Source organism: Delftia sp. SD018, from assembly GCF_017355445.1.
In the GTDB taxonomy this organism is placed as follows: domain Bacteria; phylum Pseudomonadota; class Gammaproteobacteria; order Burkholderiales; family Burkholderiaceae_C; genus Comamonas; species Comamonas acidovorans.
This window is the reverse complement of the sequence record NZ_JADDRN010000033.1, coordinates 1-55,724: the sequence shown is the minus strand read 5'-3', so window position 1 is coordinate 55,724 and position 55,724 is coordinate 1. Positions and strand designations below refer to the sequence as shown.

General features: G+C 65.6%; 50 protein-coding genes, 2 pseudogenes and 1 riboswitch (1 of these 53 running past the window's edge). Of the genes and pseudogenes, 26 read left to right on the top strand and 26 right to left on the bottom strand.

The window, feature by feature from the left end; genetic code table 11:
- The 10 genes from INR38_RS24960 to INR38_RS24915 form a co-directional block, all read left to right on the top strand.
- Positions 1-435: the 3' portion of a CocE/NonD family hydrolase gene (locus INR38_RS24960; RefSeq protein ID WP_207443926.1), read on the top strand. 1,395 nt of this gene lie to the left of the window's left edge; 435 of the gene's 1,830 nt are visible here — the last part of the coding sequence; its start codon lies off the left edge, out of view; the stop codon is at positions 433-435.
- A gap of 51 nt (positions 436-486) precedes the next feature.
- Entirely contained in the window at positions 487-1,113 is a 627-nt protein-coding gene (locus INR38_RS24955; protein ID WP_242699184.1) for a TetR/AcrR family transcriptional regulator, read from the top strand.
- Positions 1,110-2,159: a DUF418 domain-containing protein gene (locus INR38_RS24950; RefSeq protein ID WP_207443922.1), complete on the top strand. Its 1,050-nt coding sequence runs from the start codon at positions 1,110-1,112 to the stop codon at positions 2,157-2,159. Before INR38_RS24955 ends, INR38_RS24950 begins: the two co-directional genes overlap by 4 nt.
- 100 nt (positions 2,160-2,259) lie before the next feature.
- Entirely contained in the window at positions 2,260-4,008 is a 1,749-nt protein-coding gene (locus INR38_RS24945) for a hypothetical protein (protein WP_207443920.1), read from the top strand.
- Positions 4,009-4,036: 28 nt separating this feature from the next.
- Positions 4,037-4,128: riboswitch (TPP riboswitch) on the top strand.
- 67 nt (positions 4,129-4,195) lie between these two features.
- Positions 4,196-5,314, top strand: coding sequence for a long-chain fatty acid--CoA ligase (locus INR38_RS24940; RefSeq protein ID WP_207443918.1), 1,119 nt, complete (start codon positions 4,196-4,198; stop codon positions 5,312-5,314).
- Positions 5,311-6,798, top strand: coding sequence for an acyl-CoA reductase (locus tag INR38_RS24935; RefSeq protein WP_207443916.1), 1,488 nt, complete (start codon positions 5,311-5,313; stop codon positions 6,796-6,798). Before INR38_RS24940 ends, INR38_RS24935 begins: the two co-directional genes overlap by 4 nt.
- A 44-nt stretch (positions 6,799-6,842) precedes the next feature.
- The gene (locus tag INR38_RS24930; protein WP_207443936.1) at positions 6,843-7,619 is read left to right on the top strand and encodes an ABC transporter ATP-binding protein; all 777 of its coding nucleotides are present in this window, start codon (positions 6,843-6,845) and stop codon (positions 7,617-7,619) included.
- Entirely contained in the window at positions 7,616-8,377 is a 762-nt protein-coding gene (locus tag INR38_RS24925; RefSeq protein WP_016450562.1) for an ABC transporter permease, read from the top strand. The genes INR38_RS24930 and INR38_RS24925 overlap by 4 nt, the downstream gene beginning before the upstream one ends.
- A 38-nt stretch (positions 8,378-8,415) precedes the next feature.
- Positions 8,416-9,426 carry an ABC transporter substrate-binding protein gene (locus tag INR38_RS24920; RefSeq protein WP_207443914.1) on the top strand — a complete coding sequence of 337 codons (1,011 nt, stop codon included), beginning with the start codon at positions 8,416-8,418 and terminating at the stop codon, positions 9,424-9,426.
- A gap of 1 nt (position 9,427) precedes the next feature.
- The gene (locus INR38_RS24915) at positions 9,428-10,225 is read left to right on the top strand and encodes an SDR family oxidoreductase (RefSeq protein WP_207443913.1); all 798 of its coding nucleotides are present in this window, start codon (positions 9,428-9,430) and stop codon (positions 10,223-10,225) included.
- 7 nt (positions 10,226-10,232) lie between these two features.
- On the opposite strand, the gene INR38_RS24910 is transcribed toward INR38_RS24915, so the two are convergent.
- From INR38_RS24910 to INR38_RS24885, 6 genes are all read right to left on the bottom strand, one after another.
- On the bottom strand, positions 10,233-12,026 hold the full coding sequence (locus tag INR38_RS24910; RefSeq protein ID WP_207443911.1) for a methyl-accepting chemotaxis protein: 1,794 nt from the start codon (positions 12,024-12,026) through the stop codon (positions 10,233-10,235).
- A gap of 69 nt (positions 12,027-12,095) precedes the next feature.
- Positions 12,096-13,502 carry an AraC family transcriptional regulator gene (locus INR38_RS24905; RefSeq protein WP_232533434.1) on the bottom strand — a complete coding sequence of 469 codons (1,407 nt, stop codon included), beginning with the start codon at positions 13,500-13,502 and terminating at the stop codon, positions 12,096-12,098.
- Positions 13,503-13,889: 387 nt separating this feature from the next.
- Positions 13,890-14,969 (bottom strand): porin, encoded by a 1,080-nt coding sequence (locus INR38_RS24900; protein WP_207443909.1) that lies wholly within the window; start codon positions 14,967-14,969, stop codon positions 13,890-13,892.
- 113 nt (positions 14,970-15,082) lie between these two features.
- Positions 15,083-16,099: a tripartite tricarboxylate transporter substrate binding protein gene (locus INR38_RS24895; RefSeq protein WP_207443907.1), complete on the bottom strand. Its 1,017-nt coding sequence runs from the start codon at positions 16,097-16,099 to the stop codon at positions 15,083-15,085.
- A gap of 37 nt (positions 16,100-16,136) precedes the next feature.
- Positions 16,137-16,922: a hypothetical protein gene (locus tag INR38_RS24890; protein WP_207443905.1), complete on the bottom strand. Its 786-nt coding sequence runs from the start codon at positions 16,920-16,922 to the stop codon at positions 16,137-16,139.
- Positions 16,919-17,974: an alcohol dehydrogenase catalytic domain-containing protein gene (locus INR38_RS24885; RefSeq protein WP_012206318.1), complete on the bottom strand. Its 1,056-nt coding sequence runs from the start codon at positions 17,972-17,974 to the stop codon at positions 16,919-16,921. Before INR38_RS24885 ends, INR38_RS24890 begins: the two co-directional genes overlap by 4 nt.
- Positions 17,975-18,103: 129 nt before the next feature.
- Here INR38_RS24885 and INR38_RS24880 point away from each other — a divergent pair, with 129 nt between their 5' ends.
- On the top strand, positions 18,104-19,024 hold the full coding sequence (locus INR38_RS24880; RefSeq protein ID WP_192366534.1) for a LysR substrate-binding domain-containing protein: 921 nt from the start codon (positions 18,104-18,106) through the stop codon (positions 19,022-19,024).
- 32 nt (positions 19,025-19,056) lie between these two features.
- Here INR38_RS24880 and INR38_RS24875 read toward each other — a convergent pair whose 3' ends face one another.
- Positions 19,057-19,524, bottom strand: a complete 468-nt coding sequence (locus INR38_RS24875; RefSeq protein ID WP_207443903.1) for a hypothetical protein — start codon at positions 19,522-19,524, stop codon at positions 19,057-19,059.
- 409 nt (positions 19,525-19,933) lie between these two features.
- Between INR38_RS24875 and INR38_RS24870 the strand changes: the two genes are divergently transcribed.
- Positions 19,934-22,792 (top strand): midcut-by-XrtH protein, encoded by a 2,859-nt coding sequence (locus INR38_RS24870; protein ID WP_207443901.1) that lies wholly within the window; start codon positions 19,934-19,936, stop codon positions 22,790-22,792.
- 236 nt (positions 22,793-23,028) lie between these two features.
- Here the strand turns inward: INR38_RS24870 and INR38_RS24865 are convergent, their stop codons facing one another.
- The 5 genes from INR38_RS24865 to INR38_RS24845 all read right to left on the bottom strand — a co-directional run bounded on the left by INR38_RS24865 (position 23,029) and on the right by INR38_RS24845 (position 29,096).
- On the bottom strand, positions 23,029-24,297 hold the full coding sequence (locus INR38_RS24865; protein ID WP_207443899.1) for a ferritin-like domain-containing protein: 1,269 nt from the start codon (positions 24,295-24,297) through the stop codon (positions 23,029-23,031).
- A gap of 8 nt (positions 24,298-24,305) precedes the next feature.
- Positions 24,306-25,172: a phosphate/phosphite/phosphonate ABC transporter substrate-binding protein gene (locus INR38_RS24860; protein ID WP_207443897.1), complete on the bottom strand. Its 867-nt coding sequence runs from the start codon at positions 25,170-25,172 to the stop codon at positions 24,306-24,308.
- Positions 25,173-25,235: 63 nt separating this feature from the next.
- Positions 25,236-26,345 carry an acyl-CoA dehydrogenase family protein gene (locus INR38_RS24855; protein WP_207443895.1) on the bottom strand — a complete coding sequence of 370 codons (1,110 nt, stop codon included), beginning with the start codon at positions 26,343-26,345 and terminating at the stop codon, positions 25,236-25,238.
- A 297-nt stretch (positions 26,346-26,642) separates the two neighbouring features.
- The gene (locus INR38_RS24850; RefSeq protein ID WP_013801771.1) at positions 26,643-27,872 is read right to left on the bottom strand and encodes an EAL domain-containing protein; all 1,230 of its coding nucleotides are present in this window, start codon (positions 27,870-27,872) and stop codon (positions 26,643-26,645) included.
- A 429-nt stretch (positions 27,873-28,301) separates the two neighbouring features.
- Positions 28,302-29,096: an AraC family transcriptional regulator gene (locus INR38_RS24845; RefSeq protein ID WP_207443893.1), complete on the bottom strand. Its 795-nt coding sequence runs from the start codon at positions 29,094-29,096 to the stop codon at positions 28,302-28,304.
- A gap of 90 nt (positions 29,097-29,186) precedes the next feature.
- On the opposite strand from INR38_RS24845, the gene INR38_RS24840 reads away from it, so the two are divergent.
- On the top strand, positions 29,187-29,903 hold the full coding sequence (locus INR38_RS24840; protein WP_013801773.1) for an aspartate/glutamate racemase family protein: 717 nt from the start codon (positions 29,187-29,189) through the stop codon (positions 29,901-29,903).
- Between the two features lie 131 nt (positions 29,904-30,034).
- On the opposite strand, the gene INR38_RS24835 is transcribed toward INR38_RS24840, so the two are convergent.
- A complete protein-coding gene (locus INR38_RS24835) occupies positions 30,035-31,417 on the bottom strand; it encodes a PLP-dependent aminotransferase family protein (RefSeq protein ID WP_207443891.1) in 1,383 nt (460 codons plus the stop codon).
- A gap of 175 nt (positions 31,418-31,592) precedes the next feature.
- On the opposite strand from INR38_RS24835, the gene INR38_RS24830 reads away from it, so the two are divergent.
- Positions 31,593-31,826: a hypothetical protein gene (locus INR38_RS24830; protein ID WP_071956288.1), complete on the top strand. Its 234-nt coding sequence runs from the start codon at positions 31,593-31,595 to the stop codon at positions 31,824-31,826.
- A gap of 73 nt (positions 31,827-31,899) precedes the next feature.
- Here the strand turns inward: INR38_RS24830 and INR38_RS24825 are convergent, their stop codons facing one another.
- A complete protein-coding gene (locus tag INR38_RS24825) occupies positions 31,900-33,087 on the bottom strand; it encodes a PQQ-dependent sugar dehydrogenase (RefSeq protein ID WP_242699182.1) in 1,188 nt (395 codons plus the stop codon).
- A gap of 175 nt (positions 33,088-33,262) precedes the next feature.
- Positions 33,263-33,676, bottom strand: coding sequence for a VOC family protein (locus INR38_RS24820; protein ID WP_207443889.1), 414 nt, complete (start codon positions 33,674-33,676; stop codon positions 33,263-33,265).
- 306 nt (positions 33,677-33,982) lie between these two features.
- On the opposite strand from INR38_RS24820, the gene INR38_RS24815 reads away from it, so the two are divergent.
- Entirely contained in the window at positions 33,983-34,417 is a 435-nt protein-coding gene (locus INR38_RS24815; protein ID WP_065347522.1) for a hypothetical protein, read from the top strand.
- Between the two features lie 85 nt (positions 34,418-34,502).
- On the opposite strand, the gene INR38_RS24810 is transcribed toward INR38_RS24815, so the two are convergent.
- The 4 genes from INR38_RS24810 to INR38_RS24795 all read right to left on the bottom strand — a co-directional run bounded on the left by INR38_RS24810 (position 34,503) and on the right by INR38_RS24795 (position 36,051).
- Complete coding sequence (locus INR38_RS24810) at positions 34,503-34,715, bottom strand: hypothetical protein (protein ID WP_051940928.1); 213 nt, start codon at positions 34,713-34,715, stop codon at positions 34,503-34,505.
- A 154-nt stretch (positions 34,716-34,869) separates the two neighbouring features.
- Positions 34,870-35,424 carry a hypothetical protein gene (locus tag INR38_RS24805; RefSeq protein WP_207443887.1) on the bottom strand — a complete coding sequence of 185 codons (555 nt, stop codon included), beginning with the start codon at positions 35,422-35,424 and terminating at the stop codon, positions 34,870-34,872.
- Between the two features lie 72 nt (positions 35,425-35,496).
- Positions 35,497-35,643: a hypothetical protein gene (locus INR38_RS24800; protein WP_175403300.1), complete on the bottom strand. Its 147-nt coding sequence runs from the start codon at positions 35,641-35,643 to the stop codon at positions 35,497-35,499.
- Positions 35,644-35,661: 18 nt separating this feature from the next.
- Positions 35,662-36,051, bottom strand: a complete 390-nt coding sequence (locus INR38_RS24795) for a MerR family transcriptional regulator (RefSeq protein WP_207443885.1) — start codon at positions 36,049-36,051, stop codon at positions 35,662-35,664.
- 75 nt (positions 36,052-36,126) lie between these two features.
- On the opposite strand from INR38_RS24795, the gene INR38_RS24790 reads away from it, so the two are divergent.
- Together INR38_RS24790 and INR38_RS24785 are read left to right on the top strand one after the other, a co-directional pair.
- Positions 36,127-37,236 carry an SDR family oxidoreductase gene (locus INR38_RS24790; RefSeq protein ID WP_207443883.1) on the top strand — a complete coding sequence of 370 codons (1,110 nt, stop codon included), beginning with the start codon at positions 36,127-36,129 and terminating at the stop codon, positions 37,234-37,236.
- Positions 37,237-37,248: 12 nt separating this feature from the next.
- Positions 37,249-38,193, top strand: coding sequence for an oxidoreductase (locus INR38_RS24785; protein WP_242699181.1), 945 nt, complete (start codon positions 37,249-37,251; stop codon positions 38,191-38,193).
- Positions 38,194-38,239: 46 nt separating this feature from the next.
- Here INR38_RS24785 and INR38_RS24780 read toward each other — a convergent pair whose 3' ends face one another.
- The 3 genes from INR38_RS24780 to INR38_RS24765 form a co-directional block, all read right to left on the bottom strand.
- A complete protein-coding gene (locus INR38_RS24780; RefSeq protein WP_063325694.1) occupies positions 38,240-39,688 on the bottom strand; it encodes a DUF1501 domain-containing protein in 1,449 nt (482 codons plus the stop codon).
- Positions 39,689-39,743: 55 nt separating this feature from the next.
- Positions 39,744-41,648, bottom strand: a complete 1,905-nt coding sequence (locus INR38_RS24775; RefSeq protein WP_207443881.1) for a DUF1800 domain-containing protein — start codon at positions 41,646-41,648, stop codon at positions 39,744-39,746.
- 449 nt (positions 41,649-42,097) lie between these two features.
- Entirely contained in the window at positions 42,098-42,391 is a 294-nt protein-coding gene (locus INR38_RS24765; RefSeq protein ID WP_155737650.1) for a hypothetical protein, read from the bottom strand.
- Positions 42,392-43,111: 720 nt separating this feature from the next.
- Here INR38_RS24765 and INR38_RS24760 point away from each other — a divergent pair.
- A pseudogene (locus tag INR38_RS24760) lies at positions 43,112-43,261 on the top strand (IS5/IS1182 family transposase); the annotation flags it as partial.
- Between the two features lie 1,167 nt (positions 43,262-44,428).
- Here the strand turns inward: INR38_RS24760 and INR38_RS24755 are convergent.
- Positions 44,429-44,923: a hypothetical protein gene (locus INR38_RS24755; RefSeq protein ID WP_207443879.1), complete on the bottom strand. Its 495-nt coding sequence runs from the start codon at positions 44,921-44,923 to the stop codon at positions 44,429-44,431.
- A 229-nt stretch (positions 44,924-45,152) separates the two neighbouring features.
- Here INR38_RS24755 and INR38_RS28820 point away from each other — a divergent pair.
- Positions 45,153-45,495 (top strand): annotated as a pseudogene (locus INR38_RS28820) (IS30 family transposase); the annotation flags it as partial.
- The gene (dbpA, locus tag INR38_RS24750) at positions 45,492-46,892 is read left to right on the top strand and encodes an ATP-dependent RNA helicase DbpA (protein ID WP_207443877.1); all 1,401 of its coding nucleotides are present in this window, start codon (positions 45,492-45,494) and stop codon (positions 46,890-46,892) included. The pseudogene INR38_RS28820 and the gene dbpA, both read left to right, overlap by 4 nt.
- 77 nt (positions 46,893-46,969) lie before the next feature.
- On the opposite strand, the gene INR38_RS24745 is transcribed toward dbpA, so the two are convergent.
- Positions 46,970-47,185 (bottom strand): hypothetical protein, encoded by a 216-nt coding sequence (locus INR38_RS24745; RefSeq protein WP_034395578.1) that lies wholly within the window; start codon positions 47,183-47,185, stop codon positions 46,970-46,972.
- A 476-nt stretch (positions 47,186-47,661) separates the two neighbouring features.
- On the opposite strand from INR38_RS24745, the gene INR38_RS24740 reads away from it, so the two are divergent.
- Positions 47,662-49,287: a sensor domain-containing diguanylate cyclase gene (locus tag INR38_RS24740; RefSeq protein WP_207443875.1), complete on the top strand. Its 1,626-nt coding sequence runs from the start codon at positions 47,662-47,664 to the stop codon at positions 49,285-49,287.
- 22 nt (positions 49,288-49,309) lie between these two features.
- Here the strand turns inward: INR38_RS24740 and INR38_RS24735 are convergent, their stop codons facing one another.
- Positions 49,310-49,798 (bottom strand): MarR family transcriptional regulator, encoded by a 489-nt coding sequence (locus INR38_RS24735; RefSeq protein ID WP_012206289.1) that lies wholly within the window; start codon positions 49,796-49,798, stop codon positions 49,310-49,312.
- On the bottom strand, positions 49,795-50,700 hold the full coding sequence (locus INR38_RS24730; RefSeq protein ID WP_207443873.1) for an alpha/beta hydrolase: 906 nt from the start codon (positions 50,698-50,700) through the stop codon (positions 49,795-49,797). The genes INR38_RS24735 and INR38_RS24730 overlap by 4 nt, the downstream gene beginning before the upstream one ends.
- 197 nt (positions 50,701-50,897) lie before the next feature.
- Between INR38_RS24730 and INR38_RS24725 the strand changes: the two genes are divergently transcribed.
- The 5 genes from INR38_RS24725 to INR38_RS24705 all read left to right on the top strand — a co-directional run bounded on the left by INR38_RS24725 (position 50,898) and on the right by INR38_RS24705 (position 55,573).
- Complete coding sequence (locus INR38_RS24725) at positions 50,898-52,073, top strand: ABC transporter substrate-binding protein (RefSeq protein ID WP_180319217.1); 1,176 nt, start codon at positions 50,898-50,900, stop codon at positions 52,071-52,073.
- A 110-nt stretch (positions 52,074-52,183) separates the two neighbouring features.
- The gene (locus tag INR38_RS24720; protein WP_013801787.1) at positions 52,184-53,104 is read left to right on the top strand and encodes a branched-chain amino acid ABC transporter permease; all 921 of its coding nucleotides are present in this window, start codon (positions 52,184-52,186) and stop codon (positions 53,102-53,104) included.
- 2 nt (positions 53,105-53,106) lie between these two features.
- Positions 53,107-54,069, top strand: a complete 963-nt coding sequence (locus INR38_RS24715; RefSeq protein ID WP_071956278.1) for a branched-chain amino acid ABC transporter permease — start codon at positions 53,107-53,109, stop codon at positions 54,067-54,069.
- Positions 54,066-54,860, top strand: a complete 795-nt coding sequence (locus tag INR38_RS24710) for an ABC transporter ATP-binding protein (protein ID WP_207443871.1) — start codon at positions 54,066-54,068, stop codon at positions 54,858-54,860. Before INR38_RS24715 ends, INR38_RS24710 begins: the two co-directional genes overlap by 4 nt.
- Positions 54,860-55,573: an ABC transporter ATP-binding protein gene (locus tag INR38_RS24705; RefSeq protein ID WP_207443869.1), complete on the top strand. Its 714-nt coding sequence runs from the start codon at positions 54,860-54,862 to the stop codon at positions 55,571-55,573. The genes INR38_RS24710 and INR38_RS24705 overlap by 1 nt, the downstream gene beginning before the upstream one ends.
- Positions 55,574-55,724 lie beyond the last annotated feature (151 nt).

Here is a 55,724-nt window from a genome sequence, read left to right as displayed (position 1 = left end):
CCCGACGGCCAGGAGATGTTCGTGCAGCGCGGCTGGCTGCGTGCCTCCATGCGCGCGCTGGACGGCCAGCGCTCCACCGCCTTGCGGCCCTGGGGTGATTTCACCGAGACCGCCGTGCGCCCGCTGCGCCCCGGCGAGCCCACGCCGATGCGCGTGGAAATCCAGAAATTCGCCCATGTGTTCCGCGCGGGCTCCAGCCTGCGCGTGACCCTGGACACGCCTTCGCAGACCGGGTACTGGGCCTTCGACCATCTGTCCACGCCTTCGACCAACACCGTCTGGCTGGACCGCAGCCGGCCGTCGAAGATCGTGCTGGGCCACATCGCCTATGCCCATGAGCGGCAGCTGCCGGACTGCCGGCGCATGCTGCGCCAGCCCTGCAGGCCCAACGAGGAGGCCGTTCCTTCGGGCGTGGGCCCCCTGCCACCGCTGTGATTTCATGCCCCGGTGTTGACTATGAATGAACGTTCGTTCATCATTCGGGGCATGAAAAAGAAAGAAGACATCAGCGAGCGCCGGGCTGTCATCGTGGAGGCCGCCCTGCAGTGCTTCGTGGAGCGCGGCTTTCACTGCACCAGCATGCGCGACATTGCGCAGGCTGCCTCGGTGAGCCTGGGCAACCTGTACAACCACTTCGACAGCAAGCAGGCCTTGATTGCCGAGGTCGCCACGCAGGAGCAGACCGAGCTGCTGCCCTTGCTGCAGGCGCTGGAGCGGGCCGCAGCCCCTTCGCTGCCTGCGGTGGCGCAATTCCTGGCCGCCTACCAGGCGCTGTGCCGCCAGCGGGAATGGGCCGTGCTCAGCGCCGAATGCCTGTCCGAGATCGCGCGTTCGCCCGGGCTGGCGCCGGCCTTCGAGGCCAACCGCAGGCGCATGCTCGACGGCCTGGCAGGCTTCATGGAGCGCGGGGCGCAGCAGGGCCTCTTGCGGCCCGCCGTGCCCGTGCGCCTGGCCGCGCAACTGCTGCTGGATGCCGTGGAAAGCGATGCGCTGCGCTTTGCGCTGGCGGTGACGCCGCAAGAAGACGCGGGGGCGGATGAAGGGGTCGATGTGCTGCATCCCGCCTTGCTGGCCTGCCTTCTTGGAAGCGAGGCACGGGGGGACGCGACATGAGGCACGCCACCGGCAGGGGCGCCCGCCTGGCAGGGCTGGACCTGGCGCGCTACCTGGCGCTGGCAGGCATGGTGTTCGTCAACTTCAAGCAGGCCATGCATCCCGCGCTGCAGGAGCCGGGCTGGCTGCTGTCGTTCTTCCATTTTCTGGAGGGCAAGGCCTCGGCCACCTTCGTGGTGCTGGCAGGCCTGGGCCTGGTGCTGGCCACGCGCTCGCTGGAGCCGGCCACGGCGCGCCTCTGGACGCTGCGCCGCGCGTTGTTCCTGCTGGTGGCCGGTGGCATGAACCTGCTGATCTTTCCGGCCGACATCATTCACTACTACGCGGTGTATTTCGTGCTGGCCATCGCCTGGCTGCAGGCCGGCGCACGGGCGCTGCTGGCCGGCATGGCGGCCGTGGCCGTGCTCTCCGCCTGGGCCTTGCTGCAGCTGGACTACAGCCAGGGCTGGGACTGGGCGAGCCTGTCCTACCAGGACCTGTGGGAGCCGGCCGGCTTTGCGCGCAACCTGCTGTTCAACGGCTTCCATCCGGTGCTGCCCTGGTTTGCGTTCTTCCTCTGCGGCATGCTGCTGGCACGCCTGCCGCTGGCCGAGCCGCGCGTGCAATGGGGCCTGGTAGCTTCTGGTGTAGCGATGGTGGGCTTGGCCTGCGCCGTCTCGGCACTTGCGGCACAGAGTGAATGGGCTGCCTGGCTGGCCACCGGCCCCATGCCGCCCGGCCCAGCCTACCTGCTGATGGGCCTGGGCTGCGCCAGCATTGCCATAGGCGCCTGCCTGCGGCTGGCCGACCGCTGGCCCGCTGGACCGTGGCGCGGCCTGCTGCCGGCCGGGCGCATGACGCTGACCCTGTACCTGGCACACATCCTCATCGGCATGGGCCTGCTGGAGGCCATGGGCGCGCTGGACGGATCACGCAGCCTGCGCGAAGTGGCCGTGGCCGCCGCGCTGTACGTGATCATCGCCAGCCTGGCCGCCTGGGCCTGGAGCAGGAAGGTGGCGCAGGGGCCTGTGGAGTGGGTGATGCGACGGCTGACGGCACTGGATTGATCCACAGTCTGGAAATTGCGCTCGAATGAAGCCATCGTTTTGATGGCCGCAATGCCTTGTTTGTCTACACTTGCCCCCATTCAAAAATGGGGGAGATTCAATGGCTGAGGCGGTCTACAAGAAATGGCTCAGGGCTGTGATCGGGCTGCAATGCCTGTTGATCCTGGCCTTTGTCTTTCGGGGTTGGCTGTTGCCCGACCCATTGGGCCCCAGGCTTCCCTCAATCCAAGGCAATACAGTGTGGATTCAAAGCCATGGCGCTTTGCATCAGTTTGATCGGCAGGGCACACGCCTGCAGCGTCTGGAGTTGGCGCAATTGGGTTTGACCCCATCGGTCAGCAGCCTTCAGTTCATTGGCGAGAAGACGCTTTGGGCGCATGACCAGGGACGTGTGCATCGCTGCGATCTGGCAATGCAGCGCTGCGTGGCGCTGGATCTGCCCGATTTGTCCACACGCGGTGGCTATCGCTGGATGCGGGTAACGGCCGATGAAGCGCAGATTGTGGTCTCCGACGCATCCAATCACCGCGTTCTCGTTTACCAGCGCGACGCCGCTTCCAGTGCAGCGCAAGCCTATGTGCTGCTCAAGACCTACAGCGAAGGCCTGCGCTTTCCGAATCAGACGCTGCAGGTAGGCGAGCGCATGTGGGTGGCCAATACCAACCGCCATCAGATTGCGCAAATCGATACGGCACAGAGCACCCAGGCCGCGCCTGCCGTATTTCCCGTGGAATATGCGGGCCTGCGTTCCGGGCGCCGCTTCCCGTTCGCCATGCAGCTGGATGGCCAGCAGCGTCTATGGGTGCTGGTGGCAGACTCGAGCATGCGGGGAGCAGATCTGCTGTTGATGGATTCCCAGTTGAGGCCTGACCGGGTGATGCCGCTTTCGCCCGACCAGGACCCGAACGCCATCGCCATGGTGGGTCAGGAGTTGTTGCTGCCGGACATGACCCAATTCACCGTCCATCGCGTGGATCTGGACGGCCGCGTGCTGGAGCCTTTCGGGGATGCTGCATTCCGCGGCGAACTGGCGTCTGCCCGCTCGTCCTATGAATGGGGCAGGCGGTTGCCTTCGTTCCTGCTGGGCAGCATCGGGGTATTGATGGCTCTGGGACTGTGGCTTGCCTGGAAGGCGGGGGAATTGCGCCAATTGGGCGGCAAGCGCTGGCAGGAAGTGGGCGACACCGAAGCCTCCAGCGCGGTCGTGGTTTCCTCACCGTCCCAGCACGCCGCGCAGGCTTCTCAAACCTCGGAAGGAAAGCCGCTGGTCACTTCGGTCACGGCGCTTGCGGGCAGCACCGTGAAGCGCAGGCGTGCGCTTGCCATGGTTGGCGTTCTGCATTGCCTGGTTGCAGGAGGGATGGTCTACTGGTTCTTGCCGCTTTTGCACCAGCGCGACTGCGGTCCGGACAAATCGTGCGATCCAACGGGCATGCTCGGTGTCCTGCTGGTGCTTTTGGCTGTGTTGCCGCTGTGTCTGTATGCATGGCTTTGGCGCAAGCTCAAGCAGCTGGAGACCATGCGCATAGCCACGGACGGGCATCGGATCGCGGTACGCATGGCACGCAGGACCCGAAAATTCGATGCCAGTCGCGTCACCTGCACGCGCCAGCATTTGTGGATGGGCCTTCGCGCCATTCCCCTGCGACTCAATGGCAGTCCCCTGTTCGACGAGGCCGCGTTCAGGCGCGAGATCCTGGCGCGGTTGCCGCAGCTGCAGGTGCGCGATGGCGCCTGGGACTTCGCCGTGGCACGCCACTTCTGGTCCAACAGTGGTGTGCTGGGCAAGGCCTTGATGCTGCTGTATGTCGCGACCTTGCTGGGTTTTGGGGTTCGCCTGCTGGCCTGACGGGGTTGGTGACCCTGCTGTAAGATAGCCCTCCGCTCCGGGGTGCACGCCAGTGCTGAGATCCACACCCGAGAACTTGAACCGGGTCATTCCGGCGGAAGAAGAGCTTGCACCCCTGCGTGGCCGCCCATGCGCCACGGGCGGGGGAGCCTTCGGAGCATCACGTCCCAGCTCTCGAAGGAATTCCATGGACAAGGCCCGGCCCCAGGCGGCTTCTTTGGTCGCAGACCTGCTTGCATTCATCGCCATGGACGGCTGCACCGACGAGCAGTTCGACGCACTGGCCCTGCGGCTGTTCGCCTACCAATACGAATCGAATGCGCCGTTTCGCAGCTTCTGCCAGCGGCGCGGCGCCACGCTGCGCAATGTGAAGACCTGGAGCGACATTCCCGCCGTGCCCATTGACGCGTTCAAGGCCATGGAGCTGCGCAGCGAGCCGGCCTCGCCCGCGGAGCGCGTGTTCATGACCAGCGGCACCACGGGCCAGGCCAAGGGACTGTCCGCGCGCGGACGCCACTTCCATCCCGCGCTCGATGTCTACGATGCGTCGATGACGCGCAACTTCGCGCAGCGCTTCATGGCCGGGCACGAGCGCCTGCCCATGGGCATCCTCTTCCCCGACGAGCAGGCCATGCCCAACTCTTCGCTGGCCCACTACCTGGCGCTGGCCAAGACGGAATTCGGCACTCCCGACAGCCGCTACTTCCTCACCCCCGAAGGACTGGACATGCCCGGCCTGTGCGCCGTGCTGGAGGAGTCCGAGCGCAGCGGCCGCCCCTATGCGCTGCTGGGCGCCAGCTTCAGCCTGGTGCATGTGATGGATGCGCTGCGCGAGCAGGGCCGCAGCTTTTGCCTGCCGCCAGGCAGCCGCATCCTGGACACGGGCGGCTACAAGGGCCAGTCGCGCGAGCTGCCGCTGGAGGATTTCTACGCCGACCTGTCCCGGCTGCTGGGCGTGCCGCGCAGCCACTGCATCAACATGTACGGCATGACCGAGTTGAGCACGCAGTTCTATGACGACGGCAATGCCACGCTGCCCTCGGTCAAGTCGGGGCCGCACTGGATACGCTCGCGCCTGGTCGAACCCGTCACCGGCCGCAGCGTGGCTCCCGGCGAGCGCGGCATTCTCGTGCACTGCGACCTGGCCAACTACAACGCGGTCACCACCATCCTCACCGAGGACGTGGGCCTGTGGGCCGGCCATGGCGAGAACAGCGGTTTCCTGTTGCTGGGGCGTGCCGAGGGCGCAGCGGCCAAGGGCTGCTCGCTGGCGGTCGATGAATTCGTGAAGGCCGCTGCTGCATGAACATCGAGCGGATCACGGCCGGCTACCTGCCTGGTTTGCGCGAGGACGAGGTGCAGTGGCATGTGCTGCCCTTCGAACGCGGCGGCGTGCGGCTGGAAGTCTCCGTGCCCCTGCTGACCGGCCCGCAGATGCATGCGCTGGCAGCCCATGTGCGCCGTGCCGCCGACCGCCACCTGAGGGCCATGCCCGTGGCCGAGATCATCGACGCCATCGACCGCGCCATCGCCCGCCTGCTGGACCGCAGCGATCCCTATCGGCGCCAGGCCGAGGCCTGGCTGCCCGTGGTCAGCGGCTATGACGCCGACATGGTGCGCCTGGGGTTGACGGGCTTCTTCAAGACCTTTCGCGCCGCCCAGCTGCGGCGCTTCGTGGCCGAGGACTTTGCCAACCCGGCCGTGCTCGACGGCTTCCAGCCCGCGCCCAAGGGCGGCGCGGTGCGTGCCTTCGGCCCTGACCTGCTGATGCACAGCTGGGCCGGCAACGTGCCTGCGCTGTCCCTGTGGAGCCTGGTCTGCGGCCTGCTGGTCAAGGCGCCCGCCATTGGCAAGCTGGCCAGCGCCGAGCCGCTGTTCGCGGGCTGGTTCGCACGGCTGCTGGCCGAGGTGCATCCGCTGCTGGCCGATTGTCTGGCCGTGGTGTGGTGGAGCGGTGCGGGGGGTGTGGATGGGGCGGATGGCGCCGATGGCGTGGATGGCGGTGGAGCCGCCGCGCTCCACGCCGAGGCCGACACCGTGCTCGCCTACGGCGGCAACCAGACGCTGCAGGCACTGCGCCAGCGCCTGCCCGTGACCACGCGCTTTCTGCTGCACGGCCACAAGCTGGGCTTTGGCATGGTGGGCGCTGCCGCGCTGGACACGCTCAAGGCGCCCGCCGTGGCGCGGCTGGCGGCCTGGGACGTGATGCGCTACGACCAGCAGGGCTGCTACTCGCCCCATGTCTTCTACGTGGAGCGCGGCGCCCCCGTCTCTGCGCGTGCCTTTGCCGACTATCTGGCGGCCGAACTGGCCAACCTGCAGCGGCGCTTTGCACGCCGGCCGTTGGAGCTGGAGGAGGGCGCCGCCGTGGCCCGCTGGCAGCAGTCCGTGGAATGGTCGGGCGACGCGCAGCAGCTGCTGGGCCCCGTTGACGCGCCCTGGAGCGTGGCGTACAGCGACAGCCTGCAGCCGCTGGCGCCCACGGCCCTGTACCGCACGATTGCCGTGGTGGGCGTGGACCGCCTGGATGACGCCGTGCCCGTGGTGGCCGCGCAGCGCGAATACTTGCAGACGGCCGGCATTGCCGCCTCGCCCGAGCAGCTGTACCGCCTGGCCGGCCTGCTGGGCGCGGCCGGCGTCACGCGCATCAGCGCCATCGGCTCCATGAGCATGCCCGAGGCCGGCTGGCACCATGACGGCCGCTTCAACCTGCTGGACCTGGTGCGCATGACCGAGATCGAGCAATCTGCCGAGGCGGCGGCGCAGCCGTTCGCCCCGTATGCGGATTGACATCCATGCACACCGGCACGACGGGCACGACGGGCATGACGGGCATGACGGTCATCACAGACGGGACTGACGGCATGGCGTTCCTCGATATCGAACAGGTGGTGTTCACCTACCCGGGCCGCCCGCCGGTGGTGGACGGCGTGGACTGGCGCGTGCAGGCCGGTGAGGTCCACTGCCTGCTGGGCCGCAGCGGCTGCGGCAAGACCACCTTGCTCAAGCTGGCGGCGGGGCTGCTCAGGCCGCAGTCGGGCCGAATCCTGCTGCGTGGCGCCGAGCTGGCCGAGCCCGGCCCGCAACTGGGCTTCATGTTCCAGGCGCCCACGCTGCTGGAGTGGCATACGGCGCTGGGCAATGTGCTGCTGCCCGTGTCGCTGCAAAGGCGCCCCGCGCCGCAGGACGAGCAGCGCGCCCTGGCGCTGCTGGAGCAGCTGGGCCTGGCCAGCCACGCGCAGCGCCATCCGCGCCATCTCTCGGGCGGGCAGCAAAGCCGCGTGGCGCTGGCACGGGCGCTGGTGCTGGACCCGCCCCTGCTGCTGCTGGACGAGCCCTTTGCCGCGCTGGACGCCATCACGCGCGCCGAGCTGCAGGACGACCTGCTGCGCACCTGCCGCGAGCGCGGCACCACGGTGCTCTTCGTCACCCACGACATCAACGAGGCCGTCTACCTGGGCGACCGCATCGCCCTCATGCACGGCGGGCGCATCGTGGCCGATATGGCGGTCGATCTGCCCGCGCCGCGCACCCAGGCCATGCGCCACGGGCCGGCGTTCAACGAGCACTGCGCCCGCGTGCGCGCAGCCATGGACAGGACGGCGGCATGACGGTGTCCTTGTTCCATGCCCGCCTGCTGGCCGCCGCGCTGGCGCTGGTCCTGCTGGGCCTGTGGGAGCTGCTGGTGCGGCAATGGGGCCTGTCCGCCCTGGTGCTGCCGGCGCCCTCGGCCATTGCGGCATCGCTGTGGACGGGGCTGGCCACGGGCTATTTCTGGCCGCACATCTGGGCGACGCTCCAGGCCCTGCTGCTGGGGCTGGCGGCCGGCAGCGCGATCGGCCTGCTGGCGGGCATGGCCCTGGCTGAATCCGAGCTGCTCGAGCGTGTGCTCAAGCCCTATGTGGTGGTCAGCCAGGTCGTGCCCAAGCTGGCGCTGGCGCCGCTGTTCGTGCTGTGGTTCGGCTTCGGCATGCTGCCCACGGTGCTGATCACGGCGCTGATCTGTTTTTTCCCGCTGATGGAAAATACCCTGACCGGCCTGCGCCAGGTCGATGCCCAGCGGCTGCAGCTGTTTCGCATGCTGGGCGCCACGCGGCTGCAGACGCTGCTGCGCCTGAAGCTGCCCACGGGCCTGCCCGCCATTCTTGCGGGCCTGCGCGTGGCCGTGGTGCTGGCCCTGGTCGGCGCCGTGGTGGCCGAATTCATGGGCGCCAGCCGCGGCCTGGGCGCCGTGGTCATTGCCGCCCAGGGAATGATGGACACCACCCTCATGTTTGCGGCCCTGGTGCTGATCGCCGCCATGGGCCTGCTGCTGTACCAGGCCTGCCTGGTGCTGGAGCGCCGGCTGCTGCGCTCGCGGGCCGCCTGACCACCCTGAACACTTCCGAAACCTTTTTTCCAAGCGCCATGCACACACCGCAATCCCCCTTCCTCACCCGCCGCAGCCTGCTGGGCGCCTCTGCCGGTTTTGCCGGCCTGGCGCTGGCCGGCAATTGCCTGGCCGCTCCTGTGCAAGGCAAGATCCGCCTGGCCGGATGGAGCAAGCCCATCAGCGAGATCACCAACATCCTGGCCGAGCCCGACAAGGGCTTCTTCAAGGCCCAGGGCGTGGAGCTGGCCTACCTGCCCGGCGCGGGTGGCGGCGACGCCATCCGCAACATGCTCAGCGGCCAGGCCGATGTGGCCTTCACCGATCCCGGCTCCTTCTTCATGGCCCTGGACAAGGGCGAAAAGCTGGTCGCCATCTACGACATCTACCCGCAGAACGTGTTCAACGTGGTCTCGCTCAAGTCGGCCGGCATCCGCAAGCCGGCGGACCTCAAGGGCAAGAGGATCGGCGTCTACAGCCTGTCCAGCGGCACGCGCCAGAACCTGCTGGTGATGCTGCACCAGGCCGGCCTCAAGGAGTCGGACGTGACCATCGTCGTCACCGGCCTGCTCAACTTCGCGCCGCTGATGCAGGGCCAGGTCGATGCCACGGCCGCCACCGACACCGGCCTGGCCGTGGGCCTGCGCAAAGGCATTGGCGAGGTCGATGTGATGCAGGTGCGCGACCACCTCAACATCTCCAGTGACATGTTCGTGGTGCGCGAGGACACGCTGCGCGACAAGAAGGATCTGCTGCGCGCCTTCCTCAAGGGCTACCGCGACAGCGCCGCCTGGATGATGGCCAACCCCGATGAGGCTGCCACGCTGGCCGGCAAGCACGCCATCGACGGCACCCAGCGCGATATCAACCTGGACGTGATCCGCCTGCGCAACGCGTCTTCGCAGCCGCTGCAGGCCGGCAAGCCACTGGGCAGCTTCGACCTGGCCGCCCTGCAAAAGGGCGCCGACGCCTACCGCGCGCTGGGCATGGTGCAAAGGCAGATCAAGGTGTCCGACGTGGTGGACACCAGCCTGCTGCCCGGGGCCTGAGATGGCACAGCCGTCTTCCCTGGGCCTGCAAGGCAAGGTGGTGCTGGTCACCGGCGCCGGCCGCGGCATAGGCGCGGCCATTGCCACCGCCTTTGCGCGCGAGGGTGCCCTCGTGGCGGTCAACCACCTGTCCAACGATGCTGCCGCCGCGCAGACCGTGGCGGCCTGCCAGGCTGCGGGCAAGCAGGCCGGAGGCGATGCCTGGGCCATCAAGGCCGATGTGGGCTCGCAGCCCGCCGTCCAGGCCATGACCGAGGCCATTGCGCGCGAGGCGGGCGCCATCGACATCGTGGTCAACAACGCCTTCAAACCCTACGCCTTCGACCCCGAGCGCCGCCGCCTCTTCGACGACCTGCAATGGAGCGACTACCAGGCCCAGTACGACGGTGCCGTGGGCGCGGCCTTCAACGTCTGCCGCGCCGTGCTGCCGCAGATGCGCCAGCGCGCGCGGGGCAGCATCGTCAACATTGCCAGCAACCTGGTGGAGCACCCCGTCGTGCCCTACCACGACTACACCACGGCCAAGGCCTCGCTGGTGGCCTTCAGCCGCAACCTGGCCAGCGAGCTGGGGCCCGTGGGCATACGCGTCAACTGCGTGGCGCCGGGCCTGGTCTACCCCACGCAGGGCACGCAGGACACGCGCGAGTCCTTCCGCGAATCGCTGATGGCCGCCACGCCGCTGCGCCGCCTGGCAAGCCCCGAAGACGTGGCAGGGCCGGTGCTGTTCCTGGCCTCGGAACTGAGCGGCTTCATGACGGGGCAGCTGCTCTTTGTCGATGGCGGCCTGGTGATGCGCTGAGCCTGTTCTAGAACTGCTCCCACTCATCGGCCATCTCGGCCGCCGTGGCGCGGCGGGGTGCCGTGGTCCTGGCGGGCAGCGCCACAGGCGCGCTGGAGGCCGCAGCCGCTGCCGCGCGCAAGGGCTTGGCGGGGCGGGGCACGGCAGGGGCCAGCGCAGGAGACGGCCTGGCGGTCTGTGCGCGCGCCAGCCCGACCGCTGCCACCGGCGCGGACACGGCCTGTGCCCGGGCCTCCCTTTCATCCAGGCGGAACACGCTGACCAGCTGCACCAACTGCGCCGCCTGCTTGTTCAGGCTGTCGGCAGCGGCGGCGGACTCTTCCACCAGGGAGGCGTTTTGCTGCGTCACCTGGTCGAGCTGCTGCACGGCGTCGCTGACCTGGGTCACGCCCTGGGACTGCTCCTGCGTGGCGGCGCCAATGTCGGAGATCAGTTCGGCCACGCGGTGCGTCTGGGTGACGATGTCGTTCATGGTGTTGCCGGCCTCGGCCACCTGGCGGGAGCCGGCAGCGACCTTGCCCACGCTCTCGCTGATCAGGCCCTTGATCTCCTTGGCCGCGTTGGCGCAGCGCTGGGCCAGGGAACGCACCTCCGAGGCGACCACCGCAAAGCCCTTGCCCTGTTCCCCGGCACGCGCGGCCTCCACGGCGGCGTTGAGCGCGAGGATGTTGGTCTGGAACGCAATGGCGTCGATCACGCCGATGATTTCCTCGATCTTGCGCGAGCTGTGCGTGATGTCCTCCATGGTGCTGACCACGCCATGCACCACCTCGCCGCCGTGCACGGCCGTGGCGCTGGCCGACTGGGCCAGGCCCGAGGCGCTGCGCACCGTGTCCACGTTTTGCTGGATGGTGGCGGTCATCTGCTCCATGGAGGCGGCCGTCTCCTCCAGGTTGGCGGCCTGCTCCTCCGTGCGAGCGCTCAGGTCGGCGTTGCCCGAGGCGATCTGGCTGGCGCCCGTGGCAATCGATTCGCTGCTGTGGCGCACCTGGCTGACGATGTCTGCCAGGCTCGCGCGCATGGAGTTCAGCGCAGCCAGCAGGCTGGTGGTGTCACCGGGCCGCAGCGCCACGGCCACCGCCAGGTTGCCCCTGGCGACTTCCTGCGTGATCTGCGCCGCGTAGGCGGGCTCCCCGCCCAGCAGGCCCGTGATGCGCCGCGTGATGGCCCAGCCCACCAGCGCGCCTATGGCCAGTGCGGCCAGCGCCAGGGACAGCATCAGCCGCCCGGCAGCCAGGGATTTGTCCTCGGAGGCCTGCGCCGTTTCCGTGGCACGCACCTGCTGGTGGGCCAGGATGTCATTGATGGAGTTGAAGAACGCGTCCTGGCGTTTGCGGAACTCCCCGCTTTCGCCGAGCATGGCCGAGACGGCTTGCAGGTCGTGGCGCGTGGCCGCCTCCATGAACTGGTCGAGCAGCGGCAGATAGGCAATGCGCGCGTTCTTCATGTTGTCGTACAGCGCAACGCCCTGCGGTGTGCTCAGGCCTTCGCGGAATTTCTCCATCAGCTGGCTGATCTTCTGGCGCTGTGCATCCAGTGCGGCCTTGGCCAGCTTCTTTTCCCCGGCGTCCTCCATCAGCGCCATGCTGCGCACGCCGCGAAAGATGAACTCCACCGAGCCCTTGATCTCCACCAGCCTGAGCAGGCTGGTGATCCGCTTGTCGGCCAGGTAGGCCACATCATCGGAGGCCTGTACCAGCTGGGCGCGGCCATACAGCGCAATCGACAGCGCGATGGCAATCAGAATCGAAAATCCCAGACCCAACATGGAGCCCGTCTTCATGTTTTTCAGGTATTTCATGCGTATTCCTTTCAGTATTCAATATGGCTGCGTGCCACGCAATCGGGCCGCATCGTATAAAAATCCGGATCACGCCAATCGATGATGGCGTACCCAGACAGACGGCGGTATTCCATAATGTCCGGAGAAATCTCTGGAAAATGATGAGAGCGAGGAATAACCAAGCTGCGAGGAAATCTGTCCTATGCTCTGGTCGGTGGTCAGCAGCGATTCGGCCGCAAGATGGATACGGCTTTGCCTTATATATTCACCGATACTGCACGACCGGCTGTTGCGAAAGGAAACCTCCAATGTCCGCCGGCTGACCCGGCAATGGTCGGCAATGGTCTGGATCGGTAGTTTCTTGTCCAGGTTTTCTTGTATGTATTGGAGGGCGCGCTTGACATAGGCGGGTTCCAGATCGTGCAGCCGTGCCTCGTCCATGGCCGTGAATCTGGATTTCTCCAGATAGGGGCTGATGGCCATGCTCTTGAGTCGCATGATGTTCAGCGCCTTCAGCGTGGACAGGGCGCCTGCAAAATCGCCCTGCGTTTCCTGTATGTGGTACTCGTAGACCAGGGCATTGCGACACAGGCCTTCGAGCTGGTAGGTCTGGGCCGTGGACTTTGCCAGCATCACCGCCTGCAGGGCCTGGGCATATTGGCGCTTGCTGCAGTGCACCAGTGCGCTGCTCAGCCAGGCCCAGCCGGCAATCGGCGGGTTCTTGATCTGGTGGCGGACGCCGATGCGTTCAATGGCACGGATCACGCAGGCGGCTTCGCGGCGACCCGCATCCAGCCCTTTGACCGAGAGCTGCAGCAAATCGCTGTAGGGCCAGGCCAGGCCCGTTGGCAGCTGGCGGCCGACCCGCTCCAGCAGCGCCTGCAGGTCGGCGCTGTCGGGTGCCGCGGCGCCGAGCTGGACCAGGCCTGAATCCGGGGGCGGACCGCACCACAGATTCTGGTGATTCTTGTAGAGATAGATCTTCCACAGAATCTGCGCCCTGGCCCAATTGATCAGGGCGGACAGCCAGGGCGTGATGCCCGGCGCCATCAATGCGAAATCATGGTCCTTGCCTTCGATCAATTGCAAGGCGGTATCGAGCTCGCCCAGCCGGCTGTGCGCCAGCGCCCTCACATAGGTGGCGCAGGCCATGGATTCCGGCTGCAGCAGCGCGGGATTGGCCATTGCCGCAGTGGCCAGTGCAATCGCATTGCGCTCTTCACCCAGCTGGCAATGGATGAAGGCCGCTGCAATACGGCATGAGACCACGCGGTCGGGCATGCGGTGCAGCTCGAAAATGGCCTGTGCTTCCTGCACATATCTGAGCACCAGCAGGGGATATATGGAAGGCTCTGGCCATTTGCAGGCCTGTAGCAATTCCTCGGCCCGGCTGATTTTGTTATATCCAGTATCGGCTTGCTGGTGATGGGCGGATATTATTCTCCATAATCTGGATGCGCTCTCATCTTGGTGGCCGTGGATGTGGTGCGTCAAAAGATTGAATGAGTAAGAATTCTTATATGAAAAAATCAATGGCTAGGCGGGTGCGATGCATTTTCCCGATGAATGCATCGGCAAGGTGCTTCACAACACCCTCCTGGGGAAACACTGATTGACTGGAAGAATCTTACAGGTCAGATAAACAATTGTTTACATTTGGATTTTATTTTTCTTGCCGGATCACGCAGGCACTTGTCTTTTTGCGAAACTTTCTCTCTTGCAAATCGCCTAATTCGCTGATTGGACAGACTTTTTCTGATTGGAAAAATCCATTCAAATAGGCGAAATATTCCCTGGATTTCATGGGGTTGTTACAACGGCCAGACTCCAGCCGGGCCGCCCTGTCGGCGTGGCTGGCGCTGGCCGCGCCTGCCCCGGCAATCAGAAGGCGTGCGATATGCCCAGCACCACCGAGCTGGGCCGGCTGCCTGCCTGGACCACCGGCCCCGCATTGCTGGCGGTGTTGATGGTGAAGGCGGCACCCGCCTCGTTGTGGATGCGGCCCACGCCCGCATAGAGCTTGGTGCGCTTGGACAGCGAGTGGTCGTAGCGCACGCTCAGCGCACGCGCATCGCTCTGGGCGCGAGCCTGTCCGTGGTAGGCGCCATAGGACAGCAGCCACTGCCCCGCCATGCCCATGGGCACGGTCACGCTGGCCTCGTAGAAACGGCCCTGGCCGCTGGTGGCGGCAGGCAGGTCGTCGCGCCGCGTGGACAGCAGCAGCGCGGCGCGCGCCACGCCGAAGTCATAGGCCGCGCCCAGCAGCGCATAGCGGTCGGTATTCACGGCCGTGGTGCGCCGCTGCATCCACGATGCACCCAGTGCCCAGGGCCCGGCCGCATAGTCCACGGAGCCGCCGTACAGGCTGGCCACGCTGGAGCCCGCCGCCTCGCCGAACGAATACATGCCGCGCACCGTGAAGCCGCCCATGTTCGGCGACTGGTAGCGCAGCGAATTGCTGGCGCGCAGCACCGTGCCGTCGCGGAAATAGTTGGCCGCGTTGCCCCAGATCAGGCCGGTGAGCGCATAGCTGGCCAGCGAGGTGTGCAGCGTGGTGTAGTGGCGCCCGGCCGTGAGCTGGCCCCAGCCGCCGCCCAGGCCCACGAAGACCTGGCGACCAAAGGCGAGGCCGCCCTGGCCGCTGGCCCCCGTGTCGCCGTTGAATCCGGCCTCCACCACATAGAGCGCGCGCTGGCCGCCGCCCAGGTCCTCCGTGCCGCGCAGGCCCCAGCGCGACCCGGCGATCACGCCGCTTTCCAGCCGCTGCAGGCCGCCATTGCCCGTGCGCGCCGACTCCACCGCCATGTCCACGACGCCGTACAGCGTCACGCTGCTGCTGGGGATCGCGGGCGGGGCCGATGTCTGTGTCTGTGTCTGCGCCTGTGTCTGCGCATGCACCTGGCTTGCCAGGGCCAGGGCTGCGGCGCCCACGGCCCAGCCTCCTCGTTGCAAGGTCTTCATGATGTCTCCTCTATGGGGTATGGAAAAAATGGGGCGCTGGCCGTTGCTTGCTGCCAGGTGCTGCCAGGTGCCGCCTGGTGCTGCCCCGGGCCGCCTCGGCTGGCGTTGTCCGCTCAGTCGAGCCGGATGTTCTTCTTGGCGATCAGCGCGCCGTAGGTGCGGTTGTCCTGCGCCATGCGTGCGGACAGGGCGGCGGGGCCGACATCGTCCACGCGCCAGCCCTGGGCCAGCAGCTTGTCGCGCACTTCGGGCGAATGCAGGATGCGCTCCAGCGCCTGTGACAGTCGGGCGCGGTGGGCTGCGGGCATGGAGGCCGGCGCCATCACGGCATTCCACACCTCGATGTCCACCGCGCCCGCACCGATCTCGCGCATGGACGGCACGCCGGGCGCCAGCGGGCTGCGTTCGCTGGAGGTCACGGCCAGCGCCGCCAGCTTGCCCGACTGCACCAGCGGCATCACGGTGGAGGCCGGCAGCAGCGCCATCTGCACCTGGTCGCCCAGCAGGGCGTTCACCACGGCCGGGCCGCCGTTGTAGGGCACATGGGCCAGGCGCAGGCCCATGGATTCCTTGATCAGCTCGGCCCCCAGGTGCGTGCCCGAGCCCTTGCCGACCGAGCCGAAGTTGAACTGCCCGTTCTCGGAACGCAGGGACTGCAGGTAGGCCGCCGTATCGGTGGCGGCGGCGCGCGGCGCCACCCAGACCAGCGGCGCCGATCCGATCATGGCGATGGGCGCAAAGTCCCGCCCCGGGTCGTAGGGCAGCCGGGCGTAGAGGTATTTGGAACTGGTCAGCGGGCCGTTGCCGATCACGCCCAGCGTATGGCCGTCGCCGGCCTTGGCCACGGCATCGGCGCCGATGTTGCCGCTGGCGCCGCCCTTGTTCTCCACCACCACGGGCTGGCCCAGGGCGCGGCCCAGCGGCTCGGCCAGCAGGCGCGCCTGCACGTCGGGCGAGGAGCCGCTGGCATAGCCCACGATCAAGCGCAGCGGGCGCGTGGGCCACGCCTCCTTGTCGCCTGAGGCATGGGCGGGGAAGACCGGCGAGAGCGTGGCAGCGCACCACAGCAGGGCGGCGCGGCGCGTTGACGACTGCAGCAGCGGCTGCCTGCTTGTCTGGGGCTTGTTCATGTTCTTGTCTCCTGGAATGTTCATCTGCAATCTGGCTTCAGCGCGAAAAATACCGGTTCATGGGCCCCAGGCGCGGCGGCAATCGGGAGTGCGGGCGCTGTGACACATCCGCAGGCAGGTCGCCGCGCACCACCTGGCTTTGCAGCACAAAGGATTCGGCCTGCGCGCCCGGCAGGCTCCAGGGCGCAAGCCGCTCCAGCAGCCACTGCGCACCCTGGCGCGCGCCCTCGGCCGTGCAATGCTCGGCCAGCAGCACCACCGTGGTCTGGCCGGCCACGGCCTGGGCAATGCGTTCGCCGCCCACGGGGTAGGCCAGGTCCAGCGCGGGCGGCACGGCGCCCGCGCTGGCGCGTACCAGCAGGGCGCTGTCCTCGGCCTTGGCCAGCGCCTGCGTGGCTGCGGCGGACCAGCCGGGCAGGTCGGCGGTGGTGGCGCGCACCGCCACCAGGTGCGCGGCGGTGGAGGCGCCTGCCGTGGCCACCAGCGCGCAGGGCCGGCGCACAAAGGCGCTCAGCCGGGGCCGCATGCGGGCGGACCAGGGCGTGGGATGGGCGATCACATCGGCATACTGCGCCGTCTGCAGCGCATCCAGCCCCTGCAATCCATAGACCGTGAAATAGCTGCTGCCTGCGGCAGATGGCGCACCGCCTGCATCCGAGCCGCCTGCATCCGAACCGCGTACATAGCGGCGCCCCCACAGAAAGCCCGGCAGGCCCACGCGCTCGGGAACATGTTCCATGGCGTGCCAGTCCTCGTATTCCTCGCGCGCATCGCTGCGGTCCAGTCCGTTCCACAGCGCAAGAAAGGCGTTGCTGCCACTCATGCCTGGTGCTCCGGCTGCACCAGCACCTTGCTGGCATGGCGCGCGCGCGCCAGTGCAAAGCCTTCCTCGGCACGCGACAGCGGCACGCGGTGCGTGATCATCTGGCGCAGCAGGGGCTGGTGCTCCTGCATGAAGCGCACGACCTCGGGCCAGGCGCTCTCGGGCGCGCGGTAGGAGCCGCGCAGCTCCTGGTGGTTGCGCACCAGCGCCGTCAGGTCGATGGGCACGGGCGCTGCATGGATGCCCGTGATCACCAGCACGCCATGCACCTTGAGCGCGCGCAGCGCCGGTGCAATCACGGCGGCCGCGCCCGTGGCCTCGATCACGGCATCGAACCGGCCCCGGGCCAGATAGGGGGCAAGGGCCGCATCCATATCGCTGCCCTCGAAGTCCAGCACATCGTCAAAGCCCATGGCGCGCAACACCGCCAGGCGCGGCGCATCGCCATGCCCGGCCACCACCACCTGGGCGGCGCCTGCGGCCCGCGCAAACAGCGCAATGCCCTGGCCGATGTTGCCCGGCCCCAGCACCAACACGCGGTGGCCGGGGCGCACGCCGGCCGTGCGCACGGCCTCATGGCTCACGGTCAGCGGCTCGGCCAGCGCGGCCACATCGCCCTGCACACCGGCCGGGACCGGCACGCAGTTGCGCAGCGGCACGGCGGCCCAGGGTGCAAAGCCGCCATTGCGCAGCACGCCAATGCCGCGCCGCGTGGTACAGCCATCGAAGTTGCCGCTGGTGCAGGCCGCGCAGCGGCCGCAGGTGACCGAGGGCCGCACGGCCACCATCTGGCCCACGGTCAGGCCCGGTGCCAGGTTCTCGGCACCTTCGCCCAGCGCGGCAATCTCGCCGCTGAACTCGTGGCCGATCGTCACGGGCAGGGCAGGGGTCAGGAAGTGGTAGCTGCGGGTCCATTCGGCAATGTGCAGATCGGTGCCGCACACACCGGCCGAATGCACGCGCAGCAGCACTTCGCCAGGGCCGGGCGCGGGCATGTCCGCTTGGGTCAGTGTCAGGCCGTGGCTCGGCTCGGTCTTGCGCAGTGCTTGCATGGCGTGGGGGCCGCTGGCCCGTTGGAAATTGGCGATGGCGGCAGTGTCTCCATACGCCAGAGGTATGTCCAAGACTGAATTAGTATCTGAAGCATACGAAGCAAGTATGTTTTCAAAGGGTGAACACCTATGGAATTGCGCCACCTGCGCTATTTCGTCGCCGTGGCCGAGCAGGGCAACGTCAGCCGCGCCGCTCGCAAGCTTTTCATTGCCCAGCCGCCGCTGTCGGCCCAGCTCAAGCAGTTGGAGGAAGAGGTGGGCGCAGCCCTGTTCACACGGCTGCCGCGCGGCGTGCGGCTCACGCCTGCGGGAGAGTCCCTGCTGGAGGACGCGCGCGCCATTCTTGCGCGCGCCCAGCAGGCCCCGCTGCGCGCCCGCGAACGCCAGCAAAGCCGCCAGGGCGTGGTTCGCCTGGGCCTGGTTCCGTCGGCCATGCACTCGGTGCTGCCCGGCCTGCTGCGCCGCATTGCCGACGCCGGCTGGAACCTGCGCGTGGAAGCCCGCGAGATGATCACCTCGCAGCAACTGCGCGCCCTGCGCGCCGGAGAGCTGGACCTGGGCTTCGGGCGCCCCGGCAAGGGCGAGCCACTGGCCGAGGAAGTGGCCGGAATGGACGATCCCTACTGCCTGGCCATGGCGCCGTCCCATCCGCTGGCAGCTGGCGAAGGCGCGCTACCGCTGCAGTCGGCTGCGCATGAGCCCTTCGTGGGCTTTGCGCGCTACGAAGACGCCGACTACTTCGACCGTACCGTGGCCCTGTGCCTGGACGCGGGCTTCACCCCCTCCATACGCCACGAGGCCGGCCAGTTCGTCAACGTGCTCGCCCTGGTGGCCTGCGGCCTGGGCGTGGCCATCGTCCCCTCGTCCTTTGCCTCGCTGTACCGGGGCAAGCTGGTATTCAGGCCGCTGCAGGAATCTCGCTACCAGAGCCGGCTGGCGGTGCTGGCCGTGGCCGGGTCGGCTGACGGCGAAAGCGATGCAGGACGCGTGGCGCAGGCTGCTGCGCTGGAGTTGAAGCAGTTCGGGCGGAGATTGGCGCGGTTGCGGTGAAGAGGCTGGTTTGCGAAGTGCCCGCCTTGGCCTCAGCCAAGGAGCCACAGCAGCGCGGCTGCAGAGGCAAGAAGCAGGGCCGCAGCCAACCCCTGGCTGTACCGATGGTTCACGAAGGCGGCCAATACGCAGTACGCGGCGCAGCCAAGGAAGAGCGCCGCACCGCTCCACGCTGCAAACCATTTGGAGAACAGCAACAGGCTCAGGCCCGCGAGTGCGCAGACTCCTGGTGCCTGCCAATTCCTTGGGCTGCTGTGGACGCCCTGCAGCCACCAGAGCAGCAGTGACGCCATGAGCAGGCCGGGTCCAGCAAACCTGGGCCACCCTTCCAGCCAGGAAACGAACACCCGCTCCATCCGAAATCTGTGGATGCTGATGACAAGCACCTCCCCTGTGCTCATCGCCGACCAGATGGCGCTGAAAAAGGACCAAGTGGCTGGCAGCAAAAGCAGCAGGCCGATTGCAAAGGCACATTTCGCCTGGGACTGGTCGGTGGTCATGGATGCAGGAGCAGCGCGCTGGGTGCAATCAGCCGGGGTTGGGTGAGAAGCTGGCATTCTTTCATGATGGACCAGCTGGGAAGCGCGACAGGCGCAAGCGCCACTTGAAGAGACGCATAAAGCAAAAGACTACGCCGCAGTCAATGGCCTGCAATGGGTGCTCCGGGCCCGGGACAGATGATGGTCTGTGCGCAGGGCCCTGCGCATGCTGTGCCTTTCAAGCACACGGGCGAATATCCGCAAGCGGTGGTGCGGAGTGATCTATGCAATTACCTGTTTTCAGGTATGTGCGCGACGCAGGCGACCGTATAGAGTAAGAAGTCGTCAGCAGAGCAGTCATTTGTAACCAGCCCCAAGGTGGCGCGAAGGTCTGCCTTGTCTTTTCTGTTCATCTTTTCCGGCAAGGCCCATGCTGCAACGTTTCCATTTCCCCGCTCGTGGCGTCGGCTTCGTAAAGGCGTGCAGCGCTCTTGCTGCTGCCGTTGCCTTACCGGCCGCCCAGGCGCAGAGCATCACGGTGGCACCGCTGGCAGCCGTGGCGCCGGCGGCGATTCCTGTGGACCACCCTGGCGCTCTTGCGCTGCTGGCGTTGGCCTTGGGGGCCTGCCTTGTGCGGGGTGTGCAAAAAGGGCGGATCTCCCTGGTCGGCCTGCGTGCCTGGGCCATGGGCGGTGCTGTTGTCGTGACCGCAGCCACGGCGGTCTGGGGCGAGCGGGTGCAGGCCCAGATTCAGGAATTGCAGGAAGCCTTCAACCAGGCCGCAGGCGAGACGCTCACCGTTCCCGTGCAGACGACAGCGCTGGGTGCCGATGGCGCACCGCAGGGATTCCTGCCCGTGGTCTATCGCAACCAGACGTCGGTGCGGTTGAAAATCACCGGCATCACGGACCCTGTGTGGAACACCTGCTTTCCGCTGGGCGTGCCGGGCACGATTCCCTCGACGGCCGCGCGTCCCGGCAGCGTCTGTGCAGTCGGCGCCGCGCTGGAGGCGGGCGATTCATGCTGGGTGGACGTGGCGCAACTGTGCGCCGCGGCGGCGGACACCGTGCGCGGCAGCCATCCCAGCGTGCTTGCGCCCGACAGCGTGCAGGTGGACACGGCCGGGCAGCGCACGGGCAATGTGCTGTCCAACGATTCCGATGCCGATGGGGCGCTCGTGGTCGCCAGCTTCACCTATGAAGGCCAGACCGTGGCGGCCGGCAGCTCCCGGAACGTGGCGGGGCGCGGGACCTTCGCGCTGCAGGCAGACGGCAGCTTCACTTTCCAGGCGGATGCGAACTACAACGGCGGCCATCCGCTGGCCATCGGCTACACCGTGCAGACCGGCGCGTCCAGCACGCTGAGTGTTTTCGTGAACCGGGTGCCCGTGGCCGGCAACGATACGGCCACCACCGATGCCGATACATCCGTCACCATCGCCGTGCGCGGGAACGACAGCGATGCGGATGGGGACAGCCTGACCGTTTCCGGCATCACCCAGGGCACCCACGGTTCCGTGGTCGTGGATGCCGTCACGGGCAATCCGGTCTACACGCCGAACGCCAACTTCACCGGCAGCGACAGCTTCACCTACACCATTGGCGACGGCAGGGGCGGTTCTGCCACGGCCAGCGTGTCGGTGACGGTTGCTGCTGTGCCCTCCGGCAATCAACCGCCAGTGTCTGTCTCCGATGCGATAGTGGTGGCCGAGGGCGCTGTGGCCACGGTCCTTGCCAGCGGTGCAACCAGCGTGCTGGCCAACGACACGGACCCTGACGGCAATCCGCTCGTCGCGGTGCTGGTGACGGGTCCGGCGAACGGGTCCCTGACGCTGAACGGCAATGGCACCTTCACCTATATCCACAACGGCAGCGAGACGGTTTCCGATAGCTTCACCTACCGTGCCAGCGACGGGCAGGCCATGGGAAACATCGTCACCGTTTCCATCACGGTCACTCCCGTGAACGATGCACCGGTTGCCGTGGCAGATCAATTGATGGTTGTCACGGACATCCCGCTGAGCATCAGCTTTGCCACGCTGCTGGCCAATGACACGGATGCCGACGGCGACAGCCTGACCATTACCTTGGCTCATTCGCCGGTCAATGGCAGCCTTGCATTGCAGGCGGGCGGGGTGCTGTTCACGCCCGCTGCAGGCTACGAAGGACCGGCCAGCTTTCTCTACGACGTCAGCGATGGACGCGGTGGCACCAGTATCGGCACGGTCAATCTGTCGGTTGGAACGGCCAGCGCTCCTTCGGTCGTTGTCCTGAAGTCCCTGCTGGCCATCGCACACGGCACAGGCGGGACCAGCGTCAGGTTTCCGATAACCACGAAGCTGGTGGATACGGATGGCTCGGAAACCCTGTCGATCAGGATCAGTGGACTGCCCACCAATCTGTCCTTCAATGCGGGTACGAACCTGGGTGGTGGTGTCTGGCAATTCACCGAGGCCGACCTGCCCAATCTCATCCTGAATCTGCCTGGCAGCTACACCACGAGCGCCACGCATCTCACGGTCCAGGTCACGGCGACGGAGGTGAGCGGCGGCTTCACGGCATCGACATCCACCGTGGTCACGCTCAAGGCCTCATATACGACCGTGGATATCACCACGACCGAGAGCAGCAACCATACGGGCAGCTCGGCCAACGAATACATCACCGGTGGCAACGGCGCCAACACCATCAACGCCGGCAGCGGAAACAACATCGTTATGGGGGGCGCTGGCGACGACAACCTGTCGGCGGGCGCGGGCTTCGATGTGCTGATGGGCGGCAGCGGCAACGACACCCTCAACGCGGGATCGGGCACGGACCTGCTGGCCGGAGGCTCCGGCGACGACCTGTTGATAGGCGGCGATGCGGGCGAGAACTTTGTGGATGTCTTTGTCTGGTTGCTGGGAGATCAGGGGGCGGCTGGAACGCCGGCCTTGGACCGAATCCAGAACTTCTCCACGGCGGCAGCGGGAACCAACGGCGCAGGCGGTGATGTACTGGACCTGCGCGACCTGCTGCAGGGTGAATCCGCAGGCCCCAGCAATGCCGCAGGCAACATGGCCAACTACCTGCACTTCGAGATCACGGGAGGCGATACCTGGGTCCATGTCAGTCACACGGGCGGCTTCGGTGCAGACTCCCATGCGGTGGGTGCAGGCTACTCGGCATCGGCCGAGACCCAGCAGATCATCCTGGAAGGCGTGAATCTGCAGACGCTGTATTCCGGTGCCGCCACGGATCAGCAGATCATCACGCAGCTGCTGAACAACAATAAATTGATCGTGGATTGAGGCTGGGGTTCGGGCCTCGCCGTGCGAGAAATGCTCCCGCAGCTCAACGCCGCTCTTGCGCAGGCGCAGACTGCTCCTGGCCCGCCTTGGTCGCGCGGGGCGGAGCGACCGGCATGGGAAACCCGACAAGCGCAAGCGCCACTGCGAAAGGCAGCAGGCAGTAGAAGAGCACGCGCTTGAGCTTCATTCGCCGGAATTGAGGGTGCTTGCGCAGCCTTCAAGTGGCTGTTCCCCGTCTACATGAAATTCCTCGTATGCAGCGAAGCCAGCCGCTCGGCATGCCCACGCTCGAACCCCAGCCGCAGCAGCTTGGAAAACCGGCCGTCGGCCATGTCGCGCATGAGCTGCTGCACGCGGGCGGCGCCGCGGGCCAGGGCTTCGGGGGTGAGGGCGCCGGCGGCGATGAGGATCAGGGCGTCGAAGACTTCCTCGTTCAGGCCCGAGGTGCCGGCCAGGTTGTCGAAGCGCTGCTCCACGGCCTGGGCCAGCTGATGCTGGAAGCCGGGCTCGTGCTGCAGTCGGTACAGCAGGTGGGACATGCCCAGGGCCACATGGCGCGCCTCGTCGCGTGCGGCCAGGCGGCAGATCTGGCGTGTAAGGGGGTCGGGCGCCTCGGTCTGCAGGAACTGCAGCAGGTGCACGAAGGTGCCTTCGCCCAGCACCGACAGCAAAAAGCCCGCCACGGAAAAATCCGTCTCGTCCAGCAGGCTCTTGAGCGAGGCCTGTCCACCCGCCGTGGACAGCGCGGGCTCGCGGCCGTGGCGGCGGATGCGGCGCGTGAACACGTCGATGTGCCGCGCCTCGTCGGCCACCTGGATGGCCAGCGCCGCCTGCAGCTCGCGGTAGTGCGGGTGCAACTGGCCCAGGAAGCGCGCAGGCACCAGCAGGGCCGCGTTCTCGTTCTCCACCATGTAGGTCATGAGCTGCACGATGGCGTCCTCCACGGGCGCGGGCAGCTCGGGTGCATCGCACCAGTCGATATCGGTGTCGGCATTCCACTGCGCGGCCACGGCCTGGGCGTAGAGGTCGGCGGCGCTGTCGGTCCAGACCTGCAGCTTGTCGCTGAGCCGGAAATGGAAGGCCGGCGCCCCGGCTTCCACCTGCGCGCCCCGCGCCGCCAGGCCCCAGAACGGCTGGGCCTGCGCGGCCACGGCATCGCCGCCCGAGCGCGCATCGCTGCGGCCCGTCTGCGCCGCGCCACGCCAGCGCCCGGCCTGGGCGCCGCCGCGCGCCACGATGGCCATGGTCTGTGCTGCACCCGCGCCATCCTTCCAGCGCAGGCTGTGGCCCTGGTCGCTGCACCAGCCCGACAGCTGGGCCTGCCAGCCCGGCGCGCTGCCGGTCACGCGCAGCTGCCCGCCCACGGGCAGGGCGGCCAGCGCGTGCTTGACCAGAAGATGGGCACCGGCATCGAAGCCCAGACCCTGCAGGTCGATGACAGGCAGGGTGGAGGCGGGCAGGGTGCGGGCGTGCAGGGCGCCGCTGTCGGAATCAGGCATGGCCATGGCGCGTATCAGTAACGGTAGTCCTGCACGGTGATGCGGCCTTCGGCGTCGTAGAAGGCCTCGTCCGTCACCGCACGCTCCAGCAGGCCGTAGCCCGTGCCGCGGCCCGGGTGCCAGACCTTCAGGCCTTCCAGCTCCAGCAGCGGGCGCACGGCAGCGTCGTCCCAGGACATGGCCAGCAGGATGTCGCGGAAGGCGGCGGCGCGTTCGGCATCGATGTGCGGGCCGGCCGTCATGTTGCAGTGGTCGAAGGCGCCCGAGGTGGCCAGCACGCGCGTGCCGCCGGCCGGCAGCGTGCCTTCGCGCGCAAAGGCCTGGTAGTTCTTGCCCACCATCCATGAAGCCTGTATCTCGCCGGTCACCATGGCTGCGGCGGCCAGGCGCTCGCCGCCGATGTGGTCGCCGTGCTTGCCGCCCAGCACGTCAAAGCGGCGTGCCGTGTAGTCGCGCCCGGCCAGCAGCCCTTCCTGGCGCAGATGGTCCAGCGGGATCAGCGTGGCCTGGGGCGAGTCCACCGCACCGAAGCCCACGGTCTTGCCGCGCAGGTCCTGCACGCTCTGGATGGGGCTGTCGGCGGGCACGACCAGCAGCGAATGCAGGTCCAGGTCGGTATCGCGCATGGCGATGGACTCCACGCGCAGGCCGCGCGCGCGGGCCATGCGGTCGGCGCGCACAAAGGCCAGCGGCGAGTTCCAGGCCAGGTGCACATCGCCTGCGATCAGCGCCTCGGTCAGCGACTCGTAGTTGGAATAGAGCACGTAGTCGAAGTAGTAGCCGCGCTCGATGAAATACGCCTTGAAGCCTTCCCAGATGGTGATCACCTTGGGGGCGTAGGCCACGGCGCCGAGCTTGATCACGGGGGCGGTTGTCGTCATTCGGAAGTCCTTTGCTGGATGGGGAAGGGGATTGAGGCTATCGACAGGATCTGCGGCGCAGGTTCAGGCAGCGGCTTCGCACATGGCCTTGCCGAGCATGTCGTAGATCACGTCGGTGGTGGGCGCCATGACCGAGGCAGCACGCGCATCGCGGAACAGGCGCTCTATGCCCAGCTCCTTGCGGAAGGCGGCGCCGCCGCACACGCGCATGGCAATGTCGGTCACCTCCAGCGCGGCTTCGGCGGCGGCGGCCTTGGTCTGCAGCAGGCGCGTGCGCGTGTCGGGGCGAGCGGCTCGAACGGCGGCCACGGTGTCGTCGCGCAACAGGCGCGCCTGTTCCAGGCGCAGCTGGGCGCGGGCCAGGTAGGCGCGGATGGTGGGCAGGTCGGCCAGCGAGCTGCCGCTTTCCGCAAAGCGCGTGCCCGCCACATGGGCCACGGCGCGGCGCAGTGCGCCCTGCATCAGGCCGATGGAGGTGGTGGCGATCAGCGTGGGGAAAAACGGCATCAGGTGGCGGCCCTTCACGGCCTCGCCCTCGCCATCGGCGCCCAGCATGCGGGCGCGCGGCACGCCCACATCGCGCGCCTCGATGGGCGATGACGCATTTCCGCGCAGCCCCATGCCGTTGAAGCGCCCGGGAATGGACAGCCCCGGCAGGCGGCTGTCCACCAGCCACAGCGTATTGCCCTCGCCCTGCGTGGCGCGCGAGATCCAGACATAGGAATCGGCCTCGCCGGCCGAGGTGATCATGCTCTTGAGCGCATTCAGGTGGATGACATCTTCAGCGGCGGTGGCCGTGCCCGTGGGCGCCCAGATATGGCTGCGCGATCCCGCCTCGGACACGGCCAGCGTGGTGATGTGGCGGCCGGCGGCAATGTCGCGGCGCACCGCGTCATCGGCAAAGGGCTCGATCAGCGCCACGCCGCAGTAGTGCATGGTCAGCACCATGGCCGTGCAGGGGCAGTCCTGGGCAATGCGCTCGATGACCTGCACCGCCTCGGCCAGGCCCTTGCCCCGGCCGCCCACCTCGCTGGCGCTGATCAGGCCCAGCAGGCCGGCTGCGGCCAGCGCATCCAGCGCAGCGCGCGGGTAGCGCGCCTGCTCGTCAATCTGCGCGGCCTGGGGCGCGATGATCTCGCGCATGAGGGGTTCGAGTTGCTGCAAAACTTCCATCTGGGTTCACCGTAGGCATGCCCATGGCCGCCTGCCGAGAGGCACTTGCTGGAAGTCTGGGGAAATGCTGGAGCGCCGCGATGGCCGCTGGGCGCGCCTGCCGCATGCAGACCTGCAATGGCGGATGGGCTGGGGGAAAGAATGCGAAAGATTATGCGCCGGGTGCGCGACGGCCGGGCGCAATTGCCGGTGGCGCTTGATTTCAGTCAATTGGTGGCTGGGTACTGCCTTCGGTGGTTTCGGCCAACAGGCGGCGGGCAGCCAGCCAGACGAGGATGCCTGCAGGAAGATCGTGGTCTATATCGCAGCGCCCATTGCCAGCGCCTCTTGCGGCCCTATCGGCTTGGCAAAAAAGTAGCCCTGGGCCAAATCCACGCCCAGGCTCGCCAGAGTGTTGAATTCCTCGGCTGTCTCCACACCCTCGGCAACCACCACGCTTCCTATCTCGTGCGCGAAGCTCGTGAGGCCCTTGGCCAGCGCACGGCGGCTGCGGTCGGTATCGACATCGTGCGTGATGCTCATGTCCAGCTTGATCATGTCTGGCTGCAGATGCAGGATGTGCCGCATGCTGGAGTAGCCGGCCCCCGCATCGTCGACTGCCAAGGTCGCGCCCCGGCGCCGCAGCGGCGCCAGTGCATCGGCCAAAGCCCTGTAGTCATCCACGGCGGCATGCTCCGTGATTTCCAGCGTCACGCGTGAGAGATCCCGGTCCGAACCCAGAAGCCTGGGCAACTGCCCCGACTGGATCAGCTGCGGCGAGCAGTTGACGGCGAGCAGCCAGTCGGTGGGCAGGCTGCCAAGCGCGCCAAGCGCTGTGTCGATCGCATGGCGCTCCAGCTCCAGCCCCAGCCCCACCTCGTGCGCTGCCTTGAACCACTGGTCGGGCGGGCGACGTGGCTCCAGGTCAAAGCGTGACAGACATTCGAAACCATGCAGCTTGCCGGTCGCGATGGTGTATACGGGCTGAAATACGGGGCGCAGCGCATTGCCTTGCATTGCAAGTCGAATTTCGTGCGTCACTTTGTCTCTTGCATGCCGGACGGCAGAAGTCGCACTGAAATGAAGTCCCAATAAATCGGAGAATGCCCGCAGCAGTGACATATCGTGCGCATTCAGCGCAGGATTGGGCTGGTGGCTGAAGCAGCACAAGGTGCCGAACAATTGGTTGTCATCCAGGCGGATGGGAACGCTCAGGTGCGAGCCGATAGGAATGGTGTGCGTTTCCGGTATCTCCTGGGCAGCGGCCAACAGGGATGTGTCGGGAATCAACTCCGGCAATTCGCCATTGACCACTTTCTGGCAATAGCCCTCGCTCAATGGAATCTTTTGATGCTGGAAAATCACCCCGGCAGTGCTCTCGTCCACATGCTCCAGCACCCGATCCTCTTCCCGGAATCGGGCCACAAAGGCGACATCCATGCCGAGATGCCGACGAACGACAGACAGAACACGGTCGACTCCATCCAGTTCAATGGCAAAAGCGAAAATTCTGCTCAAAGGTGCGAATGTGGATTTACGAAGGGTCATTTCGTTGATCTGCTCTATCAGATGTGTACGCACATTGAATTCACACGCTGCCTGCGGGCTGGCTATCCTCGGTTCCGAGTGCGATGGCCAAGCGGTGCGATATGAATTGATAAAAGGAATGAATTATCATTAACCCGCTCCATTGACCGATACGCGGCAAATCGTGGTTGCCGCGCGATAGAAAATCCCAATCGAACCACCAGTTGCAAGCCCAGTGGCAACCCCGTTTGCAACCCAAAGCAGTAGTGAGAAAAACAGACTTAAGTATGCGCGGTTGAAGTGCGCAGGTCGAGTCCGTCTGTTCGGATTGACAATAGTTATGAAAATCCAACACGGGCAGCTGAAAGGGCCCGGCACTCCCTGGAAAGCCCGTCAAGCCCTATGTCCTGGCTGTGGCTATGGCTGTGGCTGTCTCAGGTGCTCCATCGGTCATTGCTTGCCCGTGTGACGAATGCGGGCCAGGTACTGGCGGGGAGTCAGTCCCAGAGTCTTGCGGAAAGCGGCGCCCATGTGCGACTGATGGCTGAAGCCGCAATCGAGGGCGATACCCGCCAGGGAATGGGTGTCTGCCTGCATCATGGAGCGGGCCGCCTGTACGCGGGTTTCCACAAGAAAGGCATGCGGCGTCATGCCCAGCAGCTGGGAAAACTCGCGCAGAAACTGCAGCGGCGTGCGATGGACCATCCGTGCCAGCTGGGCAATGCTCAACGGCTGCGCAAACTCGGCCGCCATGCGCTCCAGGACAGGGCGGTACACCGGGCGCAAGGCCTCGACGCGGGCGGTGGGCGCGTGGCATTGCCGGGCCATGAAGCACAGTGCGGCCTGCTCGATGGCCAGCGTGTCCGGTTCGGTGCTCAGCAGCAGCTGGCGCAGTTGGTGCGCCATCTGCAAGGCGCTGCGCTGCCCGGGCGTCACAACGCGCCGGGCCTGGGTTGCAGACGCGCCGTCGCTGAGCCATTGTTCCCAATGCGCCTGGGTGCAGCGAACCACCAGGTACTCGCCGCCCGTGGCCGATTCGGAAAACACGTCGACGCCCGGCGGGGTGCATGCCACCGTCCCGGGCCAGGTATCGAAGTCGACGCGGCGATCGCTGGCAATGGCATGCACGCCTTGCTGGCGCTCCAGCGCGATGCCCAGCGAATGCAGGCGGGTCGGGTCATGGCTGCTGTAGGGCGTGCGGCCCAGCAGCTGCACCTCGAATCCCGGTGGTTCGTGATCTGTCATCGCTGTATTGCCTTGTATGGCCCTTGCCTTGCCTTCCTGAACTGAAATTTCCTGATAGACGCGAAATCGGCCGCTGCCCACACTGCGGGCATGAACTCAAACCACACGGAAATTCACCGCGTCATCGGTCTCATCGGTGGCATGAGCTGGGAGTCCAGCGCCGAGTACTACCGGCTCATCAATCAGGGCGTGCGTGACAGGCTGGGCCCGCTGCGCTCCGCAAAACTGCTCATGTACAGCGTGGATTTTGGCCCCATCGAGCAGGCCCAGCATGAAGGCCGATGGGACGACGCCGCCGCCTTGCTGGAGGATGCCGCCCGGCGGCTGCAGCAGGGCGGGGCGGACGGCGTGCTGCTGTGCACCAACACCATGCACAAGCTGGCAGACCGCATTGCGGCAGCGGTGCGCATCCCTTTTCTTCACATTGCCGACCCGGTAGCCAACGCAGCCCGCACACGCGGCTACCGGAAGCTGGGGCTGCTGGGCACACGCTTCACCATGGAGCAGCCCTTCATGCGCGAGCGGCTGCAGCAGCAGGGTCTGGAGGTGCTGGTGCCGCAGGAGGCAGACCGCGCCGAGGTGCACCGCATCATCTACGAGGAACTGTGCACGGGCCGGATTCTTGAAGAGTCGCGGCGCACGTATCAGCGCATCATGGCGCAGCTGGCCGGGCAGGGTGCGCAGGCCATGGTGCTGGGCTGCACGGAAATCAGCCTGCTGGTGCAGCAGGAGCATTGCCCTGTGCCCGTGCTGGATACCACCGCCCTGCATGCGCAGGCGGCGGTGGACTTCGCTCTGGAGCCTTGAAGGGCCAGCGAGCCATGCCCAGGTCTGCTTTCAAAGGCGTGCACCCCCCGGGTTGCCGGGGCGCCTTGAGCCGTTGTGGCAACGCATCGGCGCAACGCCTCACGCCTCACGCCTCGATGCGCGCTGAACCGCTAAACCACGGCGGCGCTGAACGACTCGGGCAGGCGCGCAAGCAGATGCGACAGCCGTTGAAGGCCCGCCTGCAGGCGTCCACGGTCCTTGATGCTGCCCAGGGAGATGCGGATGGCATTCACGGATTCGCCGCCGGTGGCGAAGGCCTGTGCCGGCGTGACGGCGATGCCCTCGCTGTCGGCGGCACGCGCAAGCTGCGAGGGGCTCCAGTAACTCGGCAGCTCCAGCCATACATGCAGGCCGTCTCCCGCGCCGCTGTACCGGCCGGCCAGCACATCCCTGGCCATCCGGTGGCGCAGGCGCGCCTCCTTGCGCACGCCTTCCATCAATTTTCCGGCCGAACCGTCGAGGATCCACTGCGTGGCCAGGGCGGCCGTCAGCGGCGTGGCCATCAGCGCAAAGGATCTCAGCGCGACCAGGAAACGCTGGCGCTCGTGCGGGTCAGGCAGGAGCACAAAAGCCACCCGCAAACCGGGCGTCAGGCATTTCGAGAGGGTGGAGATGTAGTACACCTGCTCCGGGGCCAACCTTGCGATCGGCGGCGGCGGGGCATCGGCCAGCAGCCAGTAGGGATCGTCCTCGACGATGCGCACATGGCAGCGCTTTGCGATGCTGGCGATCTCTTGGCGCCGGTCCTCGGCGAGCGTGATGGCGGTCGGGTTCTGCAGCGTGGGGTTCAGGTAGACCAGCCCGGGCCTGTGCTGGCGGCATGCCTGCTCAAGCCGCTCGGGCATGATCCCCTGGCTGTCCGCTTGCACCGCAATGATGCGACGGCCGAACTGGGCCGCTGCGGCACGCAGGCCGGGATAGCTGGTGGGCTCGGTCAGGATCACATCGCCAGGCTCCGTCAGCGCAAGCACCAGGGCGGCAATCGCCGCCTGCGCGCCCGGGCAGACCACCAGCTGCCGGGCATCCACATCTCCGAACATGGGCTGCAGCCACCTGGCGCCCGCCTTGCGGTCGGAGTCGCTTCCCCCGCCCAGGTGGTAGGTCATCAGCAACTGGGCATCCGCACCCATCAGCACTTGCGACAGGCCCTGCTTCAACATGTCGTCCAGATCCACGCCAGCCGGCGGTGGCGGGGTGTTCATGCTCAGGTCCAGCACGGCGTTCAGCTCCACCTTGGGCGCCGCGACATAGGTGCCTCTGGCGCCGCGTCCCTCCAGCAGCTGGCGGCGCCTGGCTTCGTCGTAGGCGCGCGTGACCGTCGTCAGGTCCACATCCAGCTGGGCCGCCAGCCGGCGCTGTGGGGGCAGGCGGTCACCGGGCTTCAGCGATCCGTCTGCCAAGGCTGCCTGCAAGGCATCGGCGATCTGCAGGAATCGGGGGCCGCCCTGCACGGCCAGTTGCGGTAACCAGAGGGGCAAAGGCTCATCTTGCATGGATTTAAGCGGCGACGTATGGGCTCATGTATGGAAATTGCTTTTGGGTAGTATGCGCCACAAGGTGTGGCAGCACCGTGCTTGCATGGCCGTCGCTGACGCTCTCGCCTCCCATGTCCGGGAGGGAGGCTCCTCACCATGGACAGTGCCAAGTCATTGGCTGGAAGCTCTCAAAATGATCGATTGGGTCCCCATAGTCTTCGTCACCTTCAAGGTGCTCGTGTTCGGCACGGCCATGTTCTTCGCCATCAAGTGGCACTACGACCAGGGCAAGAAGAAGGGGGCGAGCCGGCGTGAGCTGCTCATTGCCAGCGGCAAGATCGTTGCCATCTTCACGCTGCTGCTGCTGTGCGTGCTGCTCTTCACCTTCGGCCTGGCCACCATGCTGGGCATGGACCTGAGCCTTTGATGGCAGGTGGCGCTGCCAGCGCCGGGCCTCTGTCCGCAGGCCATGCCCAGCGCGGCAACCATCCCCCAGCTGCCTACTTCGGTGTGAGCCGATACAAGCCGCCCTTGCGGTCGTCCTCGATCAGCCACAGCGCACCATCCGGCGCCTGCGCCACGTCGCGGACACGAAAGCCTACCGTCCAATGCTCGGCAGGCGTGGCGCTCGCGCCGTTCACCTCGATCCGGTGCAGGGCACGGGTCAGCAGGCCGGACGCGAAGGCTGAGCCCTTCCACTGCGGAAACATCTCGCCGCTGTAGAACATCAGGCTGCCCGGCGCGAAGACAGGCGTCCAGTAGATCACGGGCTTGGTGAGGTCCGTTCGCGTATCCGGGCTGGCAATGGGCACGCCGTTGTAGTTCACCGCATAGGAAACCAGCGGCCAGCCATAGTTCTTGCCCGGCTCGATCAGGTTGAGCTCATCGCCGCCGCGCGGCCCATGCTCAAGCTCCCAAAGACGCCCATCCGGTGCGAACGCCAGGCCGTAGGGCGTGCGATGCCCCGTGGACCAGGTCTCGGACGGCGTCAGATTCGGACCATCGAAGACAAACGTACGCAACACCGGCGCGGTCTTGGCGGCTTCGGTGTCCTTGGGCGGATCGATCACCGGAACCGACGTTGCGCCGGTCTGCCCCTGCATCGGATTGCCGGGCGCGGGCTTGCCGTCCAAGGTCAGCCGCAGGATCTTGCCGGCCGGCTGATTCGGGTCCTGGGCAGGCGTGAAGCGCTGCCGGTCCCCGGCCGTGAGGAACAGAAACTTCTGGTCCGGCGAAAAAGCCACGGCGGCACCCACCTGCCCGCCCTTGCCCTTGACGGGGTCGCGCCAGATGACCTTGAGGTCTTCCAGCGCAGCGGTGCCGGCACCGATCCTGAGCGTGGCGCGCGCAAGCGCCAGGCTCGACGTGCCGCGGATCTCTCCGGGCTCCGAATAGGTCAGGTAGATGGCCCCGTCGCTCGCATACGAAGGGGCCAGGTAGACGCCCAGCAGGCCGTTCTGGTTTTCATGCAGCACGGGCGGCACGCCGGTGACTTCGAGCTTTTGCCCGTCCTGGGCCGCGAGAAACAGCTTGCCAACCTTCTCGGTGACCAGCATGCGCCCGTCCGGCAGGAAGGCAATGCGCCAGGGCAGATCGAATTGCGCGACCTTGGTGACCTTGAACGGGGGCGATGCAGTGGCAGGCAGGGTTCCCGCATTGATCTGCGCCAACACAGGGGTTGCAGCCATGAGCAACCAGGGGATGAGTCCAGACTTCGGCAATCGCATGCTTTGCTCCGCAGTGGGGGACGGGACAGTATCCGCGCATCACCGCCGCACCGCCGAATGCACCGCCGAATTCCGGGCTATCTGCGCGGCAAGCCTGAAGTGGCGTCCAGCCGCGTCCAGCCGCGTTCAGCCTCGCTCACCCAGCGGATGCAGGCATGGCCGCCGGGTCCATCCACAGCGCCGCCCACATGTGTCCATCAGGATCGGCCAGATCGCGCGTGTACATGAAGCCGTGGTCCTCCATCGGATTCACGTCGGCCTGCCCGCCATGGGCCGCGGCGGCCTCGTTCATCGCATCCACGGCGGCGCGGCTCTCAAGGGCCAGGGACAGCATCAACCCGCAGGAGCCGGTCGGCGGCAACGGGCGCTGCGTGAAGGTGCGCCACTTGGCATGCGTGACCAGCATGACCTGGATCGCCTCGCTCCAGAGCATGGCGGAACCATCCTCACTGCTGAACTGCGGGTTCTGGCTGAAGCCCAGGGCCTTGTAGAAGGCGGTGGAGGCGCCGAGGTCGGTCACGGGGAGGCTGATGAAGAGGGACTTGGTCATGCTTGGCTCCGTGGGGTGGTTGTGTCTTGCGTACCGGCGAGTGCAGGGCAGCGCGGCCGCCAGGGTGATCATGCGCCACCAGGGGGGAGATTGATCAAGGGGGTGTCTGGTGTGGGGCGCTTGTTCTTGAGAGTTAAAGCCTCCTCAAAACCCGGTGAGGTCCATCCTGTGCAGGTTCTTTACTGTGTCGATACGTCAGCTTGAATCAGCCTCTGGGTGGTCCTGAGGGCGCCTTCGAAAATTCCGCATTTTCAGTAATCGGGATTGCTACGACGATGGCTGCACTCAGTTCAAGTGGAGACAAAAATGCGATTCAAATTCCGTCTGATGGCTGCACTGGCACGACATGCAGGGAATGGCTTGTTCATCGCGGCGACTCTGGCTGGCGCGCTGGCGCAGGCGACACCATTGCCCTTCGACATGGCAACCACCGCCGAACAGCGATATCAACTGGCCTTGGAAGCCCAGACGGCACGTGACTACGCCCCCATGCTCGCGTTGCTGCGCCAGGCGGCCCGTGATGGCGAGGCACAAGCGCAGGAAACGCTGGCATGGGTTCTTCTGGCAGGCCCAACCTTGTACGGTACCGCGGTGAAAGCGAATCGCTGCGAAGCAGTTCACTGGCTGCGGCAAGCCGTCGCAAAGGGGAGTCAAACGGCCAGAAGCCAGTTGGATTTCCTGAACCGTCTGCGAAATTCACCGACCGGCAAGGTGGCCTGCGCATCCGAGTGGGAAGGGTGAGTTACGCGAATCCTTTTCAGATTGCAGCGTCATCTTCAAGGACGTGCGTTGTGGGCATGGAACGGTGCGACTGCTGCTGGACGACTTAAGTCTTTGCCTTCCGCTTCGCCGCCATGATTGCCATTGCTTCCTCAAAAACGCGGACGGACCGCACCTGCCCGTCATACTGATTCACACGAGCCTGCGTGAGCACCACAGCGTCCCTGGGTTGGTCCTTCGCGATGTACAGCTCGAAAACAACCTCATCTTCCTCCCAGAACGTTCCCAACGTCAGCTCGACACCGTCGGGAATGCGCATGAATGGCTCAAGCGCAGTTCGGGTTGCGAGCCGCGCTGCCTCTTCGAGGGTGGCCAGCGGGATTTTTCGGGGTCTGGTTCTTGTCATCGAGCTAGGTTCTGCCGTGCGGGAGAGTGATTGGTCTTGGCTGCCTTGCTACGTTCAGCATGCGTCCTCAGGCGGGCTTTGTCGCTTTAAGCACTATCTGCGCCAGGCAGTCGGGATTGCGTTCCTTGAAGCCAAACGAAAGCTCGCCCCATCGCTGAGCCGACGAAAACCAAGTCGACTCCTCCAGTGAATGCCCACGAGGGGAGCCGGTAATTTCCAACGTTCCGTAACGAGCACGCACGTCGGCAATCCTGACGCAGCCGCCTGCGATGTCCAGAACCAACACGGCAAACCGCGGATCGTCTTTCCTCACTCGCAAATCCACGTTCAAAACCAGCTGGCTGTCACGAAGGCGAAGCCCTGCACCCTCGAAAAAATTCGACAGCGGGTTGCCCGGCACGTCACGTTCACGAAGTGGAAGGGAAAGGGTTGCCTCGATATTTCGCTGGCTGAATGGCACTTGCGCGGCAAGTGCATCAACCGCCTCCCAAAGTGTCAACCGCCGGGTCCGAGCATCCTCGGCAGCCGCCACCACAGCAAAAATGGACGACACGGTGAACAGTGCGGCCGCAGCACACATCCGCAACCCATTACGTCCGACAAGATTTCGAGGATTCATCATGGGATTCTTCCTTCGCATCAACCGGTGGAATTCGCACGACGTGGGTGATGCGTATTTGGACCAGAAGGTGACCTACAGGACGAGGCGGCACTGGCAGGTTGTGGACAGTGCCAGGACATGCCGATAGCCGATGTTCACAAAGGCCATTCCGACCGAAATCAGCCGGCGCGTCAGTTGGCTCACCGCACACAGCGGCACCAGCAAGGTGGTGACATCCATTCTCCGATTCCCGTCCAATTAATTGGAGAAGTCATTGAGTCGCTTAAGCTCAAGTTGCCTGGCCGCACTGGCTTCAAGGTTTGCGCGCTCCGCATCCAAATACCGATAAATGCTTTTGAGGTCAGTGATTTTCTTTTTGATTTCCGCCATCTTCTTTTCAATCAGTCTTGCACTCCCGGCGCAATCTATTGACTTGTTTCTCTGAGCATTCAGAATTTCGCCTATTTCCCCAAGAGAAAATCCCATGCTTTGTGCCCGCTGGATAAAGTCCAGGTCTTGCAGGGTTTGCGGTGTGTAAACGCGATAATTGTTGGTTCGCCGCAAGGGTGAAATAAGGCCGATTTTCTCGTAATAGCGCAAGGTATGGCGCGTGGCGCCGCTGCGGACCTCAAGTTCCCCGATATTCATGGAAAAAATCGCTTGACTGTAGAGTTGAGTCGACAGTCTACACTTGGTTTTTTCATCGTGCCAAGGAGCAGAAAAATGAGCGTGGAGTGCTTTGTTACGGGAGGGACGGGCTTCATCGGCCAGCATTTGCTGTCGTACCTGAGCGCGAAAGGTCACATCATTCGGGTGCTGATGCGTCGCCCGGAGCGCCTCGCTGAACTGCGCCAGCAGGTCGATGGTTTGGGGGGCGTTGCAGCCCGCGTCTTTGCCGTAGCCGGCGATCTGGAGCAAGAAAACCTTGGTCTGAGCCATGCGGATAGACAGGTCCTGCGGCAGGCCAAGGTCGTATTCCATCTGGGAGCCCACTTCGCCTGGGGCCTTTCGATGGAGCATGCACGTGCAGTGAATGTGGAAGGGGCAAGGCGTGTGGCGCAGTTGGCGGCCGAACAAGAGAGCCGGTTGGTGATGATTGGTGGCTACATGCTGAAAAACAATGAACATCTGCAACGCATGGGGATTGATCCCGGCCATCCGGAGCTGACGGATTGGCCTGCCATCTATCGCCAAGTCGGTGCTTACGAGGCGAGCAAACTGGAGGCGCATTTCGCGACCCTCGGCTTCATGAATGCCAAGGGTGGAGAGATGACCGTTGTACACCCCGCCACGGTTTGCGGACATAGCCGCACGGGGCATATCGCGGATGGCCAGCCGCTGGTGGATCTGATACGCAATCTGGTGCAGGGAAAGCTGGCTGCAGTACCCGGTACTGCCGCGCACTGGTTGCCACTGGTCACTGTGGATTATCTGGTCGAGTTGGTGGCGGGTTGCGCCTTTGATCCTTCCATGGTGGGCCAGGACCTGCTGGCCCTCGATGCCCAGAGTCCCGGCTTGCAGGAGCTCCTGAAGCAGGTGGCACAACCTCTTGGGCTGAAGGCGCCCGGGCATCATATTCCGCTGCGATTGCTGAAATGGCTTTTGGGTATTCGTCCCATTGCGAGGTTTTTGAATACCAGCGCCGAGGCCTTGGATTTTATCCAGACGACCCGTTTTGACACGACGGAAGTGGAGCAATTTGCCCAAAGGCACGGAATCACAAAGCCGGATATGCGCCAGTCGTTGAGGAATACTGCAATATATGTCAACTCATATTGCATTCCAAAAGGCAAGGCCTGCCGACTTGCCCCTCCGCTGCACAGAACATCATAATCACCGCTTTCAATGGTGCCCGAGTTGCCGCTGCGCACCAAAATCAAGGAGCTCGTTTCAGTGAATCAACCAACCCATCCACGCATTGCGGTGCTGGGGCCCGGGGCAATCGGGACAACGGTTGCTGCTGCGCTGCATGAAGTCGGTCGCACGCCGTTGCTGTGCGGTCGTTCGCCGCGCGACAGCCTGACGCTGCACGGCAGCGGTCTTCGCATCGTGATTCCCGGCCCGGTCAGAACGGATCCGGCCCACGTCGAAGGTCCGGCGGACCTCGTTTTTCTCGCGGTCAAGGCGACTCAAACTGCTGCGGTCGCGCACTGGCTGGCGGCGTTGAGCGGTCCGCAAACCGTCGTGTGTGTCCTGCAAAACGGGGTTGAGCAGGTGGAGAGTGTCACCCCGCTGTGCCCACAGGGGCGAATCGTTCCCGCAGTCGTGTGGTTCCCTGCACAGGCGCAACCCGACGGGTCGGTGCTCCTGCGCAGCGACGCCCGGATCAGCCTGCCTGACGAGGCTGCGGCCCTCGTGGTCGCGCAGGCACTGCAAGGCACCCGATGCTCGGTAGACCTGGTTTCGAATTTCAAATCCCTGGCGTGGCAAAAGCTGCTGCAGAACGCAGCGGCCGGGCTCATGGCGCTCACGCATCGCCGCTCAGGCATGTTCGGCCGGCACGACATCTCTAAGCTCACTCTGGACTATTTGCGGGAGTGCCTGGCCGTGGCACGCGCCGAAGGTGCTGAACTGGGCGATGAGGTCCCGCAGGCGATCCTCGACAAGTTCCAGGCATTTCCGGCCGACATGGGCACGTCCATACTGGCGGATCGCGAAGCAGGCCGGCCGCTCGAATGGGATATCCGCAACGGTGTCATCGCGCGCCGCGGCCGGGCACGCGGAGTTCCGACACCGATTGGTGATGTCCTGGTGCCGCTTCTCGCCGCAGCGAGCGACGGCCCCGGCTGATCATTCGTGCCTTGACCACAAAGCCCGCGATCGCCAAAGCAAGGCTTCAGCCCATGAACCCCAGATCGATGGGATACGCCGAGCCGCCGAAGTTGCCGATGTGCGGCAGCACCCCCGCCAGCTCGGTATTGGCCACGCCGAACCAGCGCGCCAGGGTGGCGGCGTACTGGTCCACGGCGGTGCTGGGCAACAGGCGGCCCTGGCCGACATGCCACTGGTCTTCGCTGCCGCTGCCGTTGCCCACGCTGATGGGCGGTGGCGCGCCATAGAAGGACGCGCCACGCACCGCGCCGCCCACCACGAAGTGGTGGCTGCCCCAGCCATGGTCCGAGCCGTCGCCGTTGGAAGTCAGCGTGCGGCCGAAGTCCGACGCGGTGAAGGCCGTGACCTTGTCGGCCACGCCGAGTTCGGCCGTGGCGTTGTAGAAGGCCGTCATGGCACTGCTTACCTTGTCGAGCAGCTGCGGCTGGTTGGCGATCAGGTTGTCGTGCAGGTCGAACCCGCCCAGCGAGACGAAGAACACCTGCCGGCGCGTGCCCAGCGCGTTGCGTCCGGCGATGAGCCGGGCCACCACCTTGAGCTGGTCGGCCAGCGGGTTGCTGGCAGGGAAGGCGGTGGACAGGCTGCCGCTGGAGAGGGCCGAAGAGATCTGCCCCTCGGCACTGATGGAGCGCTGCGTGACGCGGGCGTATTCGGCCTCCATTGCGTGGCTGCCGGCCGTCTGCACCAGCTCGCTCAGCAGGCCGCGCACGGCGGTCGATCCATAGACGTTGGCGCCCTTGACGGCGTTGATGGGCACGGCGCCGCCCGGGCTGATCTGGTACTGCAGCGCCTGGTCGCCCGAGAGAAACACGGCGTTGCCCGTGGCCGAGATGCAGGTGAAGAGCGACGTGGCGTTGGACGACAGCGCCAGGTCGCCCAGGTTGCCGCCCCAGCCCACGGTGGAGCCTTCGGCGCCCTGCGACTGCCAGACCGACTGCTGGTCGTTGTGCGAGAAAAGCTTGGGCGGCAGCGGGTAGCTGCGCCGGTCGCCGGTGGCATATTGGGCCCGCGTGAGCGGCACCAGCAGCGGGCCAACGTTCAGTTGCACCGCAGCGCGGCCCGCGTTGAAGAGGCCGGCCAGGCCCGTCATGGACGGGTGCAGCGCGTACTGCATGCCACCGGCCAGCGCCGTGCGGGGTTGCAGCAGCGTATTGCCCAGCGCTGCGCGGGCCAGGGCAATGCCACCGGCCGTGCCGTCGCTGTTGCCGCCGCGGATGGCGGAGTACTGCCCGTAGCGGGTGCTGTCGTAGGGCACGACGGTGTTGGCGTAATCGCAGCCGCCGTAGAGGAAGACGCAGACCAGTGCCTTGTAGTCGTTCGCCTCGAAGGCGGCGGCCTCGCCCAGCGCGGCAAGATTCAGGGCGAAGGGCAGGGCGGTACCGGCGGCGGCCAGTTGCGTGCTGCGGCGCAGGAATGCGCGGCGCGTGTGGCGGGCGGGGTCGATGAAATTCATGGCGATATCGCTTTGCTTTGCAGACGTTCGGTCACCTGTTCTGTCACTTGCTCGGTCACTTCTGCACCAGATATTCGGGGCTGGCCATCACCAGCAGCACGGCGGCTGCCACGCGGTTGAGCTGGGTGGCGGTGTTGCTGGTGGCCGTCACCGGCGTGGCATTGAGCGCTGCCACGATGCGCGCCTGTGTGGCGGCCGATACCTGCCCTGCCGACAGCAGCAGTGCCACCTTGCGCACCAGCGCGGCGGCGTCGGCCACCAGGGGCAGCAGGTTGGCGTAGCTGCAGGTGATGTCGAAGCCGTTGGCCGCGCTGCTGCCGCCCTGGGGCAGGTCTGGCGCGTTCACGTAGTAGCCGAAGCGGATCACGTTCTGCATGAAGTTCAGGTAGCCGCTCACGCTGGTCTCGGTGACGATCTGGAACTCCGGCGCCACCTGGCCCGTCGTGGCCAGGGGGGTGGAGGGCGGCACGTAGCCCGGGCGGAAGAAGTTGAACACCGAGCCCGAGCGCAGCGGGCTCTGGCCCAGGCGGGTGGCCGGGTCGCTCAGGTTGTCGATCTTCCAGGTGCCGCGTGCCGACCGCAGCCCGAAGGTGCGGCCCCATTGCACGAAGCGCACCATGGGCTCGCGCAGGCGGCCGTACTGGGGGCTGGCAAGCCCTGCAGCGCCGCGCGCCTCCGGGTCCAGCAGCACGGTGGCGATCACGGCGCGCAGGTCGCCCCGCGTGCCGCTGCCGTTGTCGGCGAAGGCGGCGGCCACGCGCCCCACATAGGCGGGGCTGGGGTTGCTGGTGACCAGGCGCTGGATCAGCTGGCGCCCGATGAAGGGCCCGACGTTGGGGTGGTTGAACAGCGTGTCCAGCGCCGCCTTCAGCGCCGCTGGCCCTGACGTGCCCGCAGCCACGGTGGTGCCCAGGAAAGTGGCGGCCAGCGTGGAATGGCGCGCGGCGTTGAAGGCCATGGGCAGCAGCGCCTGCTGCAGCCCCGTCACCGTGCTGCCGCTCAGGTTGGTGGGCTGGTTCTTGCTGGTGTCGTAGTCGTAGCCGGTGAAGACGCGCGCCAGATTGCTCACATCGGCCGCCGAATAGGTGTCGATGCGGTTGCCGCTGCCGTCGCGCTGCTCGGTGCCGTCGGGGTTGAGGCGGTAGAGGCCGATGGTGAACAGCTGCATCACCTCGCGGGCGTAGTTCTCGTCGGGCTGGCGGCCGCTGCGGGCGTCTTCCTTCTGGTTGCCGCGCGTGCTCAGGTAGATGCCCATGGCCGGGCTGAGCGTGACGGCCTCCAGCAGCGTGCGGAAGTTGCCGAAGGCGTGCTGGTTCAGCAGATCCCAGTAGCCGGAGGCCAGGAAGATGCTCCACGGCTGCTCCAGCCCGGTGGTGGAGACCACCATGATCTCCGACAGCGCCAATGCCACACGCTTGCGCACCGCGTCGCGCTCCGTGAAAAGCTGGCTCCAGAGCATGAAGTCGGAGGGATACGAGACGTTGTCGTAGCGTGTGCCGGCCTCTGCCACGCCGTAGCCGCGCTGCATCAGCCAGGCCGTGCCCGTGGTGTCCACGGGCAGCGCGAACTGCTCGGCCAGCCAGGGACCGTAGCCCTTGGCGCGCAGCGCTGCGATCTCCTCGTCGGTGGCCGAGAACTGCGCCTGCAGCAGGAAACGCGCGGCTTCCTCGTCGCTGGCGGGGGTGGCCGTGGTGCCCGTACCGGTACCGGTTCCGCCGCCAGGGCCGGTGCCCGTGCCGCCGTTGCCTCCATTGCCGGTACCGGGTGCCGTATCGCCCCCACCGCCTCCGCAGGCCACCAGCAGCGCGGCCGCCAGGGAGGCGGCCATGGCGGGGGGCATCAAGGAACTCCTGGTTTCGTGGCCGAGATGGCCGGGCTCTGCGCAGGCAGGCAAGGAGTTCGCGGGCGCGCGGTCGGGCGGCTGCAGCGTGGAGGCTGCAGCCTGTGGGGTGGGGTGCATTGCGGGCTTTCAGGCAGTGGCCGGGGCGTGGCAATGAACTGCCTCGCTCTTCGGCGCGTGGCGCAGAGTGTTCCAAGGATTTCGGATGTGAGTGGACACTTTGCAGTCCTAAAGCGTGTCAAGATGTTATGCGTTGCAGGGGCGGCATGCAGAAACACGGCGTTGGGCAAATACGCATGGGTCTCGCCTGGGTCCGCAGCAGGGTGATGCGTGCCATGGACACTATCAATAGCCGCTTTGGGAAGGGCGCCGTGCGTGTGGCCCGCACGGGGCAAGCTGGGCAACACAGTCCTGGAGCATGGGCCAGGAACGGCGCTCTCCACATTACACGGCAGAGATTTCCGAGTTGCCGCAGGCTCGGGCATTGCAGTCTGTGTCCGACCCTGGGCAGTCTTGCGCGTGTCTCACGCCAAAGCCTGCCGTGCAGCAGCCTCGGAATTCAGCGAATTTTAGGCAAGCAAAAAGAAAACCGTGATGACGAACAGCATTCCCAATGCTGCTGCGATAGTCCACCAAATGTGAACGTCGCGCTTTGCGCAGCGCTCGCAGACTCTGGCCTTGGTTCCTGCGGTTGCCCCGGCGACTTTGATGAAAACGGATTGCATGGGGCCAAGCTCGACACCACATCGAAAGCATGTCCAACTTGTCTCAACCTTGAGAGCGCGTCGGTGGTTGTAGCGATCTCTGGAAAATAAAACCAAGGCAACAACGATGATGCTGATGAGAAAAATGTTGGCAATCATTGGTTTGTCTTCCGGCGTCTTGGTAATCGTGAGGTGGAACCTTATCCGTTTGGTGGCTCCGTTGCTGTGATGGTCTTTTAGATGCCGAACTTAGACTCATGGATTGTCTACCTGAACGCTCAAGGCCGGCGCTGAGTGATGTGAGCGATGGCCTGAGCCCATCGCCCATCGCACGGTAAAGCTGGCTCGCGGTCCGCTTCCAGCCTCTGCAAGCAGCTTCGTACAGGAAGCAAGCGCTTAGTGCGAGTTTCACGCGTACCATCGAAGGCCGTGAACCTTCTATTCATCGTTGAAGATGCCTTCCAGATCACAGGACGTGGGTGCATCCTGGTACCTGGCCCTGCTGCGGCAACCGGTGGGCCATCCGTGAAGGTTGGAACGCCGATTTGTCTGGGACTGGCAGATGGAACTGTGCAGGATACGCACATCTGCGGGCTGGAGATGCTGAACTTTGGGCCTCGACCACGCCCCGCTGTCATCACGGCCCCCATTCTTCTTCCGAAGGACTTTCGGAAGGAAGACGTTCCTATTGGTACAAAGGTGTTCCTTCTTGCCGAGGCTGACGCGCCCGAAAGTGCGTCTGGGACCTGAACACATTGAGGGCCCGCATGTACCGTTACCAGATGCGATTGCAAGGCAGTTGAACCAGCGTCCCAGGAAGACGCTGGGGTTCAGAACATCTGCTGAGATGTTTGATGAGTGTGTTGCGTTGACCGGTTTGCCGCGCCCAGTTCGACCAAGAACAGCAGTGGCGAAAGCGACCCGCAGATGAAGCAACGCCACAAAGGGCAGCGGTGTTACTTCGGCATGAAGTGCCACATCAGAGTGGACGTTGAATCTGGCTGGGTTCATCCGGTGCGCGGCACCAGTGGCGCGGTCAGGTCAAGCGGGTCGCCAATCCGGTGATGCAGGCACGTGAAATGAGAAGGAGCAGGCTTCGGCCGTATTGCGGAGCAATGAGTTCAGCGCATCCGTTCGTTAATGCGTGTGTTGTGCAGACCGTCCCTAACGATTCAAGAATCCTATTACTGGACCCAAGAGGACAACGCCACGCTCGACAAGGGCTGGAAGCTCGCTCTGCAGCGGCATATCGGCAACGGCTTCAGGCCAAGCTTGACGAACGTACTTGTCCCATCCGCCGATGTCCAGCTCTCGAATTTGGTCAGATGCCAAGTCATCGAATACCTAGCTGAGCTTCTCGACTGCTAGCTTGGCGCGCTTGACCGCCGACAATGGGTCAGATGCTGATACATAGCAAGTGATCACAGCACCCGCAAACTCTTCTGGCAGCCCGCAGCCTTCGTGATTGAGCACACGTACTGGAACTTCGTATAGGCAGTTGGTCATCTTCGTATGGGCAGCTTCGCTTCTGTTGCAAGACGCCATTCTGCCGAAGGCGCCGTGGCGGCCCACTTCTCCAAGACATGCGAGCGGTCTCGAATGGTGCAGATGAGTTCGCCAGGCGCATACGACGGTCTTGAACGACCGCTTCATCCTTGGGAGTAGCCAGTCGATTGATCGGTTCGCCGCGTATCAGCTTGAACGACCGATTCCGCGTGTCCCGGTTGGCTCGTATCGACCCTTTTCGTGCGTTCATTGGGAGGTTCCCGGCGTCGGCTTTGCAGCGGTTGCTGGCGATGGATGCGGCCAAGTGCATTCAGGCTGCTCGCCAGGAGCGGCTGTTCAGCTCGTGGGCCGGATTTGCTGCAACGATGGCTGTCCGGTGTACGTTGGTCACAGGGCTTCAGTGACTTAGAGCGTGTTGTGAACTTTTAGGTGCCCGCGAAAGCCTGGCCCCTTGCTCGGCTAGGTGCCCCCGGCTTTCCCTTCGGGCTGGCTCTGCGCGCAGGCGCTCAGCGCGCAGAGCCAATGCGGGTACTTGAAAGTGCATAACACGCTCTGGCATTTGCTACGCCCTCGACCGCTTTCCCGCCATCTGTACTGGTGGTTTCGACCCATAGCGACTGTCTGATGCTCTCGGAAGCCGCCGTTCAATCGAGGGGTTTGCGGTGCTTTTCGGCGTCGCCAAGCTATCGCTCAAGTGCCAATCTGGCTCGCTACAAGCCGAACTGCAATGTCCAATTCGGATTGTCCTGCGCTTTTCGATTCGGCACCGATGGAGATGGCGCGACCCGCTTCAAAGGTAGTAATCCCACGAAGCTCCATGCCGTTACTCAGACCGCGCGAGCTTTTCAGTTGCCAACGGCTGGCTTCCTTGCCGACGTTCGCAGTCTGATGTGAAACTGACAGGCCGCTTTCCCTTGCAGTCCTTGCGAAAGCTTGTGTTTCGGCTTCCGAAAAGCGCTTGGCAAGTTGCTCGATATCACCATCCGACGACGCGCCATGGTTGTGAACGACAACGGTAATCTCAACCTTGCCACCTGGTCCTCTTAGCCGAATTGAGCGAGTACTGGCGGAAGGCATCGTGGTCCAGCCGGTGGGTACTTCAATCTTCACATTCTGAAGCTCGACAACTTCAGCACTTACGCTAGTTGCCCCCATAAAAAGGCATAGAAAGGCTAGCGTGTACAAGCTACGTCGCATATTTCCTCGGTTTTCTTGTTTGATAAATACTTGCTAGCTGGAGGCTAAGAGCAGGCGTCCGCTACAGGCCCGATTTTACCGGCCCGGGCGTATGGATGGCTGTGGCCGGGAGGGTGAATTCTTGACTGCACCGGGAAGTCGACAGTCAGCATTGGGCGCCACCCATCGCGAGCCGGATACGTGCCAGCTTGAGAGCGCATCCTATGTCGCGGACCCGATGCGCAAGAGCTTCACGTACGACCAAAACAAGGAGATGAGCAACCACCGGCAGGCTGGCCGCCGCCACGTGGGTGAGGCGTAAGGGTGCCCTTCTGCTATCCGCACAGCGCTTGGCAATGCGGCACCCGTGAGAACATCAACGCCTGCTGCGCCAGTACCTGCCCAAGGGCACTGATCTAAGCGTGTGCAGCCAGGACGACCTGGACGCCATCGTCGACAGCCTCAATTGCAGATCTCGTGCTATCCATGGCTTCAACACCCCCGCTGGCCGTCTTCTTGCACATGCTGGCATGTGTTGCGCTTCGGTCTTGAAATCGCCAACTTTAAAATGCCCCCCATGACTCCTCCCTCGGCTTCCCCCAATTCCTTCGACAAACTTGCGCTTTCGCCTGCAACGCTCGCCAATCTTGAGCGGCTCGGCTACCTTGAAATGACGGCGATCCAGCTCGCCAGCCTGCCCCCTGCGCTTGAAGGCAAGGATGTGATCGCTCAGGCCAAGACCGGCAGCGGCAAGACCGCAGCCTTTGCCCTGGCGCTGCTGGCCAAGCTGGATACGCGCAATTTCTCGGTACAAGGCCTGGTGCTCTGCCCCACCCGCGAGCTGGCCGATCAGGTGACGACCGAGATTCGCCGCCTGGCGCGTGCGGAAGACAACGTCAAGGTTGTGACCCTGTCCGGTGGCGTTCCGCTGCGCGGCCAGAACGCGAGCCTGGAGAACGGCGCGCACGTGATCGTCGGCACGCCCGGCCGTGTGATCGATCACCTGGATCGGGGCAATCTGAACCTTGATTCGCTGAACACCTTGGTGCTCGACGAAGCGGATCGCATGCTCGACATGGGTTTCGTCGATGACATCGCCAAAGTCGCCAAGCAGTGCCCCCCACAGCGCCAGACCTTGCTGTTCTCCGCCACCTACCCTGAAGGCATCGCCAAGCTGGCCGCGCGCTTCATGCTTGACCCGGTCACGGTCAAAGTTGCCGCGCAGCACAGTGGCGAGCAGATCGAGCAGCGCTGGTACGAGGTGGACAAGGAAGAGCGCTTGCCCTCGGTGGCTCGCCTGCTGGAGCACTTCCGGCCCGAGAGCACGCTGGCCTTCTGCAATACCAAGGCGCGCTGCCGGGCCCTCGCCGAGCTGCTGCAGGCCCAGGGCTACAGCGCGCTGGAGTTGCACGGCGATCTGGAGCAGCGTGATCGTGACCAGGTGCTGGTGCGCTTCGTGAACGGCAGTTGCTCCGTGCTGGTCGCCACCGATGTGGCGGCTCGCGGGCTGGATGTGACCAATCTGGGCGCCGTCATCAACGTGGACATCACGCCCGACCCTGAAGTGCACGTGCACCGCATCGGCCGCACAGGCCGCGCCGGCCAGAAAGGTTTGGCCCTGAGTCTCGCGACGATGGACGAAATGGGCGCGGTCGGAAACATCGAACAGATGCAAGGCAGCCCATCCGTCTGGTACCCGCTGGACGAACTGACACCGGCTCCCGGCGGCCGGCTCCTGCCATCCAAGGCCACCATCCACATCAATGCCAGCCGCAAGGACAAGATCCGCCCGGGCGACGTGCTGGGTGCGCTCACCGCAGACCTGGGCTACACCCGCGAGCAAGTGGGCAAGATCGACATCAACGAGTTCGCAACCTATGTGGCCGTGGACCGCAAGATTGCCCATGACGTGGTTGCCCGGCTCAATAGCGGGAAGATCAAGGGGCGAACGGTGAAGGCGCGCTTGCTCAAGGATTGAGGGGTTTCAGGCGCATCAGTCGGCGTGCGAATGTCTGCACTTGGCTGAACGCGCTCCGCCCCTTCAAGCAGTCCTGCCTAACCCGCAGGCCCCCTCATGACCTCCCGGGCCTGCACCGCCTCAACAGCCCCCTGCAGCGCCTCCCGCTGTGCAATCAAGAAGCTCAACAACGCTTCAGTCCCGACCGTGGTCTGCACGGCAGAAATCCCGCAGCCCAAGTCCACAAGCAGCGATATCTGCTGCATGCAATCCTGAACCACTTGCAGCTCTTCCTCGGCAATCGGGTAGTACATGCCTGCCCCTTTCAGCGATGAGCCAGCACGACCTGCTGGTGCCTTGAGACAGGAATGAGAACTGGCGCGCCAGCATGCGCTGTGCGGGGGAGGGTGGTGTCGGTCAATGGCGGCTCCTGTGCATGGATGTTTCGCATGGCTGCGTTGAAATGAAGCCATGTCCAGCGCAGCACTGGGAAAACTGAAAGCCGCACACCATCAAGAGCGGGCGGCTGCTGCGCCTGTGTACGGGCCGCCAAGCCCGTGTCCGCTGAGGGACGGCGAAATGTTATCGCAAATACGTTGCCTACCCAGCCGGCAGCACCCCCCAATCCCAACCCGTCGGGCCGATTTTTCCGAAGCCGGGGACAATACCGGGTTCGCGGGTTTTTCCGGCTTGACTTGGGTCAAGGTCGGAAGCGCCCGCGCAAAGACGCTGCCCAGGTGCTGAGCCGGACGCAGAAAACCCAAGATCGGACGGCAGCAGGACTGCCGAGATGGCGCAGGTGCATGTGATGGAGAGGGATTGGTGGACAAAGGCCTGGTGCGGGGGCAGAGGCCGGCCCGTGAAGCGTGATGCCCGCCTGGTGGCCTGGTTGCTGGTGGTGGTGTTCGTGTCGGTTTCTGCGGCCACGGTCTGGCAATTGGTGGCGGCGCGCCAGCGCACGCTGGCCGAGGTCGATACCAGCAACCGCAACCTGGCCCAGACACTGAACACCTATGCCGAGGGCGTGATCACCCAAAGCTCCATGCTGCTGCTGGGCATTGCCGAGCGGCTGGAGGTGGATGGCACCAGCCCCGTGCTCCTGGAGCGGGTGCTGTATCTGGTCAACCGGCAGGAGCATCTGCTGAACCAGCTCAACGAGCTGCTGATCGTGGATGCGCAGGGCCATTGGCTGATGTCGTCCAAGGGGGCGTTCCCCGAAGGATCGGAAAGCTCCGGCCGGGACTACTTCACGCACCACCGTGACGACGCATCGTCAGGCATCTACATCGGGCCGCCGATCCGCAGCCGCTCCACGGGCGAATGGGTGATCACCATCAGCCGGCGCTATACGGACGCCGAGGGCCAGTTTGCAGGCGCGGTGGTGGTGGCGCTGGGTGTGGAGAATTTCCTGCGGCTGTTCGGCAAGATCGATATCGGCGAGAAGGGGGCCATTGCACTGAGCACGCCGGGCGGGCAGTTGCTGGTGCGCCACCCGTTCCGCGAGCAGGACCTGGGGCGGGACTTCTCGCAGTCGCCCAATTTCCTGCGCCACTACGTGGGGGCCATGTCGGGCACGGCGTCGTTTCGCTCGGCCCTGGATGGCACGGAAAGAATCTATGCCTTCCTGCGCAGCGAGCGCTATCCGCTGGTGACCACGGTGGCCCTGGGCCGCGATGAGGCGTTGAGCTCCTGGCGGCGCCAGGCGCTGCTGACGCTGGCCGTGGTGCTGGGACTGTTTCTGGCGATTGCGTTGATCGGCTGGCGTCTGACGGCGGCGATGCGGCTGCGTTCGCGCGCCGAATGCTCCCTGGTCAGCGCGCGTGAGGAATTGCTGGACGCCAATCGCCGGCTGGAGGTGCTGGCCGCCCAGGACCAGTTGACGGGCCTGGCCAACCGCCGCCGCTTTGACGAGGTGCTGGAGCGCGAGGCCCGTCGCGCTGCGCGCGAGGGCACGCCGCTGTCGTTGCTGCTGATCGACCTGGACTACTTCAAGGGCTACAACGATGCCTACGGCCATGTGGCGGGCGATGCCTGCCTGCAGGCCGTGTGCAGCGCGCTGGCCCAGGCGGTGCAGCGGCCCGGCGACATGGCGGCGCGCTATGGCGGGGAAGAGCTGGCCGTGGTGCTGCCCAATACCGACAAGGCCGGCGCGCAGCAGGTGGCCGAGCGGCTGCGCGCGCGCATCGAGGGCCTGGCCCTGGAGCACCGCATCAGCCGCTTTGGCCATGTGACGGCCAGCATTGGCGTGGCCACGGCGCAGGGCGATGAGGCTGGCGCCACCCAAGGCGCGACACAAAGCGCGACCCAAAGCGCGACACCAGGCTCCACCCAAGGTGCCGCCGTGGCGCTGGTGGAGGCGGCCGACCGTGCGTTGTACCGCGCCAAGGCCGCAGGGCGCAACTGCGTGCAGGGCTGAATGGGCTTGGGTCTGCGCGCGCTCAGTCCGTGGGCGAGCGGTGGGCCACCACCTGCTGCTTGAGGTCGCCCAGCGCCTGGTACAGGTCGTTGCGGCTGGCCTGCGGCATGTCGCCGAACATGCCCATGACCCAGGACTCATGCGCCTTGGCCATGCGCGCAAAGGTCTTGCGGCCCAGCGGGGTGAGGTGCAGCACGGAGCTGCGCCGGTCGGACTCCACCTTGGTGCGCACCACCAGGCCCTCTTTCTCCAGCTGGTCGGTGATGCCGGTGATGTTGCCGTTGGTCACCATCATGTGGCGCGACAGCTCGCCCATCTTCATGCCCTCGGGCGCGCGCTGCAGCTGGGCCATGAGGTCGAAGCGGGGCAGGGTGGTGTCGAATTCGCTGCGCAGGCGGTTGCGGATCTCGCCTTCGATGAGATTGCAGCAGGTGAGCATGCGCAGCCACAGGCGCAGCGCATGGTGGTCGTCGGGCGCGGCGCGCGACTCCAGGTCGGGAGCGTGGGTCATGGCTGGTTCTGCGGTGTGGGGGCGCTCAGGCCCATCTGCGCGAGGATGGCGCGCGTCAGCGGGCTGGCCGGGTCGTTCAGGGTGAGCACGATGTCGAAATGGTTGGTGCCGGGCATGGCCACGTACTGGCCTGACGATGGACCGAGGCCACGGCGCTGGTTCCAGGCGGCCAGGTAGTCGTCGCTCTGGCGCTTGAATTCATCGGTCTCGCTCTCGCCGTAGCTGACGATGAGCGGGCAGGCCGCGCCGTGCGGCAGGAGAGCGGGGCTGTTGCGAATGGCGTCCTGCTCGCTCAGGCGCATCCATTCGTTGATGTGGGTGTGCACCAGCGGGCGCAGGTCGAACAGGCCCGACAGTGGTGCGGCGCCGCGCACCACTTCTTCGGGCACGCCGTAGTCCGCATGCCAGCCACCGGCCAGCAGCATGCCCGCCAGGTGGCCGCCGGCGGAGCTGCCGCAGACATGGATGCGGCCCGGGTCGCCGCCGTAGCGGGCGATGTGGGCATGCACCCATGCCAGGGCGCGGCGTGTCTGGTCCACGATGCGGTCCAGCGTGACGGCGGGCGCCAGCGAGTAGTTCAGGGCCACCACCACGGCGCCGGCGCGCGTGAAGGTGGGCGCCATGCTGCTGGAGTCGTCCTTGGACAGCAGCCGCCAGTAGCCGCCGTGGATGAAGAAGAGAACAGGGGCGCCTGCCGCCCCGGTTGCTGCCGGGAAAATGTCCAGCAGCTCGTCGGCATGATCGCCATAGGCCACGTTCAGCGCGCAGGGCAGGCTCTGGCGCGCGGCCCGGCTGTCGTCGGCATAGGCCTTGATGATGGGGGTGATGTCGGGTACCGTCGCGCGGGCGTTGTACTGGACATCGAGTCCGGCGCGGTCGTAGTGACGGTAGAGTGCGGGCATTGGAACGGAGATGGCGCGAAATGGTTTGTATGGCAGGTATTGGTACAAGTCCCAGACTTGTTCTGCAAAATACTTTAAACCTAAACTAAGACCCGCGCCAACCGTTCCAGCCCTTACAGAGTTTCCCGTCCAGCGTGACGGAAGACTGCCTCACCACCGATTGCCATCCGCGCGGCCCGCGCAAGGAGCACAGCAGCATGCGTTTCCTCACCCCCTTCCTGGCCGCAGCGGCCCTGGCCCCTGCCTTTGTTCCCGCGCTCGCGCAGGCGGACACCATCAAGGTCGGTATCGCCAACGATATTTCCGGGCCGTTTGCCGCGCTGGGCGCTGAGGCGCGTGACGGCTTCAACCTCGCCATCAAGCAGCTGGGCGGCAAGTTGGGCGGCCAGCCGGCCGAGTTCCTGCAGACCGACATGGGCGGCAACCCCGATCAGGCGCGCCAGCTGGTCACGCGCTACATACAGCGCGACAAGGTGGATTTCTTCACCGGCCCCATCGGCTCCAACGTGGCCCTGGCCGTGGGCCCGGCGCTGTTCGGCGCCAAGGTGCCCTACCTGTCCAACAACCCCGGCCCCAGCCAGTTCGCGGGCGCGCAGTGCAATGCGTTCTGGTTCGGCACCTCCTACCAGAACGATGCCTTCCACGAGGCAGCCGGCAAGCTGGCGGCCGACCGTGGCTTCAAGAAGATGTTCATCATGGCGCCCGACTATCCGGCGGGCAAGGATGCGCTGGTCGGCTTCAAGCGCGGCTACAAGACCGCGCCCGGCGAGGAGGTCTACACCAAGCTGGGCCAGATCGACTACGCGGCCGAGCTGGCCCAGATCCGCGCGGCCAAGCCCGATGCGGTCTACATCTTCCTGCCGGGCGGCATGGGCATCAACTTCGTCAAACAGTTCGTGTCCACGGGGCTGTCGCAAAGCGTCAAGCTGATCGGCCCGGGCTTCTCGGCCGACGAGGACGTGATCCAGGCCGTGGGCGAGCCCATGCTGGGCATGGTCAACACCGCGCAGTGGGCGCATGACCTGGACGTGCCGCAGAACAAGGCCTTCGTCGAGGCTTTCCGCAAGGAGTACAAGGGCCGCAACCCCTCGGTCTACGCGGCCCAGGCGTATGACGTGATCATGGCCATGGATGCGGCGGTCAAGCAATCCGGCGGCAAGGCCTCGGACCGCCAGGCCATTGTCAAGGCGCTGGAGAAGGCCGACTACGCCTCGGTGCGCGGCCCCTTCACGTACGGCAAGAACCACTATCCCATCCAGGCCTACTACCAGCGCGTGATCGAGAAGGACGGCAGCGGCCGCATCACCAACAAGCTGGTGGGCAAGGTGTTCGATAAATATCAAGACGTCTACGTCAACGACTGCAGGATGTGACCCCGCCGCCGCGCCCCCGTCGGGCGCGGCGTGCCTTGATCTTGATTTTCAAAGCCGGATGATTTGTTGACCGCGCGCGGGCCACTGCGCCTGCGGCAGGGGGCGTGTGGATGACGTGGACGCTGCTCTTGGAGCAATTGCTGAATGGCCTGCAGTTCGGGCTGATGCTGTTTCTGATCGCGGCCGGGCTGACCCTGGTGTTCGGCATCATGGACATCATGAACCTGGCCCATGGCTCGCTGTACATGGCGGGCGCCTATGTGGCGGCCGAGACCATGCAGCGCACGGGCTCGTTCACCGCGGCCGTGCTGGTGGCGGCCGTGGCCACGGGCGTGGCGGGTGTGGTGCTGGAGCTGGTGCTGATACGGCGCCTTGCCGTGCGCGACCATCTGGCCCAGGTGCTGGGCAGCTATGCCGTCATCCTCATTGCCAATGACCTGGTCAAGATGGTCTGGGGCCCGGCGCCGGTGATGCTCAACATGCCGGCCGCGCTGTCCGGCCCGGTGCAGTTGCTGCCCGATCTGATGTACCCGGCCTACCGGCTGATGATCATCGTCTTCGGCCTGGCCGCCGCGCTGGGCCTGTACTGGTTCGTGACGCGTACGCGCGCCGGCGTGCTGGTGCGGGCAGGGGCCTCCAACCGCCAGATGGCCACGCTGATGGGCGTGCGCGTGCCGCTGCTGTTCCTGGGCGTGTTCACGCTGGGCGCGATGCTGGCGGCGGTGGCGGGCGCGCTGCTGGGGCCCATCACCTCGGTGCAGGTCGGCATGGGGGAAGAAATCCTCATCCTGGTGCTGGTGTGCATCGTCATCGGCGGCATAGGCTCCATACGCGGCGCCCTGGTTGGCGCCTTGCTGGTGGGCATGGTGGATACGGCGGGGCGGGCCTTTCTGCCCATGCTGCTGCGCCAGGTGTTCTCCCCGGCCGTGGCATCCAGCGTGGGGCCCACGCTGGCGGCGATTTCCATCTACGTGCTGATGGCGGTGGTGCTGGTGTACCGGCCTTCCGGCCTTTTCCCCGCGCGAGGCTGAGCATGGAACACAGCACATTGCAAGGCAGGTTCCAGGCCCGGTTCTTCTGGACCGTACTCGCGCTGCTGGCGCTGGCGGTGTTCCCGCTGGTGGCTCCGGCGCTGGGGCTGGACTTCTACATCTCCTTCGTGCGCCGCGTGCTGATCTACGCGCTGGCCGCCACCAGCCTGAACCTCATCCTGGGCTATGGCGGCATGGTGGCGCTGGGGCATGCGGCCTTCTTCGGTGCGGGGGCCTATGCGGTGGGCATCCTGGCGATGAACGGCGTGACCTCGGCCCTCGTGGCCTGGCCGGCCGCCGCGCTGCTGGCCGGGCTGCTGGCTGCCGCCACGGGCGCCGTGTCGCTGCGCACGCGCGGCGTGTACTTCATCATGATCACGCTGGCCTTTGCGCAGATGCTGTTCTACATCTTCATCTCGCTGCGCCAGTACGGCGGCGAGGACGGGCTCAACCTGCCCGGCCATTCCGTGCTGCCCGGGCTGGACCTGGGCCACGACGTCTCTTTCTACTACGTGGTGCTGGCGCTGTTCGCGGTGCTGATGGCCGTGTTCGGGCGGCTGGTGGATTCGCGCTTCGGCAAGGCGCTGCAGGGCGTGCGCGAGAACGAGTCGCGCATGGAGTCGCTGGGCTACCCGGTCTACCGCATCAAGCTGGCAGCCTTTGTGCTCAGCGGCGCCGTGGCCGGGCTGGCGGGCGCGCTGCTGGCCAACCACAACCTGTTCATCTCCCCCAGCCTCATGCACTGGACCCAGTCGGCCAACCTGCTGATCATGGTGCTGGTGGGGGGCGTGGGCCTGCGCTGGGGCGGCGTGGCCGGCGCCATCGTCATGCTGACGCTGGAGGAAGTGCTGCGCATGTGGACCGAGTACTGGCACCTGCCGCTGGGCCTGCTGCTGCTGTGCGTTGTGTTCGGTGCGCCGCGCGGCCTGATGGGCCTGTGGCCCGCACGCGGGAGGCAGGCATGAGCGGCGAGGCCAACCCTATCTCCATTCCCACCCCGGCCTTGGAAGCCAAGGGCCTGGTGCGCCGCTTTGGCGCGCTGCTGGCCACCGACCATGTCTCGCTGTCGCTGGCGCCTGGCGAGATCCATGCACTGATCGGCCCCAATGGCGCGGGCAAGTCCACGCTCATCCATCTGCTGTCCGGCACGCTGGCGGCCGATGCGGGCACGCTGGTGCTGGCGGGGCGCGATGTGAGCGCGCTCAACGCCCACCAGCGCGTGGCGGCGGGGCTGTCGCGGTCTTTCCAGATCACCAACATCTTCAAGCAGTCCAGCGTGCTGGACAACCTGGTGCTGGCCGTGCAGGCGCATGCGGGCAGCAGCTTCAGCTTCTGGCGCCCGCGCGCGGCCGAGACCGCGCTCTACGAGCAGGCCCGCGAGCTGGCGCGCGAATGCGCCATTGACGCCAGCCTGCTGCAGCGCCCCGCAGGCACGCTGCCCCATGGCGAGCAGCGCAAGCTGGAGTTCGCGCTGGCCCTGGCCGCGCGGCCCGGCGTGCTGCTGCTGGACGAACCCATGGCCGGCATGGGCCCCGATGAAACACTGCGCCTGACCGAGCTGATCGAGTCCCTGCGCGGCCGCGCCGCCATGCTGCTGGTGGAGCACGACATGCAGGCCGTGTTCCGCCTGGCCGACCGTATCTCCGTGCTGGTCTACGGCCGCATCATCGCCACCGGCACGCCCGACGAGATACGTGGCAACGCCGATGTGCGCCAGGCCTACCTGGGCGACGAAGAAGTGAAGGAGGGCGCGTGATGCTCGAAATGCAGGCCGTGCAAAGCGGCTACGGACCCAGCCAGGTGCTGTTCGGCGTGGATCTCCGCATCGAGGCAGGCCAGGTCGTCACCCTGCTGGGCCGCAACGGCATGGGCAAGACCACGCTGCTTCGCACGCTGCTGGGCCAGCTACCCCTGCGCGCCGGCCGGATGGTGTTTGCCGGGCAGGACATCGCCGGCTCGGCCACCGACCGCATCGCCCGCGCCGGCGTGGCCATCGTGCCAGAAGGCCGCCAGTGCTTTCCCAACCTCACGGTGCGTGAGCACCTGACGGCCTTTGTGGCCCATCGCAATTCGGGCAGCCCCGGCGCGGCCGAGCCCTGGACTCCCGAGCGCGTGTTCGCGCTGTTTCCCCGCCTGGGCGAGCGCGCCTCCAACATGGGCAACCAGCTGTCAGGCGGCGAGCAGCAGATGCTGGCCATAGGCCGCGCCCTGGTCACCAACCCTCGCCTGCTCATCCTGGACGAAGCCACCGAGGGCCTGGCCCCCCGCATCCGCGAAGAGATCTGGTCCTGCCTGGCCCAGCTGCGCGCCGCCGGCCAGACCATCCTGGTCATCGACAAATACGTGGAGCGCCTGCTGGGCCTGGCCGACCGCCACCTCATCCTGGAGCGCGGCAAAGTCGTGTGGAGCGGAGACTCGGCCGCGCTGGATGGGGACAGAGCGCTGTGGGAACGGTATTTGGGAGTGTGAGCACGCGCAATGCACTCGCGGTTCAAGGCGAAATTCAAGGCGCGATGGAGGGTTGAATGGCATTGAAGATAAATGGGTGGCATGCCATTCAAATACATGTCTGTATCCAAGATAGGCAATTGCTTACATTTACAGGATGTATCCGGCCCTG

Bases quoted from the DNA above. Each gene is read 5' to 3' on its own strand.
- INR38_RS24955 (WP_242699184.1), top strand. From the start codon at position 487: ATGAAAAAGAAAGAAGACATCAGCGAGCGCCGGGCTGTCATCGTGGAG.
- INR38_RS24950 (WP_207443922.1), top strand. From the start codon at position 1,110: ATGAGGCACGCCACCGGCAGGGGCGCCCGCCTGGCAGGGCTGGACCTG.
- INR38_RS24945 (WP_207443920.1), top strand. From the start codon at position 2,260: ATGGCTGAGGCGGTCTACAAGAAATGGCTCAGGGCTGTGATCGGGCTG.
- INR38_RS24940 (WP_207443918.1), top strand. From the start codon at position 4,196: ATGGACAAGGCCCGGCCCCAGGCGGCTTCTTTGGTCGCAGACCTGCTT.
- INR38_RS24935 (WP_207443916.1), top strand. From the start codon at position 5,311: ATGAACATCGAGCGGATCACGGCCGGCTACCTGCCTGGTTTGCGCGAG.
- INR38_RS24930 (WP_207443936.1), top strand. From the start codon at position 6,843: ATGACGGTCATCACAGACGGGACTGACGGCATGGCGTTCCTCGATATC.
- INR38_RS24925 (WP_016450562.1), top strand. From the start codon at position 7,616: ATGACGGTGTCCTTGTTCCATGCCCGCCTGCTGGCCGCCGCGCTGGCG.
- INR38_RS24920 (WP_207443914.1), top strand. From the start codon at position 8,416: ATGCACACACCGCAATCCCCCTTCCTCACCCGCCGCAGCCTGCTGGGC.
- INR38_RS24915 (WP_207443913.1), top strand. From the start codon at position 9,428: ATGGCACAGCCGTCTTCCCTGGGCCTGCAAGGCAAGGTGGTGCTGGTC.
- INR38_RS24910 (WP_207443911.1), bottom strand. From the start codon at position 12,026: ATGAAATACCTGAAAAACATGAAGACGGGCTCCATGTTGGGTCTGGGA.
- INR38_RS24900 (WP_207443909.1), bottom strand. From the start codon at position 14,969: ATGAAGACCTTGCAACGAGGAGGCTGGGCCGTGGGCGCCGCAGCCCTG.
- INR38_RS24895 (WP_207443907.1), bottom strand. From the start codon at position 16,099: ATGAACAAGCCCCAGACAAGCAGGCAGCCGCTGCTGCAGTCGTCAACG.
- INR38_RS24890 (WP_207443905.1), bottom strand. From the start codon at position 16,922: ATGAGTGGCAGCAACGCCTTTCTTGCGCTGTGGAACGGACTGGACCGC.
- INR38_RS24885 (WP_012206318.1), bottom strand. From the start codon at position 17,974: ATGCAAGCACTGCGCAAGACCGAGCCGAGCCACGGCCTGACACTGACC.
- INR38_RS24880 (WP_192366534.1), top strand. From the start codon at position 18,104: ATGGAATTGCGCCACCTGCGCTATTTCGTCGCCGTGGCCGAGCAGGGC.
- INR38_RS24875 (WP_207443903.1), bottom strand. From the start codon at position 19,524: ATGACCACCGACCAGTCCCAGGCGAAATGTGCCTTTGCAATCGGCCTG.
- INR38_RS24870 (WP_207443901.1), top strand. From the start codon at position 19,934: ATGCTGCAACGTTTCCATTTCCCCGCTCGTGGCGTCGGCTTCGTAAAG.
- INR38_RS24865 (WP_207443899.1), bottom strand. From the start codon at position 24,297: ATGGCCATGCCTGATTCCGACAGCGGCGCCCTGCACGCCCGCACCCTG.
- INR38_RS24860 (WP_207443897.1), bottom strand. From the start codon at position 25,172: ATGACGACAACCGCCCCCGTGATCAAGCTCGGCGCCGTGGCCTACGCC.
- INR38_RS24855 (WP_207443895.1), bottom strand. From the start codon at position 26,345: ATGGAAGTTTTGCAGCAACTCGAACCCCTCATGCGCGAGATCATCGCG.
- INR38_RS24850 (WP_013801771.1), bottom strand. From the start codon at position 27,872: ATGACCCTTCGTAAATCCACATTCGCACCTTTGAGCAGAATTTTCGCT.
- INR38_RS24845 (WP_207443893.1), bottom strand. From the start codon at position 29,096: ATGACAGATCACGAACCACCGGGATTCGAGGTGCAGCTGCTGGGCCGC.
- INR38_RS24840 (WP_013801773.1), top strand. From the start codon at position 29,187: ATGAACTCAAACCACACGGAAATTCACCGCGTCATCGGTCTCATCGGT.
- INR38_RS24835 (WP_207443891.1), bottom strand. From the start codon at position 31,417: ATGCAAGATGAGCCTTTGCCCCTCTGGTTACCGCAACTGGCCGTGCAG.
- INR38_RS24830 (WP_071956288.1), top strand. From the start codon at position 31,593: ATGATCGATTGGGTCCCCATAGTCTTCGTCACCTTCAAGGTGCTCGTG.
- INR38_RS24825 (WP_242699182.1), bottom strand. From the start codon at position 33,087: ATGGCTGCAACCCCTGTGTTGGCGCAGATCAATGCGGGAACCCTGCCT.
- INR38_RS24820 (WP_207443889.1), bottom strand. From the start codon at position 33,676: ATGACCAAGTCCCTCTTCATCAGCCTCCCCGTGACCGACCTCGGCGCC.
- INR38_RS24815 (WP_065347522.1), top strand. From the start codon at position 33,983: ATGCGATTCAAATTCCGTCTGATGGCTGCACTGGCACGACATGCAGGG.
- INR38_RS24810 (WP_051940928.1), bottom strand. From the start codon at position 34,715: ATGCGCATTCCCGACGGTGTCGAGCTGACGTTGGGAACGTTCTGGGAG.
- INR38_RS24805 (WP_207443887.1), bottom strand. From the start codon at position 35,424: ATGATGAATCCTCGAAATCTTGTCGGACGTAATGGGTTGCGGATGTGT.
- INR38_RS24800 (WP_175403300.1), bottom strand. From the start codon at position 35,643: ATGGATGTCACCACCTTGCTGGTGCCGCTGTGTGCGGTGAGCCAACTG.
- INR38_RS24795 (WP_207443885.1), bottom strand. From the start codon at position 36,051: ATGAATATCGGGGAACTTGAGGTCCGCAGCGGCGCCACGCGCCATACC.
- INR38_RS24790 (WP_207443883.1), top strand. From the start codon at position 36,127: ATGAGCGTGGAGTGCTTTGTTACGGGAGGGACGGGCTTCATCGGCCAG.
- INR38_RS24785 (WP_242699181.1), top strand. From the start codon at position 37,249: ATGGTGCCCGAGTTGCCGCTGCGCACCAAAATCAAGGAGCTCGTTTCA.
- INR38_RS24780 (WP_063325694.1), bottom strand. From the start codon at position 39,688: ATGAATTTCATCGACCCCGCCCGCCACACGCGCCGCGCATTCCTGCGC.
- INR38_RS24775 (WP_207443881.1), bottom strand. From the start codon at position 41,648: ATGCACCCCACCCCACAGGCTGCAGCCTCCACGCTGCAGCCGCCCGAC.
- INR38_RS24765 (WP_155737650.1), bottom strand. From the start codon at position 42,391: ATGATTGCCAACATTTTTCTCATCAGCATCATCGTTGTTGCCTTGGTT.
- dbpA (WP_207443877.1), top strand. From the start codon at position 45,492: ATGACTCCTCCCTCGGCTTCCCCCAATTCCTTCGACAAACTTGCGCTT.
- INR38_RS24745 (WP_034395578.1), bottom strand. From the start codon at position 47,185: ATGTACTACCCGATTGCCGAGGAAGAGCTGCAAGTGGTTCAGGATTGC.
- INR38_RS24740 (WP_207443875.1), top strand. From the start codon at position 47,662: ATGGCGCAGGTGCATGTGATGGAGAGGGATTGGTGGACAAAGGCCTGG.
- INR38_RS24735 (WP_012206289.1), bottom strand. From the start codon at position 49,798: ATGACCCACGCTCCCGACCTGGAGTCGCGCGCCGCGCCCGACGACCAC.
- INR38_RS24730 (WP_207443873.1), bottom strand. From the start codon at position 50,700: ATGCCCGCACTCTACCGTCACTACGACCGCGCCGGACTCGATGTCCAG.
- INR38_RS24725 (WP_180319217.1), top strand. From the start codon at position 50,898: ATGCGTTTCCTCACCCCCTTCCTGGCCGCAGCGGCCCTGGCCCCTGCC.
- INR38_RS24720 (WP_013801787.1), top strand. From the start codon at position 52,184: ATGACGTGGACGCTGCTCTTGGAGCAATTGCTGAATGGCCTGCAGTTC.
- INR38_RS24715 (WP_071956278.1), top strand. From the start codon at position 53,107: ATGGAACACAGCACATTGCAAGGCAGGTTCCAGGCCCGGTTCTTCTGG.
- INR38_RS24710 (WP_207443871.1), top strand. From the start codon at position 54,066: ATGAGCGGCGAGGCCAACCCTATCTCCATTCCCACCCCGGCCTTGGAA.
- INR38_RS24705 (WP_207443869.1), top strand. From the start codon at position 54,860: ATGCTCGAAATGCAGGCCGTGCAAAGCGGCTACGGACCCAGCCAGGTG.